The organism is Ramlibacter aquaticus (assembly GCF_015159745.1).
Lineage (GTDB): Bacteria > Pseudomonadota > Gammaproteobacteria > Burkholderiales > Burkholderiaceae_C > Ramlibacter > Ramlibacter aquaticus.
Genome location: NZ_JADDOJ010000025.1, coordinates 1 through 47664, shown reverse-complemented (window position 1 = coordinate 47664; position 47664 = coordinate 1). Strand labels below are relative to the sequence as shown.

At 72.7% G+C, this 47664-nt stretch carries 41 protein-coding genes and 1 pseudogene; 17 read left to right on the top strand and 25 right to left on the bottom strand.

Going from position 1 to position 47664, the window contains the following annotated elements:
- Positions 1-135: 135 nt before the first annotated feature.
- Positions 136-924, top strand: a complete 789-nt coding sequence (locus IM725_RS08335) for an SOS response-associated peptidase (protein WP_193780117.1) — start codon at positions 136-138, stop codon at positions 922-924.
- 120 nt (positions 925-1044) lie between these two features.
- Positions 1045-3696, top strand: coding sequence for an excinuclease ABC subunit UvrA (locus IM725_RS08330; RefSeq protein WP_193780116.1), 2652 nt, complete (start codon positions 1045-1047; stop codon positions 3694-3696).
- A 21-nt stretch (positions 3697-3717) separates the two neighbouring features.
- Here IM725_RS08330 and IM725_RS08325 read toward each other — a convergent pair whose 3' ends face one another.
- The 3 genes from IM725_RS08325 to IM725_RS08315 are packed head-to-tail and all read right to left on the bottom strand — an operon-like array spanning position 3718 to position 5799.
- Positions 3718-4065, bottom strand: a complete 348-nt coding sequence (locus tag IM725_RS08325; RefSeq protein WP_193780115.1) for a four-helix bundle copper-binding protein — start codon at positions 4063-4065, stop codon at positions 3718-3720.
- Positions 4058-4630: a hypothetical protein gene (locus IM725_RS08320; RefSeq protein WP_193780114.1), complete on the bottom strand. Its 573-nt coding sequence runs from the start codon at positions 4628-4630 to the stop codon at positions 4058-4060. The genes IM725_RS08325 and IM725_RS08320 overlap by 8 nt, the downstream gene beginning before the upstream one ends.
- Before the next feature lie 11 nt (positions 4631-4641).
- Complete coding sequence (locus tag IM725_RS08315) at positions 4642-5799, bottom strand: zinc-dependent alcohol dehydrogenase (RefSeq protein ID WP_193780113.1); 1158 nt, start codon at positions 5797-5799, stop codon at positions 4642-4644.
- A gap of 119 nt (positions 5800-5918) precedes the next feature.
- On the opposite strand from IM725_RS08315, the gene rocF reads away from it, so the two are divergent.
- Positions 5919-6830, top strand: coding sequence for an arginase (gene rocF / locus IM725_RS08310; RefSeq protein ID WP_193780112.1), 912 nt, complete (start codon positions 5919-5921; stop codon positions 6828-6830).
- Here the strand turns inward: rocF and IM725_RS08305 are convergent.
- Together IM725_RS08305 and IM725_RS08300 are read right to left on the bottom strand one after the other, a co-directional pair.
- The gene (locus IM725_RS08305) at positions 6814-8598 is read right to left on the bottom strand and encodes a RecQ family ATP-dependent DNA helicase (RefSeq protein ID WP_193780111.1); all 1785 of its coding nucleotides are present in this window, start codon (positions 8596-8598) and stop codon (positions 6814-6816) included. The genes rocF and IM725_RS08305 overlap by 17 nt on opposite strands.
- A gap of 4 nt (positions 8599-8602) precedes the next feature.
- Positions 8603-8956, bottom strand: coding sequence for a hypothetical protein (locus IM725_RS08300; RefSeq protein WP_193780110.1), 354 nt, complete (start codon positions 8954-8956; stop codon positions 8603-8605).
- 152 nt (positions 8957-9108) lie between these two features.
- Between IM725_RS08300 and gorA the strand changes: the two genes are divergently transcribed.
- From gorA to glpK, 3 genes are all read left to right on the top strand, one after another.
- Positions 9109-10476 (top strand): glutathione-disulfide reductase, encoded by a 1368-nt coding sequence (gene gorA / locus IM725_RS08295; protein ID WP_193780109.1) that lies wholly within the window; start codon positions 9109-9111, stop codon positions 10474-10476.
- A gap of 89 nt (positions 10477-10565) precedes the next feature.
- Entirely contained in the window at positions 10566-10796 is a 231-nt protein-coding gene (locus tag IM725_RS08290; RefSeq protein WP_193780108.1) for a hypervirulence associated TUDOR domain-containing protein, read from the top strand.
- A gap of 40 nt (positions 10797-10836) precedes the next feature.
- Positions 10837-12330 carry a glycerol kinase GlpK gene (gene glpK, locus IM725_RS08285; RefSeq protein ID WP_193780107.1) on the top strand — a complete coding sequence of 498 codons (1494 nt, stop codon included), beginning with the start codon at positions 10837-10839 and terminating at the stop codon, positions 12328-12330.
- Positions 12331-12370: 40 nt separating this feature from the next.
- Here glpK and IM725_RS08280 read toward each other — a convergent pair whose 3' ends face one another.
- Entirely contained in the window at positions 12371-13054 is a 684-nt protein-coding gene (locus IM725_RS08280; RefSeq protein ID WP_193780106.1) for a YggS family pyridoxal phosphate-dependent enzyme, read from the bottom strand.
- A gap of 52 nt (positions 13055-13106) precedes the next feature.
- Between IM725_RS08280 and IM725_RS08275 the strand changes: the two genes are divergently transcribed.
- The 3 genes from IM725_RS08275 to IM725_RS08265 all read left to right on the top strand — a co-directional run bounded on the left by IM725_RS08275 (position 13107) and on the right by IM725_RS08265 (position 16374).
- Positions 13107-14150 carry a type IV pilus twitching motility protein PilT gene (locus tag IM725_RS08275; RefSeq protein WP_193780105.1) on the top strand — a complete coding sequence of 348 codons (1044 nt, stop codon included), beginning with the start codon at positions 13107-13109 and terminating at the stop codon, positions 14148-14150.
- A gap of 114 nt (positions 14151-14264) precedes the next feature.
- Positions 14265-15401, top strand: coding sequence for a PilT/PilU family type 4a pilus ATPase (locus tag IM725_RS08270; RefSeq protein ID WP_193780104.1), 1137 nt, complete (start codon positions 14265-14267; stop codon positions 15399-15401).
- Positions 15402-15471: 70 nt separating this feature from the next.
- Positions 15472-16374: an NAD(P)-dependent oxidoreductase gene (locus IM725_RS08265; RefSeq protein WP_193780103.1), complete on the top strand. Its 903-nt coding sequence runs from the start codon at positions 15472-15474 to the stop codon at positions 16372-16374.
- A gap of 36 nt (positions 16375-16410) precedes the next feature.
- Here the strand turns inward: IM725_RS08265 and IM725_RS08260 are convergent, their stop codons facing one another.
- From IM725_RS08260 to IM725_RS08250, 3 genes are all read right to left on the bottom strand, one after another.
- Positions 16411-17193 carry a BON domain-containing protein gene (locus tag IM725_RS08260; protein WP_193780102.1) on the bottom strand — a complete coding sequence of 261 codons (783 nt, stop codon included), beginning with the start codon at positions 17191-17193 and terminating at the stop codon, positions 16411-16413.
- Positions 17190-17789, bottom strand: a complete 600-nt coding sequence (locus tag IM725_RS08255) for a phosphoheptose isomerase (RefSeq protein ID WP_193780101.1) — start codon at positions 17787-17789, stop codon at positions 17190-17192. The genes IM725_RS08260 and IM725_RS08255 overlap by 4 nt, the downstream gene beginning before the upstream one ends.
- A gap of 248 nt (positions 17790-18037) precedes the next feature.
- Positions 18038-18436, bottom strand: a complete 399-nt coding sequence (locus IM725_RS08250) for a YraN family protein (RefSeq protein WP_193780100.1) — start codon at positions 18434-18436, stop codon at positions 18038-18040.
- On the opposite strand from IM725_RS08250, the gene rsmI reads away from it, so the two are divergent.
- Positions 18427-19344: a 16S rRNA (cytidine(1402)-2'-O)-methyltransferase gene (gene rsmI / locus IM725_RS08245; RefSeq protein WP_193780099.1), complete on the top strand. Its 918-nt coding sequence runs from the start codon at positions 18427-18429 to the stop codon at positions 19342-19344. The genes IM725_RS08250 and rsmI overlap by 10 nt on opposite strands.
- A gap of 26 nt (positions 19345-19370) precedes the next feature.
- Here rsmI and IM725_RS08240 read toward each other — a convergent pair whose 3' ends face one another.
- Together IM725_RS08240 and hemE are read right to left on the bottom strand one after the other, a co-directional pair.
- Positions 19371-21401, bottom strand: a complete 2031-nt coding sequence (locus tag IM725_RS08240) for a primosomal protein N' (protein ID WP_193780098.1) — start codon at positions 21399-21401, stop codon at positions 19371-19373.
- A gap of 350 nt (positions 21402-21751) precedes the next feature.
- The gene (gene hemE, locus IM725_RS08235) at positions 21752-22840 is read right to left on the bottom strand and encodes a uroporphyrinogen decarboxylase (protein WP_193780097.1); all 1089 of its coding nucleotides are present in this window, start codon (positions 22838-22840) and stop codon (positions 21752-21754) included.
- Positions 22841-23005: 165 nt separating this feature from the next.
- Here hemE and IM725_RS08230 point away from each other — a divergent pair, with 165 nt between their 5' ends.
- Genes IM725_RS08230 through galK form a run of 3 tightly spaced genes read left to right on the top strand, consistent with a single transcriptional unit; the run spans position 23006 to position 26969 of the window.
- Positions 23006-24796, top strand: coding sequence for a glycoside hydrolase family 2 protein (locus IM725_RS08230; protein WP_193780096.1), 1791 nt, complete (start codon positions 23006-23008; stop codon positions 24794-24796).
- Positions 24796-25887, top strand: a complete 1092-nt coding sequence (galT, locus tag IM725_RS08225; protein ID WP_193780095.1) for a galactose-1-phosphate uridylyltransferase — start codon at positions 24796-24798, stop codon at positions 25885-25887. Before IM725_RS08230 ends, galT begins: the two co-directional genes overlap by 1 nt.
- Positions 25887-26969: a galactokinase gene (gene galK / locus IM725_RS08220; RefSeq protein WP_193780094.1), complete on the top strand. Its 1083-nt coding sequence runs from the start codon at positions 25887-25889 to the stop codon at positions 26967-26969. The genes galT and galK overlap by 1 nt, the downstream gene beginning before the upstream one ends.
- A gap of 15 nt (positions 26970-26984) precedes the next feature.
- Here galK and IM725_RS08215 read toward each other — a convergent pair whose 3' ends face one another.
- The 6 genes from IM725_RS08215 to IM725_RS08190 form a co-directional block, all read right to left on the bottom strand.
- On the bottom strand, positions 26985-29189 hold the full coding sequence (locus IM725_RS08215; RefSeq protein WP_193780093.1) for a family 1 glycosylhydrolase: 2205 nt from the start codon (positions 29187-29189) through the stop codon (positions 26985-26987).
- Positions 29186-30412 (bottom strand): UDP-galactopyranose mutase, encoded by a 1227-nt coding sequence (glf, locus tag IM725_RS08210; protein ID WP_193780092.1) that lies wholly within the window; start codon positions 30410-30412, stop codon positions 29186-29188. The genes IM725_RS08215 and glf overlap by 4 nt, the downstream gene beginning before the upstream one ends.
- Positions 30413-30567: 155 nt before the next feature.
- Positions 30568-31923: an O-acetylhomoserine aminocarboxypropyltransferase/cysteine synthase family protein gene (locus IM725_RS08205; RefSeq protein WP_193780091.1), complete on the bottom strand. Its 1356-nt coding sequence runs from the start codon at positions 31921-31923 to the stop codon at positions 30568-30570.
- A 17-nt stretch (positions 31924-31940) separates the two neighbouring features.
- Entirely contained in the window at positions 31941-32417 is a 477-nt protein-coding gene (locus IM725_RS08200) for a CoA-binding protein (RefSeq protein ID WP_193780090.1), read from the bottom strand.
- Entirely contained in the window at positions 32414-34513 is a 2100-nt protein-coding gene (locus IM725_RS08195) for a protein-disulfide reductase DsbD family protein (protein WP_227753680.1), read from the bottom strand. Before IM725_RS08195 ends, IM725_RS08200 begins: the two co-directional genes overlap by 4 nt.
- Before the next feature lie 35 nt (positions 34514-34548).
- Positions 34549-35295, bottom strand: coding sequence for an alanyl-tRNA editing protein (locus IM725_RS08190; protein WP_193780088.1), 747 nt, complete (start codon positions 35293-35295; stop codon positions 34549-34551).
- A 74-nt stretch (positions 35296-35369) separates the two neighbouring features.
- Between IM725_RS08190 and mdeB the strand changes: the two genes are divergently transcribed.
- The 3 genes from mdeB (at position 35370) to IM725_RS08175 (ending at position 39425) form a co-directional block, all read left to right on the top strand.
- A complete protein-coding gene (mdeB, locus tag IM725_RS08185; RefSeq protein ID WP_193780087.1) occupies positions 35370-37979 on the top strand; it encodes an alpha-ketoglutarate dehydrogenase in 2610 nt (869 codons plus the stop codon).
- A gap of 9 nt (positions 37980-37988) precedes the next feature.
- On the top strand, positions 37989-38789 hold the full coding sequence (locus tag IM725_RS08180) for a creatininase family protein (RefSeq protein WP_193780086.1): 801 nt from the start codon (positions 37989-37991) through the stop codon (positions 38787-38789).
- A gap of 126 nt (positions 38790-38915) precedes the next feature.
- Complete coding sequence (locus IM725_RS08175) at positions 38916-39425, top strand: CBS domain-containing protein (RefSeq protein WP_193780085.1); 510 nt, start codon at positions 38916-38918, stop codon at positions 39423-39425.
- Between the two features lie 56 nt (positions 39426-39481).
- Here IM725_RS08175 and IM725_RS08170 read toward each other — a convergent pair whose 3' ends face one another.
- From IM725_RS08170 to IM725_RS08145, 6 genes are all read right to left on the bottom strand, one after another.
- On the bottom strand, positions 39482-39718 hold the full coding sequence (locus IM725_RS08170; RefSeq protein ID WP_193780084.1) for a KGG domain-containing protein: 237 nt from the start codon (positions 39716-39718) through the stop codon (positions 39482-39484).
- Positions 39719-39870: 152 nt separating this feature from the next.
- Positions 39871-40248, bottom strand: coding sequence for a thioredoxin family protein (locus tag IM725_RS08165; protein ID WP_193780083.1), 378 nt, complete (start codon positions 40246-40248; stop codon positions 39871-39873).
- Between the two features lie 32 nt (positions 40249-40280).
- Positions 40281-40952 carry a histidine phosphatase family protein gene (locus IM725_RS08160; RefSeq protein WP_193780082.1) on the bottom strand — a complete coding sequence of 224 codons (672 nt, stop codon included), beginning with the start codon at positions 40950-40952 and terminating at the stop codon, positions 40281-40283.
- A 91-nt stretch (positions 40953-41043) separates the two neighbouring features.
- The gene (locus IM725_RS08155) at positions 41044-41895 is read right to left on the bottom strand and encodes a PhzF family phenazine biosynthesis protein (protein WP_193780118.1); all 852 of its coding nucleotides are present in this window, start codon (positions 41893-41895) and stop codon (positions 41044-41046) included.
- A gap of 42 nt (positions 41896-41937) precedes the next feature.
- Positions 41938-43134: an aminotransferase-like domain-containing protein gene (locus tag IM725_RS08150; protein WP_193780081.1), complete on the bottom strand. Its 1197-nt coding sequence runs from the start codon at positions 43132-43134 to the stop codon at positions 41938-41940.
- 7 nt (positions 43135-43141) lie between these two features.
- Positions 43142-44077, bottom strand: a complete 936-nt coding sequence (locus IM725_RS08145; RefSeq protein ID WP_193780080.1) for a DMT family transporter — start codon at positions 44075-44077, stop codon at positions 43142-43144.
- Between the two features lie 98 nt (positions 44078-44175).
- Between IM725_RS08145 and IM725_RS08140 the strand changes: the two genes are divergently transcribed.
- Positions 44176-45651 carry an aminotransferase-like domain-containing protein gene (locus IM725_RS08140; protein WP_193780079.1) on the top strand — a complete coding sequence of 492 codons (1476 nt, stop codon included), beginning with the start codon at positions 44176-44178 and terminating at the stop codon, positions 45649-45651.
- Positions 45652-45659: 8 nt separating this feature from the next.
- Here the strand turns inward: IM725_RS08140 and IM725_RS08135 are convergent, their stop codons facing one another.
- Together IM725_RS08135 and IM725_RS08130 are read right to left on the bottom strand one after the other, a co-directional pair.
- Complete coding sequence (locus tag IM725_RS08135) at positions 45660-47357, bottom strand: phospholipase D family protein (protein WP_193780078.1); 1698 nt, start codon at positions 47355-47357, stop codon at positions 45660-45662.
- 96 nt (positions 47358-47453) lie between these two features.
- A pseudogene (locus IM725_RS08130) lies at positions 47454-47664 on the bottom strand (ABC transporter ATP-binding protein); the annotation flags it as partial.

Sequence of the window (47664 nt, the reverse complement as noted above, 5' to 3'; positions counted from 1 at the left end):
GTATAAGAGACAGGGACGGGAGCGGCGAATCATACCCAGCGCCTGCCCGGCCACCCTGCACGCCCGGCGCGCAGCACGGACAATACGCGCGCGGCTTGACATTCCCCCGATGCCGCCCGGCCTCGCCAGAACGCCATGTGCAACCGCTACCGTCCCGCCAGCGTCACCTACCTCCGCGACACCTTCGGCTTCACGCAGATCGAGGAGGCCGAGCCCTGGTCGCCCGCCGGCATCGGCCCCTGGCAGCCCGGGCCCTTCGTGCACCGGGAGGGCGTGTCCGTCGGCCAGTGGGGCCTGATCCCCTGGTTCGCCACCGCGCGCCGGCCCACGGGCAAGGGCGGCCGGCCGATCAGCACCAACAACTGCCGCGTCGAGACCGCCCCCACCGCACCCAGCTTCAAGGGGCCGTGGTCCCGCGGCCAGCGCTGCCTGATCCCGGCCATCGACTGGGACGAGCCCTACTGGGGCACCGGCAGGAACATCTGGTGGCGCTTCGCGCGCAGCGACGGCCAGCCCTGGGCGCTGGCCGGCCTGTGGACCGACTGGACCGACCCGGCCACGGGCGAAGTGCTGCGCAGCTACACCATGCTGACGCAGAACTGCGACGCCCATCCCCTGCTGTCGCTCATGCACAAGCCCGAGCCCTCGCTGCCGGCCGATGCGCAGGACAAGCGGGCGGTGGTGCCCATCGAGCAGGGCGACTGGCGGCAGTGGCTGGAGGGCACGCTGGACGAGGCCCTGCAGCTGGTCCGGCTGCCGCCCCTGGAGCGCATCGCCCACGACGCGGCCGACCCGTCCCGCCGCGTGCCCCTGCCGGGCCTGGGGCCCGTGGGCGCCGCCCCGGTGCCGGCTGCGCCCACGGCTGGGCCGTGCCCCCCGCCGGCAGCGCCCGCCCAGGGCTGGCTGCCCGGCTTCGACGCCTGATCCCAGGCCGGGCGCGTCGCGGCCTTCGCCGCCCGGCTGCCCGCGCGGCGGGCGCGTCACCGACGCCGCCACTGCACCGCGTCCGACCTCGAGCCCGGCCGCGCCCGGCCACCATGGGCCATGGACGACGCCAGGGACTGCGGTGCCTTCGTGCGGGTGCGCGGCGCCCGCGAGCACAACCTGAAGAACGTGGACGTGGACATCCCGCGCGACGCGCTGGTGGTGTTCTCCGGCGTGTCCGGCTCGGGCAAGTCCTCGCTGGCCTTCGGCACCCTGTACGCCGAGGCGCAGCGGCGCTACCTGGAATCGCTGTCGCCTTATGCGCGCCGCCTGATCGAGCAGGCCGGGGTGCCCGAGGTGGACGCCATCGACGGCCTGCCGCCCGCGGTGGCCCTGCAGCAGCAGCGCGGCACGCCCAACGCGCGCTCGTCCGTGGGCAGCCTCACCGCGATGTCCAGCCTGGTGCGCATGCTGTATTCGCGGGCCGGCGATTACCCGGCCGCCCAGCCCATGCTGTACGCCGAGGACTTCTCGCCCAACACGCCGCAGGGCGCCTGCCCCACCTGCCACGGCCTGGGCCGCATCTACGACGTGACGGAAGCCGCCATGGTGCCGGACCCCTCGCTCTCGATCCGCGAGCGCGCCGTGGCCGCGTGGCCGCCCGCCTGGCACGGCCAGAACCTGCGCGACATCCTCGTCAGCCTGGGCTACGACGTGGACCGGCCCTGGCGCGAGCTGCCGCGCAAGGACCGCGACTGGATCCTCTACACCGAGGAGACGCCCACGGTGCCGGTGTACGCCGGCTTCACGCCGCGCGAGACGCGGGCCGCTGTGCGCAGCGGCATGGCGCCCAGCTACATGGGCACCTTCACCGGCGTGCGCCAGTATGTGCTGCAGACCTTTGCCGGCACGCAGAGCGCCACGGTGCGCCGCCGCGTGGGCCGCTTCCTCACGGCCGCCGACTGTCCGGCCTGCCAGGGCCGGCGGCTCAAGCCCGAGGCGCTGTCCGTCCGGTTCGCCGGGCTGGACATCGCGGCGTTCTCGGCGCTGCCCCTGGACGCGCTGGCCGAGCGCCTGGCCCCCGTGGCCGCGGGCGCGCCGCCGGCGGCCACCGGCCCGCGGTCCACGCTGGGCCGCGCCGCCGCGCGCGAGGCGGTGCAGCGCCGGGTGGCGGCCGGGGGCTCCGCGCATGCCGCCGCGCCCGACGTGCGCCGCACCCCGGCCCACTCGCAGGAAAAGCGGATCGCCGCCCAGCGCATGGCCCAGGGCCTGCTGCGGCGCATCGCCACGCTCCAGTCCCTGGGCCTGGGCTACCTCTCGCTGGACCGCGCCACGCCCACGCTGTCGCCGGGGGAACTGCAGCGCCTGCGGCTGGCCACCCAGCTCGCCTCGCAGCTGTTCGGCGTGGTGTACGTGCTGGACGAGCCCTCGGCGGGCCTGCACCCCGATGACAGCGAAGCCCTCTACGCCGCCCTGCAGGCGCTGAAGGCGGCGGGCAACAGCGTCTTCGTGGTGGAGCATGACCTGGCGGTGATGCGCCGTGCCGACTGGCTGGTGGACGTGGGCCCGGACGCCGGCGAGCAGGGCGGGCGCGTGCTCTACAGCGGTCCGCCCGCCGGCCTGGCGGAGGTGGCCGCATCGCGCACCCGGTCGCACCTGTTTGAAACCCTGGTGCCGCGGCGGCGCGAGCCCGTGCAGCCGCAGGAGTGGCTGCGGCTGGCGGGCGTCACGCGCAACAACCTTCGCCAGCTGGACGTGGCGCTGCCGCTGGCCTGCATGACCGTGGTCACCGGGGTCTCCGGCTGCGGCAAGTCCAGCCTGGTGAGCCAGGCCCTGGTGGACCTGGTGCGCGACGCCCTGGGCGGGGCGCCGGCGGACGAGGCGGCCGAAGGCCCCAGCCTGGAGGACGCGCCCGTGGCCGCGACCGAGGGCCGCCTGGCCAGCGGGCTGGGGCGCCTGCGCCGGCTGGTGCAGGTGGACCAGAAGCCGATCGGGCGCACGCCGCGTTCCAACCTCGCCACCTACACCGGCCTCTTCGACGCGGTGCGCAAGCTCTTCGCGGCGACGCCCGCCGCGCGGCGCCGGCACTACGACGCGGGGCGCTTCTCCTTCAACCTGCCCAAGGGCCGCTGTGCGACCTGCGAGGGCGAGGGCTTCGTGGCGGTCGAGCTGCTCTTCATGCCCAGCGTGTATGCGCCCTGTCCGGACTGCCAGGGCGCGCGCTACAACCCGCAGACCCTGGAGGTGGAATGGCAGGGCCGCAACATCGCCCAGGTGCTGCGCATGACGGTGGACGAGGCGGCTAGGTTCTTCGCCGCCGAGGACGCCGTGGCCCGGCCGTTGCAGGTGCTGCAGCAGATCGGCCTGGGCTACCTGCGCCTGGGGCAGCCGGCCACCGAGCTGTCGGGTGGCGAGGCCCAGCGCATCAAGCTGGCGACCGAGCTGCAGCGCGCGCAGCGTGGCGACGCGCTCTACGTGCTGGACGAGCCCAGCACCGGCCTGCACGCCTGCGACGTGGACCGGCTCATGCTGCAGCTCGACGCCCTGGTGCGGGCCGGCAACACCGTGGTCATGGTGGAGCACGAGATGCGCATCGCCGCGCAGGCCGACTGGGTGATCGACATGGGCCCCGGCGCGGGCGCGGCCGGCGGGCGCATCGTCGCCCAGGGGCCGCCGCAGGCGGTGGCGCGTGAGCGCGCCAGCCGCACCGCGCCGCACCTGGCCGCCTGCCTGGAGGGGGCGGCCGGCCCCGGGGTTCCCACGCCGCGCTGAACCGGCGCTGCGCCTGCGCGCTCAGGCCGTGACGCGCTCGCGCACCGCGGTGCAGGCCGCCGCGCAGCGCAGGCAGGCCTCGGCGCACTGCTGGCAGTGGTCCATGCCATGCCGCGAGCACTCGGCCGCGCAGGCGTTGCAGGCCAGGGCGCACAGCCCGGCCACCTGCGGCACCAGCTCGCTGCCACCGGCCATCAGCGAGACGCAGAGCTGGCACAGCTGGGCGCAGTCGGTGTCCAGCTCGATGCAGCGCACCATGGGCCGCGGGTCCGGCTCGTGCAGGCAGGAGGCCGCGCAGTGCAGGCAGGCCACGGCGCAGGCGTTGCAGGCCGCCATGCAGTCCAGGTAGCGGTTGAGGCGATCAGTCATGCCAGCTCCTCGGTGCGCGGCGTCGCCGCATGAGGTAGAGCGCGGCCCCGGCGACGGCGGCCGTCACGGCGGCCTTGCGCAGGAGACCGGCGCGGTTGTAGCGCCACTCGGCGGACAGGCCCATCTCGGCCCACAAGTTCGGAACGTGGCCGTGCGCAAGGTCGGACAGCAGGCCTTCGCCCACGTTCACCCGGTCGGCCGCGAGCAGGATCAGCCAGTGGCGCAGGTCGTTCTCGCTGTAGTGGAAGGCGAGCTCGCGCATCTTGCCCGACAGGCCGGCCGGCGGCACCGTGCTGCCGAAGACCGGCGTCAGGCCGGGCCGCTCGATGGAGTGCAGAACCTGCACGCGCCGCGCCTGCGGCACCGGCGAATTCCAGTGCACGTGCGGCAGGCACGGCGGCGTGCGTTCCATGGGGTAGCCCGGCCGGTCCCTGGGGTCGGCGTCCGCGCCCCAGCCCTGGATGTGCGCGGTGTCGCGCGGGCGCTGCTGGTGCTCCAGCGGATCGGTCTTCTCGACGTAGACCGGCGCGCCGGCGCCGGTGGAGGGGGTGGTGCTCGTGTCCATCGGGGCCTCCCTCAGTGCAGCGCCGCGCCGCGCGGCACCAGCACCGGCTTGATCATGCCGTCCAGCTTGCTGGAGAACATGTGGTACGCGTCGGCGATGTCCTCCAGCGCGAAGCGGTGGCTGATGACCTCGCTGGGCTTGATGCGGCCGGCCTGGATGTGTTCGATGAGGCGCGGCAGGTGGCGCTTCACGCTGGCCTGGTTCATGCGCAGGGTCAGGCCCTTGTTCAGCGCATTGCCGATGGGCACCGCGTTGAAGGTGGGCCCGTAGACGCCGACGATGGACACGGTGCCGCCCTTGCGCACCGCGTTGATGCACCAGTGCAGCACGGTGGCCGCGCCGGCCTGCATCTTCAGCTTGATGCCGGTGAGGCGCTGCAGGGCGCTGCCCGCCGCCTCGCAGCCCACGCAGTCGATGCACACGTCCGCGCCCAGCCAGTCGGTCATGCGCTTGATGTGCAGCGCCATGTCGTCCACGGTGCGGAAATCGATCACCTCGCACTGCGCGAACGTCTTCGCGAACTCGAGCCGGTGCTCGATGTGGTCGACCACGATCACGCGGCCCGCGCCCATCAGCCAGGCCGACTTGGCGGCGAACAGGCCGACCGGCCCGGCGCCGAACACCACCACCGTGTCGCCCTGCGCGATCTCGCCCATCTCGGCGGCCTGGTAGCCGGTGGGGTAGGCGTCGGTCAGCAGCACGGCGTCGTCCAGGTCCAGGTCGGCCGGGATCACCGTGGGCCCCACGTCGGCCATGGGCACCCGCACGAACTCGGCCTGGCCGCCGTCGTAGCCGCCCGCGGTGTGCGAATACCCGTAGATGCCGCCTACGGCCGTGGCCTCGGGGTTCACGTTGTGGCAGTTGCCGTACAGCTCCTTGCGGCAGAAGAAGCAGCTGCCGCAGAAGATGTTGAAGGGCACCAGCACGGCGTCGCCCTTCTTCAGTCCCTGCACCGACGGGCCCACCTCCTCGACGATGCCGGTGAACTCGTGGCCGAAGGTGGAGCCCACGCGGGTGTCCGGCACCAGGCCGTGGTACAGGTGCAGGTCCGAGCCGCAGATGCACGAGCGCGTCACGCGCACGATCGCGTCGTTCGGGTGCTCGATCTCCGGCTCGGCCTTGTGCACCGTGCGCACGCGGTAGGGGCCGCGGTAGTTCATCGCCAGCATGGCAGGTCCTTCTGTGCTTGGGCGGCCCATTCTGGGCACGCGCAGGCGGCTGCGGGGCGGACGGATGCACCTCGTAGCAACAGACACCGGCAGGCTGCCAAGCTGCCACAATCGCGGCCATGGTCCGCACCGTCAGCCTCATCGGCGCCCCCACCGACGTCGGGGCCAGCGTGCGCGGCGCCGGCATGGGGCCGGACGCGCTGCGCGTGGCCGGCCTGTATGAAACCCTCACCCGCATCGGCATGGCGGTGATCGACCACGGCAACCTCGCCGGGCCGCCCACGCCCTGGGCGCCGCCGCAGGGCGGCGTGCGCCACCTGGAAGAGGTGGTGGCCTGGAACCGATCGGTGTTCGACCGCGTGGCCGCCGTGCTGGCCGCCGGCCAGGTGCCGCTGCTCATGGGCGGCGACCATTGCCTGGCGATAGGCTCCATCAGCGCGGTGGCGCGGCACTGCCGCTACGCCAAGAAGAAGCTGCGCGTGCTCTGGCTGGATGCCCACAGCGACGTCAACAACCCCGCCATCAGCCCCTCGGGCAACGTGCACGGCATGCCGGTGTCCTGCCTGCTGGGCCAGGGCCCCTCGCAGCTCGTGGGCTGGAGCGGCCAGCCCGCGGCCCTGGCGCCGGCCGACCTGGACTTCATCGGCATCCGCAGCGTGGACGCCGACGAGAAGGAGGCGATCCGCGAGATCGGCCTCTCGGTCTACGACATGCGACACATCGACGAGCACGGCATGCGCAACACCATGACCGAGGCGCTGCAGGACGTGGACGAGGACACCCACCTGCACGTGAGCTTCGACCTGGACTGCCTGGACCCCATGGACGCCCCGGGCGTGGGCACCGGCGTGCGCGGCGGCCCCACCTACCGCGAGATGCAGCTGTGCATGGAGATGATCGCCGACACCGGCCGCCTGGGCTCGCTGGACGTGGTGGAGATCAACCCCGCCCTGGACGTGCGCAACCGCACCGCCGAGCTGGCGGTGGATTTCGTCGCCAGCCTGTTCGGCGCCTCTACGCTGGCGCGCTGAGCCCGCCCGCCGTCGCGGCGGCACGCGCCTGCAGCGCGGCCGCCTTGCCGCGGCCGCGCCAGGGGGCGACGAAGTCGGGCTGGAAGCTGCGCCGGCTGCCGTCCGGGAAGGCCACCGTCACCTGCAAGGCGTCCGCCGCCTCCACCAGCCCGCGCCCGTAGCGGGGCACGCGAACCACGTCGCCGCGCTGGAAGGCGGCGTGCGCGTGGGCGGCCCCCGCCCCGGGCGCTGCCTCCGCCGACGCCGGGGCCGCGCCCGCCGGCGCTGCCTGGGCGAGCGTGTCCATCACCTTCTCGTGGGCGGCGATGCGCCGGCAGTTGTCGCAGTGGCCGCAGCGCTCGAAGGGCGCCTCGCCCTCCAGGTGGTCCAGGAGCAATTTCCAGCGGCACTGGCCGGCCAGCGCGTACGAGACCATGCGTTCCAGCCCCTCGCGGTCCAGCTCGCGCTTGCCGGCGTAGCCGCGCATCAGGCCGTCCAGCGCGTCCGGTTCCAGGCCGGGCTGCAGCAGGTGCACATCGTGGCCCTGCAGCGCCACCACCCGGTGCCGGCGCAGCACGCCCAGGGCCACCTGGACCTTGGCGCGCGGCCGCGCCAGGCGCGACTGCAGCAGCGGCAGCGTCCAGAGCGAGCCCTCGGGCGAGGGCTGGGCCAGGGCGGCGTAGATCGCCTGCGCGTCCTCGCCCGTCGGGTAGCGGCCGGCCATGAAGAACTGCTGCACCGCCCGGTCGGCGCGCAGGAAGAGCAGGGTGCACAGCGAGGGCTCGCCGTCGCGCCCCGCCCGGCCGGCCTCCTGGTAATAGGCCTCCAGGCCGGCCGGCACCTGGTAGTGCAGCACGAAGCGGATGTCGGGCTTGTCGATGCCCAGGCCGAAGGCGTTGGTGGCGACCATCACCCGGCAGCGGCCTTCCATGAAGGCGTCCTGCACCGCGCTGCGCTCGCCGGCGGGCAGCCGCCCGTGGTAGAGCCCCACCGACTCGTCGGCCGCCGCCAGCGCCGCATGCACCTGCTCGGCCGCCTTGATGGTCGCGCAGTACACCAGGCCCGCGCCCGGCTCGCGCCGCACCAGGGCCAGCGCGCGCTCCAGCTTGTCCGCCTCGCGCGCCACGGTGTCCACGCGCAGGTCCAGGTTGGGCCGGTAGGTGCCGGTGTGCACCACGCCCGAGGCCGGGATCGCCAACTGTTCGCGGATGTCGCGTGCCACGTCCTCGTTGGCGGTCGCGGTGAGCGCGAGCACCGTGGGCTTTCCCAGCGCCCGCACGGCAGGCCCGATCTCCAGGAAGGCGGGCCGGAAGTCGTGGCCCCACTGCGAGATGCAGTGCGCCTCGTCGACCACGAGCAGGCTCACCGGCCGGCCGTCCAGCAGGGCCAGGAACGCCGGCTCGGCCAGCCGCTCGGGCGTCACCATCACGATGCGCGCCTCGCCCTGCGCGATGGCGGCCTCCGCCTCGCGCGTGGCCTCGCCGCCGATGGCGCTGTTCAGCTGCACCGCGCGCACGCCCTTGGCCTGCAGGTCCTGGCACTGGTCCTGCATCAGCGCGATCAGGGGCGAGACCACCAGCGTGAGCCCGGGCAGCAGCAGCGCGGGCAACTGGTAGCACAGCGACTTGCCGGCACCGGTCGGCATGGTGGCCAGCGTCGGCTGGCCGGCGAGCACGCGGTTGATCACGGCCTTCTGCCCGGCGCGCAGCCGGTCCAGGCCGAAGACCTCGTGCAGCAGCACGCGCGCACGGCGCTGCTGCGCCGTGGGCGTCAGGGCGCGGGCGGTCATCCGCTCAGGCCGCGTCGTCGCCGGCTTCGGCGTCGCCCGGGTCCTGGGCGTCCAGGTCGGTGAACTCGCGCGCGTCGGTGTCTTCCTCGGGGAAGCCTTCGCCGCTGGAGAGCGCCTGTTCCTCGGCGCCCGCCACCAGCACGCGGTCCGGCAGCAGGTCCGCGCCCTCGGGCGCCTCGCCCGGCGTCACGGAGCCGCGCTCGCCCGTGCCCACCGAGTCGCTGTCGGCATGGGCCTCGAAGGTGCCGATCGCGTCGCTGCCGCTGTCGGAGTTGTCGCTGGGGCCCAGGGCGTCCGCGTCGCGGCCGCTGGGTTGCTCGGGCGCGGTGTCCGCGCCCAGGATGCTGCTGGTTGCCATGGGGTGTCCGTCCTGAAGCCCAGTGTGGAACCGGGCCGCGCCGGGCGGGGTCGGCTGGGCAGGGGCAGCCGCTGTGGGACGGCGACTACAGCCGCCGGGCCAGCGCGCGCCCGCGGCGCGGGACACAATGCACTGGCAATCGGAGCACAGCCATGACTTCTGGGACCTGCGATTTCTTCGTCATCGGTGGCGGCAGCGGCGGCGTGCGGGCCGCGCGCATGGCGGCCCGCCTGGGCGCGCGCGTGGTGCTGGCCGAGGCGGCCCAGCTCGGCGGCACCTGCGTCAACGTGGGCTGCGTGCCCAAGAAGCTGTACAGCTACGCCGCCCACTACGCCGACGACTTCGCCGATGCGCGCGGCTTCGGCTGGCAGGTCGGTGAGCCGGTGTTCGACTGGGCCACGCTGCGGCGCAACCGCGCCGCCGAGATCCTGCGGCTCAACGGCGTCTACGAGCAGCTGCTCGCCAGTGCCGGCGTGCAGATGGTCACCGGCTGGGCCCGCCTCGCCGCGCCCGGCTGCGTGGAGGTGCAGACCGAAGCCGGGCCGCAGCGCTTCGAGGCCCGCCACATCCTGGTGGCCACGGGCGGCTGTCCCAGCGTGCCCGACTTCCCAGGCCGCGAACATGTGGTCACCTCGGACGCGATGTTCGACATCGATCCCTTCCCGCGCCGCCTGCTGGTGGTGGGCGGCGGCTACATCGCCTGCGAGTTCGCCTCCATCTTCAACGGCCTTGGCAGCCGGGTCACCCAGCTGTACCGCGGCAGCCAGCTGCTGCGCGGCTTCGACGACGACCTGCGCCACCACATCGCGCAGGAGATGCGCCGCCATGGCGTGGACCTGCACACCAGCGCGCAGGTCGCGTCCATCACCCGGGTTGAAAGCGGCCTGGACGTCGCCCTGGCCGACGGGCGCCGCCTGCAGGTCGATGCGGTGCTCTACGCCACCGGCCGCGTGCCCAACGTCAGCGGGCTGGGCCTGGAGGCGCTGGGCGTGGCGCAGGGCCGGGACGGCGCGATCCGCGTCGACGAGCACTACGCCACCAGCGTGCCCGGCATCCACGCGATCGGCGACGTCACCGCGCGCCTGCAGCTCACGCCCGTCGCGCTCGGCGAGGCCATGGCCGTGGTGGACCGGCTGTTCGGCCCGGCCCGCCGTCGCATGGACTACGACTTCGTGCCCACGGCAGTGTTCACGCACCCCAACATCGGCACCGTGGGCTACAGCGAAGCGCAGGCGCGCGAGAAGTTCGGCGCGGTCACCGTCTACCGCAGCGAGTTCCGGGCCCTGCGCCACACCCTGTCCGGCCGCCAGGAGCGCACGCTGATGAAGCTGGTGGTGGACACGGCCAGCGACCGCGTGGTGGGCGTGCACATGGTGGGCCCGGAGGCGGGCGAGATCGTGCAGGGCTTCGCCGTCGCGCTGAAGGCCGGTGCCACCAAGGCCGTGTTCGACGCGACCGTGGGTATCCACCCGACCCTGGCCGAAGAGTTCGTCACGATGCGCGACCCGGTCGCGCCCTGAACGGCCGCGCCAGGCGGTTGCGCACGGTAACGCCTGTGGAGGCTGGGGGCCGCCATCATGGCCGGCTTTCCGCAACCGAGAAGGCAAGCATGTCCGACAAGTTCAAGCCCGGCGACGAGGTGGAGTGGAATTCGCACGGCGGCACCGCGCGCGGCAAGGTGATCCGCAAGCTGGAGTCGCCCATCCGCATCAAGAACCACGAGGTCGCGGCCTCGCCCGAGAACCCGGAATACCTGGTGGAGAGCCGGCGCGGCGGCCGCGCCGCGCACAAGGAGGAGGCGCTGCGGCGCCCCAGCGAGCGGTCCGGCGAACGGGGTTGACCCTCTGCCTTCGCGCGCCGCGCGGCGATAGCATCGCCGCATGACCTACCTGCTCGCGCTCGACCAGGGCACCTCTTCCTCACGCAGCATCGTGTTCGACGGCGAGGGCCGCATCGTGGCCCTCGCGCAGCAGGAACTGCCGCAATCCTACCCCCGGCCGGGCTGGGTCGAGCACGACCCGCAGGCGATCTGGGCCGGCCAGCTCGCGACTGCGCGCGAGGCGCTGTCCCGCGCCGGCATCACCGCGCGCGAGCTGCGGGCCATAGGCATCACCAACCAGCGCGAGACCACGCTGCTGTGGGACCGCGCCACCGGCGAGCCCATCCATCCGGCCATCGTCTGGCAGGACCGGCGCGGCGAACCGCTGTGCGCCAGCCTGCGCGCCCAGGGGCAGGAGGCCATGATCCGTGCCCGCACCGGGCTGCTGATCGACTCCTACTTCTCGGCCACCAAGATCGCCTGGCTGCTGGAGAACGTGCCCGGCGCGCGGGCCCGTGCCGAGCGCGGGGAGCTGGCCTTCGGCACGGTGGACAGCTGGCTGCTGTGGCAGCTCACTGGCGGCGCGGTGCACGCGACGGACGTGAGCAACGCCTCGCGCAGCATGCTGTTCGACGTGCACCGCAACGCCTGGGACGACGAACTGCTGGCGCTGCTGCGCGTGCCGCCCGCGCTGATGCCCCGCGTGCTGCCGTCCAGCGCGCACTTCGGCGAGACGCGGCCCGAGCTGCTGGGCGCGGCCGTGCCCATAGGCGGCATCGCCGGTGACCAGCAGGCCGCCCTGTTCGGCCAGGCCTGCTTCGGCCCGGGCATGGCCAAGAACACCTACGGCACCGGCTGCTTCATGCTGCTGCACACCGGCGCGCAGTTCCAGCCGTCCAGCAACGGCCTGCTCACCACCAGCGCCGCGCAGGTGGACGGGCGGCCGCAGTTCGCGATGGAGGGCAGCGTGTTCGTCGGCGGCGCCGTGGTGCAGTGGCTGCGCGACGGGCTCAAGGCCATCCCGGGCAGTGCCCAGGTGCAGGCCCTGGCCGAAAGCGTGCCGGACACCGGGGGCGTGATGCTGGTGCCGGCCTTCACTGGGCTGGGCGCACCCTACTGGCAGCCCGATGCGCGCGGCACGCTCACCGGCCTCACGCGGGGCACCACCCTGGCCCACATCGCCCGCGCCGCGCTGGAGAGCATCGCCTTCCAGAGCGCCGCGCTGCTGCAGGCCATGGGCCGGGACGCGGTGGCCCAGGGCGGCCAGCCGGTGGCCGAGCTGCGGGTCGATGGCGGCGCCAGCGTGAACGACCTGCTGATGCAGTTCCAGGCCGACCTCCTGGGCATCCCCGTGGTGCGCCCCGCCGTGACCGAGACCACGGCGCTGGGCGCGGCCTACCTGGCCGGCCTGTCCTGCGGGGTCTGGTCGGGCACGGATGAGCTGGCGGTGATGTGGCGGCCCGGGCGCCGCTTCGAGCCGGCGATGGACCGGGCGCAGGCCAATGCGCGCATGGCCGCCTGGGAACGCGCCGTGCGGCAGGCGACGGCGGCCTGATCCGCCGCGCCGCCGGGCCGCGCCTGGCGGCCCGCGGCGCTCAACCCCGGCTGCCGAAGATCGCGGTGCCCACGCGCACCAGGGTGCTGCCGGCCGCGATCGCGGCCTCCAGGTCGGCGGTCATCCCCATGGAGAGCGTGTCCAGCGGCAGGCCGGTGGCGCGCAGGCTGTCGAACAGCGCGCGCGCCTTCAGGTGCAGGGCCTTCTGCGCCTCGAAGCCCTCCACCGGCTCGGGGATGGTCATGAGCCCGCGCAGGGCCAGGCGGGGCAGGGCGGCCACCTTGCGGGCCAGGTCCAGCACCTCGCCGGGGGCGGCGCCCGACTTGTTCGCGCCGCCGTCGATGTTCACCTGCAGGCAGACCGACAGCGGCGGCAGGCCCTCGGGCCGCTGCTCGGACAGGCGCTGCGCGATCTTCAGCCGGTCCACGCTGTGCGCCCACTGGAAGTGGGTGGCCACCAGCCGCGTCTTGTTGCTCTGGATCGGGCCTATGCAGTGCCATTCGATGGGCAGGTCGGCCAGCAGGGCGATCTTCTCGACCGCCTCCTGGATGTAGTTCTCGCCGAAGGCGCGCTGGCCGGCCGCGAAGGCCTCGCGCACGGCCTCGGGGCCGAAGGTCTTGGAGACCGCGAGCAGCGTGACTTCGTCCGCGGGGCGTTGCGCGTCTGCACACGCGCGGGCCATGCGCTGTCGCACCTGCTGGAGCTTGTCGGCAATCGTCGTCATAATCCAACGGCGTTCCCGTCACATTCGGGGAGCGCTTGGGAAAGAGGGATTCGTGGATATTACCCAGCTGCTTGCATTCAGCGTCAAGAACAAGGCCTCCGACCTGCACCTGTCGGCCGGGCTTCCACCGATGATCCGCGTGCATGGCGACGTGCGGCGCATCAACGTCGACCCCCTGGACCACAAGCAGGTCCACGCCATGGTGTACGACATCATGAACGACTCGCAGCGCAAGAACTACGAGGAGTTCCTGGAGGTCGATTTCTCTTTCGAGATCGATGGCCTGGCGCGCTTCCGCGTCAACGCCTTCAACCAGAACCGCGGCGCCGGCGCCGTGTTCCGGACCATCCCGTCCAAGATCCTCACGCTGGAGCAGCTGAACGCGCCCAAGATCTTCGGCGAGCTGGCGCTCAAGCCGCGCGGGCTGGTACTGGTCACCGGGCCCACCGGCTCGGGCAAGTCGACCACGCTGGCGGCGATGGTGAACTACCTCAACGAGACCGAGTACGGCCACATCCTCACCGTGGAGGACCCGATCGAGTTCGTGCACGAATCCAAGAAGTGCCTGATCAACCAGCGCGAGGTCGGGCCCATGACGCTGTCCTTCGCAGCGGCGCTGAAGTCGGCGCTGCGCGAGGACCCGGACGCCATCCTGGTGGGCGAAATGCGCGACCTGGAGACCATCCGCCTGGCGATGACAGCGGCGGAAACCGGCCACCTGGTGTTCGGCACGCTGCACACCTCCAGCGCCGCCAAGACGATCGACCGGATCATCGACGTGTTTCCGGCCGAGGAGAAGGAGATGGTTCGCGCCATGCTGTCCGAATCGCTGCAGGCGGTGATCTCGCAGACCCTGTGCAAGACCAAGGACGGCCAGGGCCGCGTCGCGGCGCACGAGATCATGATCGGCACCTCCGCCATCCGCAACCTGATCCGCGAGGCCAAGGTGGCGCAGATGTACTCCGCCATCCAGACCGGCAACAACTTCGGCATGCAGACCCTGGACCAGAACCTCGGCGACCTGGTCAAGCGCAACATCATCAGCCCGGCAGAAGCGCGCAGCAAGGCGAAGATCCCCGAGAACTTCCCCGGCTAGAGATGGCGCCCCCACGTTCGCCCACTGCGTGTGGCTCCCTGCCCCCCGGGGGGGCGTGCGCGCGTTGGGGCGGCCCGGCGGCGCGCAAGTCCGCAGTTTGAGAAGGAACAATTCATGGAACGCGACCAGGCCAGCAAATTCATCAACGACCTGCTCAAGCTGATGGTCAGCCGCAACGGCTCCGACCTGTTCATCACGGGCGATTTCCCGCCGGCGATCAAGGTCGACGGCAAGGTGACCAAGGTCTCGCCGCAGCCGCTGTCCGGCGCGCACACGCTGGCCCTGGCGCGCTCCATCATGAGCGACAAGCAGGCCGCCGAGTTCGAGCGCACCAAGGAGTGCAACTTCGCAATCTCGCCGCCCGGCGTGGGGCGCTTCCGCGTCAACGCCTTCGTGCAGCAGGGCAAGGTGGGCATGGTGCTGCGGGTGATCCCGCAGGTGCTGCCCACCATCGACGGCCTGGGCGTGCCGCAGGTGCTCAAGGACGTGGTGATGTCCAAGCGCGGCCTGTGCATCCTGGTGGGCGCCACCGGCTCGGGCAAGTCGACCACCCTGGCCGCCATGATCGACTGGCGCAACGAGAACAGCTGGGGCCACATCATCACCATCGAGGACCCGGTGGAGTTCGTGCACCCGCACAAGAACTGCGTGGTGACGCAGCGCGAGGTGGGCCTGGACACCGACAGCTGGGAAGCGGCGCTGAAGAACACGCTGCGCCAGGCCCCCGACGTGATCCTGATGGGCGAGATCCGCGACCGCGAGACCATGGAGCACGCGATCGCCTTCGCCGAGACCGGCCACCTGTGCATGGCCACGCTGCACGCCAACAGCGCCAACCAGGCCCTGGACCGCGTCATCAACTTCTTCCCCGAGGAGCGGCGCGCCCAGCTGCTGATGGACCTGTCGCTCAACCTCAAGGCCATGGTCTCGCAGCGCCTGGTGCCCAAGCAGGACGGCAAGGGCCGCGCCGCCGCCGTGGAGATCATGCTCAACACCCCGCTGGTGTCCGACCTGATCTTCAAGGGCGAGGTGGCCGAGATCAAGGAGATCATGAAGAAGAGCCGCAACCTGGGCATGCAGACCTTCGACCAGGCGCTGTTCGACATGTACGAGGCCAGCGTCATCACCTACGAGGATGCGCTGCGCAACGCCGATTCGCTGAACGACCTGCGCCTGCAGATCAAGCTCAACAGCCAGCGCGCCAAGAGCTCCGACCTGTCGGCCGGCACCGAGAACTTCGCCATCGTCTGAGCGCCCGGCGCGCCCCCTGCACGACGCGGGGGCGGCGCCTAGAATCGCCGGGTCTCATTCAGGACCCATCATGGCGAGCACCAACCCCAAGACTTACGACTCCGTGCCTGCGCGTTCCGTGGCCTTCCTCGGCCTGGGCGTGATGGGCTTTCCCATGGCCGGCCACCTGGCGCTGGCCGGCCACGACGTGTGCGTCTACAACCGCAGCGCGGCCAAGGCCCAGGCCTGGGCCGGCGAGTTCAAGGGCCGCCACGCCGCCACCCCGCGCGAAGCCGCGGCCGGCCGCGACATCGTCTTCTGCTGCGTGGGCAACGACGACGACCTGCGCTCCGTGGTGCTGGGGCCCGACGGCGCCTTCGCCGGCATGAAGAAGGGCGCCATCTTCGTTGACCACACCACGGCCTCGGCCGACGTGGCGCGCGAGCTGGCGGCCAAGGCCACCGAGCTGGGCCTGCACTTCGTCGACGCCCCGGTCTCCGGTGGCCAGGCCGGCGCGCAGAACGGCCTGCTCACGGTGATGTGCGGCGGCGAGGCCGCGGCCTTCGAGGCGGTGCGGCCGGTGGGCATGGCCTTCTCGCGCGCCTTCACGCTGCTGGGCGCCAGCGGCTCGGGCCAGCTCGCCAAGATGTGCAACCAGATCGCGATCGCCGGCCTGGTGCAGGGCCTGTCCGAGGCCATCGCCTTCGGCATGAAGGCCGGGCTGGACATGGCCCAGGTGCTGGACGTGATCGGCAAGGGCGCCGCCCAGAGCTGGCAGATGGACAACCGCGGCAAGACCATGATCGAGGACAAGTTCGATTTCGGCTTCGCCGTCGACTGGATGCGCAAGGACCTGGGCCTGGTGCTGGACGAGGCCAAGCGCAACGGCGCGCGACTGCCCGTCACGGCCCTGGTGGACCAGTTCTATGCGGACGTGCAGCAGATGGGCGGCCGCCGCTGGGACACCTCCAGCCTGATCAAGCGGCTGAAGTGAACGCGGCCGCGGGCCGGGCGTGCCCGGCCTGGCGCGTCAGCGCGCGGGCGGCAGCGGCGTCGGCGTGACCGAACCGCCCACGGCCGGTGCCGTGCTCGCGGCCGGCGCGACGACAGCGGGCGTGGCGGGGGCACCCGGCGCCACGACGGCGGGCGAGGCGCTGGAGACCGGGGCGGGCGACACCGGCGCCGCCGGGCCGGTGTTGGCCGGTGGCGTCGACAGGTTGCGGATCTCCTCGGGCGTCAGCAGCTCGAAGATGCGCACCACGCGCTGCACGCCGCTGATGGTGCGGGCGATCTGCGTTGCGCGATCGGCCTCCGCCTGGGTGACGCGGCCCATCAGGTAGACCACGCTGCGCTCGGTCACCACCTTGAAGGCGCCGGCGTAGAGCTGGCGGTCGTCCAGCAGCGAGGCCTTCACCTTGCCGGTGATGAGCGTGTCGTTGGAGCGTTGCGTCAGGGTGCTGGTGGGCAGCACGGCGAGCTCGTTGACGATGCCGCGCACGTTGTCCACGCGGGACACGACCTGCTCGGCCTGCGCGCGCGACTGTTCGCTGGGCACCTCGCCGGTCAGCAGCACCTGGCGGTTGAAGCTGGTGATGTTGATGTGGGCCCGGTCGCCGAAGGCCTCGCGCAGGCGCGAGCCGCCGCGCAGCTCGATCGCCTCGTCCTCGACCTGGGCGCCCGAGGTGCGGCGGTCGGAGTAGGACATCACGCCCACGGCCGCGCTGCCCAGCACCAGCGGTGCGCAGCCCGACAGCACGGTGGTGAGGCTGGCGGTCGCCAGCGCGGTGAGGATCAGGGGACGGTGCAGGGTCATGACTGGGGTTCCTGGTCTCCGAGCAGTTGCGCGTCTACGCCGTCGCAGATGCAGTGCAGCGCGAGGATGTGGACTTCCTGGATGCGGGCGGTGCGCTCGTGCGGCACGCAGATGTGCACGTCGGTGTCGCGCAGCGCCGCGTTCATCTTGCCACCGCCGCGGCCGCTCAGGGCCACCACGGTCATCTCGCGTTCATGGGCGGCCGCGATCGCCGCCAGCACGTTGGCCGAGTTGCCGCTGGTGGAGATGGCCAGCAGCACGTCGCCCGCCTGGCCGAGCGCGCGCACCTGCTTGGAGAAGATGCGCTCGAAATCGTAGTCGTTGCCGACCGCGGTGAGGATGGAGCTGTCGGTGGTGAGCGCGATGGCGCCCAGCTCCGGGCGCTCGCGCTCGAAGCGGCCCACGAACTCGGCCGCGAAGTGCTGCGCGTCGGCGGCCGAGCCGCCGTTGCCGCAGGCCAGCACCTTGCCACCGCTGGTGACGCAGGCCAGCACCGCCTGCACGGCCGCCGCGATCGGCTTGGAAAGCGACTGCGAGGCCTGGTACTTCAGGTCGGCGCTGTCGATGAAGTGCTGTTGGATGCGTTGTTCCAGCATGGTTCTCGATGATAACCGGGTGACCCCGAGGGGCCCTGATGCGGCCCAGGCCCGATCGGATGCCTGCCGGGGGGCCGCGCCTGGGAGGGGCCACCGTGGGCCTCGCACGCCGCTTGCGGCCAGCAGGGCGCCCCATCAGCAGAGAACGATGCCCATGAAGAAGTTCCCCCCCGCTCGGCCCGCCTGCTGCGCCAGGATGAACCGCTGGCCGTCCCCCCCGCCTGTGGCGCTGCGGGCGCGCCCGGCCCTCAGCCGGCGTCGAAGGCGGCGCGCAGCCAGCGCAGCGTCGCGCCCTCGACCACCACCACGTCGAAGCGGCAGGGCGGCGTGCGGCGCCAGCGCAGCAGGAAGTGGCGCGCGGCGAAGACGATGCGCGACTGCTTCACCCAGCCCACGCTGGCGGCGGCGCCGCCGTAGGCCGTGCCGGCGCGCCGCCGGACCTCGACGAAGACCAGGGTGCCGTCGGCCTCGCGCATGACGAGGTCGATTTCACCGCCGCCGCGGCCGGGCGTCCGATAATTGCGGGCGACGAGCACCAGGCCCTGGTCTTCCAGGTGGGCGAGCGCGCGGCCCTCGGCCGCATCGCCCGCCGACTTGGTGCTGGTGCGACTGGCACCCTTCACGCTGGAACCCTGCATTGAGCCCATCCTTCGCCTCCGCCCTGGCCGCCGCACGCGAAGCCGCCGGTGGGCAAAATTATCCCGGCGGTGCCCTGTACGTGGTCGCCACGCCCATCGGTAATCTGGCCGATGTCTCGCTGCGCGCCCTGCACCTGCTGCAGCTGGCCGACGCGATCGCCTGCGAAGACACGCGCCATACCCAGGCGTTGCTGCGCGCCTACGGCATCGACAAGCCCGCGTCGGCCTGGCTGGCGGTGCACCAGCACAACGAGGCCGGTGCCTCGCATGCGGTGGTCGAGCGCCTGCGCCTGGGCCAGCGTGTGGCCTACGCGAGCGACGCCGGCACCCCGGCCGTGAGCGACCCAGGCGCCCGCCTGGTGGCCCACGCACGCGAGGCGGGCTACCCCGTGATGCCGCTGCCCGGGCCCAGCAGCGTGACGGCGGTGCTCAGCGTGGCCGGCATCTCGGCGGGCCATGGCGAATTCGTGTTCGCCGGCTTCATGCCGGCCAAGGCCGCCGAGCGCGATGCCTTCGTCGCCACGCTGGCGCAGGAGCCCCGCGCGGTGGTGCTGCTGGAAGCGCCGCACCGCATCGAGATGCTGGCGGCCAGCCTGGCCGTGCTGGGCCCCCGGCCGCTCACCGTGGGCCGCGAGCTGACCAAGCAGTTCGAGCAGGTGCACACGCTGGCCTGCGACGCCTTCCCGGCCTGGCTGGCGGCCGACGCCAAGCACGCGCGGGGCGAGTTCGCGCTGGTGCTGCACCCCGCCCCCGTGGCCGCCGCCCTGGGCGAGGGCGAGCGGGTGCTGCGCCTGCTGCTGCCCGAACTGCCCGTCAAGACGGCGGTGAAGCTGGCGGCCGAGATCAGCGGCGAGCCGCGCAACGCGCTGTACGAGGCCGCGCTGCGGCTGAAGGCCGGCGGCGACGCCGAAGGCTGAGGGGGCCGGGCCGGCCCCGCGCGGCCTCAGATCGCCAGCGGGTCCACGTCCACCGCCCAGCGGATCAGTCCGCGCGGCCGGTGCTCGCGCAGCACCGGCTGCCAGGCCGCCAGGAAGCGCTGCAGGGCGGCGCGTGAATCGCTTTCCACCAGCAGTTGGGCCCGCTCCACGTTGGCCACGCGCTGCATGCCCATGGGCACCGCCGAATACAGCGTCACGCCCTGCGCCTGGGCCAGGGCCTGCCCGGCCTCGGCGGCCGCGCGCAAGAAGTCCTGCGCCACCTCCTGGGTGCGGGCCTCGGCCCGCACCAGGGCCTGGAAGCCGAAGGGCGGCATGCCGGCCTGCTCCCGCTCCTTGAGCTGCTGGGCCGCGAAGGCCGGGTAATCGTGGCGGCGCAGTGCGGCGAAGAGGGGGTGCGTGGGATTGAAGGTTTGCACCCACATCTCGGCCGCGTGCGCCTGGGCGGCGTCACGCCCGGCGCGTCCGGCGGCCTGCATCAGCAGCGCGAACAGCCGCTCCGGCGCGCGGAAATCGGCCGAGAACAGCGCGGAATCCGGCTGCACCGCCGCCACCAGCGTGATGCGGCGGAAGTCGTGGCCCTTGGCCACCATCTGCGTGCCCACCAGCACGTCGACCTCGCCCGCGTGCATGCGTTCCAGCTGCGCCTCCAGGGCGCCCTTGCCGCGCGTGCTGTCGGCGTCCACGCGCACGATGCGCACCGGCCCGCCGTCGGGGCGCGTGGTGCCGGCCAGCAGCTCGGCCAGGTGCTCCTCCAGGCGTTCGGTGCCCCGGCCCAGCGGCGCGATGTCCAGGTTGCCGCAGGCCGGGCAGGCCCGCGGCACCCGCTCGGTGAAGCCGCAGTGGTGGCAGCGCAGCGTGCGGTCGATCTTGTGGAAGACGCGGAAGGCGCTGCAGTTCGGGCAATCGCTCTTCCATTCGCAGGCACTGCAGGCCAGCACCGGCGCATACCCGCGCCGGTTGAGGAAGACCAGCGACTGCTCGCCGCGCGCGATGCGCTGGGTGATCGCGTCCAGCAGAGGCGGCGAGAACAGCGTCTTGGGGGGCTGGTGGTTCATGTCCACCAGCCGCACCTGGGGCAGCGCGCCCTCGCCGACCCGCTCGGGCATGGCGATGCGGCGGTAGCGGCCGCGTTCGCTGGCCAGCCAGGATTCCAGCGAGGGCGTGGCCGAGCCCAGCACCACCTGCGCCCCCTCGGCCTTGCCGCGCCAGACCGCGAGGTCGCGCGCCGAGTAGCGCGCGCCCTCCTGCTGCTTGTAGCTGGGGTCGTGCTCCTCGTCGACCACGATGAGCCGCAGGCCCGGCAGGGAGGCGAACACGGCCATGCGCGTGCCCAGCACGATGCGAGCCTGGCCGGCGTGCGCGGCCAGCCAGCTGCGCAGGCGCTGCGGCCCCGTCATGCCGCTGTGCATGGCCACCACCGCGTCCTCCCCGAAGCGCTCGGCGAAGCGCGCCTGCAGCTGGGGCGTGAGGTTGATCTCGGGCACCATGACCAGCGCCTGGGCCGTGGCGTCGTCCGCCAGCACCCGGGCCACGGCCTGCAGGTAGACCTCGGTCTTGCCGCTGCCGGTGACGCCGAAGAGCAGCGCCGGCGCCTGGGCCCCCGCCAGGGCCTCCAGCGCCGCGGCCTGGCCCGGCGTGGGTGCCTGGTGGTCGGCCGGCCGGGGCGCCCGGTCCGGCGTGGCCCGCTTCAGCCGGCGCGCCAGCTGCGTGGCGTCCAGGTCGCGCAGCTGGGGCGGCAGCGCGGCCAGCGCCACCTCGCCCAGGCCGCGCTGGTAGTAGGCCGCCGCGAAGCCCACCAGGCGCCGCCAGCCCGTGCCCAGCGGCGGCAGCCCGTCCAGGACCCCGGCGACGGGCCGCGGCTCGAAGTCGCCGTCGGCCTGCGCTTCCCCCCAGCAGACCCCCAGCACGTCGCGCCGGCCCAACGGCACGCGAACCAAAGTACCTGCGGGCAGGGGCTGCGCGGCGACATAGCTCAGTGGGCCCTGCACCGTGGCATGCGCGGGCGTGGGCACGAGCACAGCAACGGGGAAAGACATTTCCAAGTGTTTCAAACCTCAGGAAGTTTTCTCAAATCGTGCCTAAGTGCTTGATTCAACGTGCGTTTGCACCTGTCGCCCAAACCCTGTGGATAACTTTATTGATACGGGCGCACACCCGGCCCGGCTTTGTCAAGCAAATCAAGGATTTACGTTCCCGGCCCCATCCCGGTGCCAAAAAATAAGTCCTTGAAAATCAATCACTTGCGTGCGCTATCCAATTTGTAGCGAGCGGGCTCCGCGCACCAGCCCCGCAAGCGACTTTTTGTGCATAAGTCAAGTTTTGGTGCCGGGGCGCGGTCCCCGTCATCTAGGGAAGTTCCGGATGGAAACCCGCCGCCGGGCGCCGCTCAGGCCCGCTGCTGGCGGCTGTGCGCGTGCACCGTGTCCACCAGCACCTTCACGTGCTCGGGCGGGGTGAACTGGCTGATGCCGTGGCCCAGGTTGAAGATGAGGCTGGGGCCGGTGCCCTCGCCGCGGTGCGGCGCGCCGAAGCTGTCCAGCACGCGGCGGGCCTGGTCGGCCACGGACTCGGGCGGGGCGAACAGCACGGCCGGGTCCAGGTTGCCCTGGAAGGCCTTGCGGCCGCCGGCGATCTCGCGCGCCCGGCCCAGGTTCACCGTCCAGTCCAGGCCCAGCACCTCGCAGTCCAGGCCTGCCATCTGCTCCAGCCAGAGCCCGCCGCCCTTGGTGAAGACGATGCGCGGGATGGCCTGGCCCTCGTGCTCGCGCAGCAGCTGCGCCAGCACCCGGGCGGTGTAGGCCAGGCTGAATTCCTGGAAGGCGCCGTCCGCCAGCACGCCGCCCCAGCTGTCGAACACCATCACGGCCTGGGCGCCGGCCCGGATCTGCTGGTTCAGGTAGGCCGCCACCGCGTCGGCGTTCACGGCCAGGATGCGGTGCATCAGGTCGGGCCGCGAATACATCAGGGTCTTGACCGCGCGGTAGTCGTCCGAGCCGCCGCCTTCGACCATGTAGCAGGCCAGCGTCCAGGGGCTGCCCGAGAAGCCGATCAGCGGCACCCGGCCGTCCAGGGCCCGGCGGATGGAGGTGACGGCATCGAACACGTAACGCAGCTTGTCCATGTCCGGCACGCCCAGGGCCGCGACTTCGGCCTCGGTGCGCACCGTGCGCTCGAAGCGCGGGCCTTCGCCCATCGCGAAGCTCAGCCCCAGGCCCATCGCGTCCGGCACCGTGAGGATGTCGGAAAACAGGATGGCCGCGTCCAGGTCGTAGCGTTCCAGGGGCTGCAGCGTGACCTCGGTGGCGTAGTCCACGTTCGTCGCCAGGCCCATGAAGCTGCCAGCGCGGGCGCGCGTGTCGCGGTACTCGGGCAGGTAGCGCCCCGCTTGCCGCATCAGCCACACGGGCGTGTGGGGCGTGGCCAGGCGCCAGCAGGCGCGCAGGAAGCTGTCGTTCTTCAGGGGCGCGAAAGTCATCCGTCCATTGTCGCAGGTGGTCGGCAGGCGGCCCACCCGGGAGAGCCCGGGTTACATCCGCTCTCGGCCTCGCGGACTCGGTTTCGATTTCCAGCCCACGGCCGGCCGGTGCATGCGCCACATTCGGAGACGACGCTGTCCCATGAACAACACGAAGGAGTCCCTTTGGATTTCGGCTACCCACGCCCCCAGCTGGAGCGGGCGAACTGGACCGCGCTCAACGGTCCCTGGCGCTTCTGTTTCGACCCCGAGCGCCGCTTCGGGGAGCCGTCCGACCTGCAGGACTGGCCGCTGACCATCCAGGTGCCGTACCCGCCCGAGTCGCAGGCCAGCGGCGTGGGCGACCGCGGCTTCCATCCGGTCTGCTGGTACGAGCGCGATTTCGAGGTCCGGCCCGCCGACGACCGGGTCATCCTGCGCTTCGGCGCGGTGGACTATGCCGCCCGGGTCTGGGTCAACGGCCACCTGGCCGTCGAGCACCAGGGGGGCCACACGCCCTTCTCGGCCGACATCACCCACCTGCTGGACGCGTCCGGCCGCCAGGTGGTGACGGTGCGTGTCGAGGACGACCCGGCCGACCTGTCCAAGCCGCGCGGCAAGCAGGACTGGCAGCTGGAGCCGCACTCCATCTGGTACCCCCGCACCTCCGGCATCTGGCAGACCGTGTGGCTGGAGCGCGTGCCGCGCACCTATGTTGACAAGATCCGCTGGACGCCGCGCGTGGAAGGCTATGCGATCGGCTTCGAGGCGCAGCTCGGCGGTGACGCCTGCGACGAGACCGACGACTTCGCCATGGAGGTCACGCTGCGGCACGGCGAGCGCCTGCTCGCGCGCGACCGCTACCAGGTGGTGGAGGGCGAGGTCGACCGCTTCATCGTCCTGTCCGACCCGGGCATCGACGACTATCGCAACGAACTGCTGTGGAGCCCGGAGCGGCCCACGCTGCTGGACGCCACGGTGAAGCTCTTCCGCGGCGGCCAGCTCATCGACGAGTTCCGCTCGTACACCGCGCTGCGCTCGGTGCACATCCTGCGCGACCGCTTCATGCTCAACGGCCGGCCCTACCTGCTGCGCATGGTGCTGGACCAGGGCTACTGGCCGGACACCCTGCTGGCCGCGCCCGGCGACGAGGCCTTGCGGCGCGACGTGGAGCTGGCCAAGGCCATGGGCTTCAACGGCGTGCGCAAGCACCAGAAGATCGAGGACCCGCGCTACCTCTACTGGGCCGACAGGCTGGGCCTGCTGGTGTGGGAGGAGATGCCCTCGGCCTACCGCTTCACGCGCACGGCCATCCAGCGCATGGTGGCGGAGTGGTCGGAAGCCATGGACCGCGACTACAGCCACCCCTGCGTGATCGTGTGGGTGCCCTTCAACGAGAGCTGGGGCGTGCCGGAGCTGACGGCCATCCGCGAGCAGCGGCATGCGGTGGAGGCGCTCTACCACCTGACCAAGACCCTGGACGCGACGCGCCCGGTGATCGGCAACGACGGCTGGGAGTCCAGCGCCACCGACATCATCGGCATCCACGACTACGACGCCAACACCGAGCACCTGCGCCAGCGCTACGGCTCGGAGATCCAGCCCGAGCAGCTGTTCGACAGGCGCCGCCCGGGCGGGCGCATCCTCACGCTGGACGGCTATCCGCACCGCGGCCAGCCCATCATGCTCACCGAGTTCGGGGGCATCGCCTACCAGCCCAAGCCGGAGCCGGGCGTGAAGAAGATCTGGGGCTACACCGCCGCGCGCACCGAGCGCGAGTTCGGCCAGATGTTCGAGGAGCTGATCCAGACCGTGGTGCACACGGCGCTGTTCTCGGGCTTCTGCTACACGCAGTTCGCGGACACCTTCCAGGAAGCGAACGGCCTGCTCAACGCCGACCGCACGCCCAAGCTGCCGCTGGAGCGGGTGGCGCGCGCGGTGAAGGAGTCGCGCACCTACATCCCCGGGGTGGTGTGATGCACAAGCTGCTGCTGACCAAGCCGGACGGCCGCTCGCTCACGCTCTACGGCCGCGCGCCCATCGAGGCGCCGGACCAGGCCCCCAGCCCCTTCAGCGAGCCGCTGGGCACCAGCGCGCACCTGCGCTGGCACCCGCTGCGCGGCGAGTGGGTGACCTACGCCGCCTACCGGCAGGACCGCACCTTCCTGCCCCCGCCGGAATACAACCCGCTCGCGCCCACCACCGACCCCGCGCATCCCACGGAAGTGCCGGCCGGCCGCTGGGACATCGCGGTGTTCGAGAACCGCTTCCCCTCGCTGGGGCCCAGCGAGCAGGCGGTCGCGCCGCCGCAGCTCATCGTGCCCACGGCGCGGGCCGAAGGCCAGTGCGAGGTGGTGGTGTTCACGCAGGACCCCAAGTCCTCCCTGTCCGCGCTGCCGCCCGACCACGTGGACCTGCTGCTGCAGGCCTGGGGTGACCGCACGCGCCTGCTGGGCGCGCGCGAGGAGATCCGCTACGTGCTGCCCTTCGAGAACCGGGGCGCCGAGGTCGGGGTGACCCTGCACCACCCGCACGGCCAGATCTATGCCTACCCCGTCATTCCCCCGGTGCCGCAGCGCATGCTGGACGTGGCGCGCGAGCACGTGGCGCGCCACGGCCGCGGCCCGCTGCAGGCGCTGGTAGAGGCCGAGCTCGCGGCCGGCGAACGCCTGCTCTACGAGGGCCCGCATGCGCTGGCCTTCGTGCCGGTGTGCGCGCGCTATCCCTACGAGGTGTGGATCACCACCCGCGAGCCGGTCGCCGGCTTCGCCGAGCTGGCGCCCCCCGTGCGGCGCGACCTGGCGCGCGCCCTGCTCACCGTGCTGCGCAAGTACGACGGCCTGTGGCAGCGGCCCTTCCCCTACCTCATGGCCTGGTACCAGGCGCCCACCGATGGCCAGGCGCACCCCGGCTTCCAGCTGCATGCCCAGGTGTGGCCGCCCTACCGCACGCGCGACCGGTTGAAGTACCTGGCCGGCACCGAGATCGCGGCCGGCTTCTTCGCCATGGACGCGCTGCCCGAGGCCAAGGCCGCCGAGCTGCGCGCGGTGGCGGTGGAGCTGGACTGATGGAGCGCTTCGAGGAGGTGTTCGGCCGCGCGCCCGAAACCCTGGCGCAGGCGCCGGGCCGGGTCAACCTGCTGGGCGAGCACACCGACTACAACGACGGGTTCGTGCTGCCGGTGGCCATCCCGCAGCACACCCGCGTGGCCCTGCGGCGCAACGAGGGCCGCGAGGACTTCGAGCTGCAGGCCCAGGGCCAGGGGCCGGTGGTGCGGTTCCGCCTGGGCCAGGCGCCGCGCGAGCATTTCGCGAGCTACGTGTATGGCTGCCTGATGGAGGCGGCAGCGCGCGGCATCGAGGTGCCGCCGCTGCAGATCCACGTGGCTTCGGAGGTGCCCATGGGCGTCGGCCTGTCCTCCAGTGCCGCGCTGGAGGTGGCCACCCTGCGCGCGCTGCGCAGCCTGCTCGCGGCGCCGCTGGACGACGTGCTCATCGCCCAGCTAGCCCAGCGCGCCGAAATCGAATACGCCGGCGTGAACTGCGGGATCATGGACCAGATGGCCTCCAGCCTGGCGGCCACGGACCGTGCCCTGCTGCTGGACACGCGCTCGCTGGAGCGCCGCAGCGTGCCCTTGCCGGCCGGCAGCGCGGTGCTGGTGATGGACTCGGGCGTCGCACGTTCGCTGGCCGCCAGCGGCTACAACCAGCGCCGCGCCGAGTGCGAGCAGGCCGCCCGCCTGCTGGGCGTGGCCTCGCTGCGCGAAGTGAGCGATGTCGCCGCGCTGCAGGGCCTGCCCGAGCTGCTGCGCCGGCGCGCGCGCCACGTGGTGACCGAGAACGCCCGCGTGCTGCGCGCGGTGGACTGCGCCGATGCGGCCCGCTTCGGCGCCCTGATGAACGAATCCCATGCCAGCCTGCGCGACGACTACGAGGTGTCGACGCCCGCGCTGGACCAGCTGGTGGACCTGCTGCAGCGCCAGCCGGGCGTGTTCGGTGCGCGGCTCACGGGCGCGGGCTTCGGCGGCGCCTGCGTGGCGCTGTGCGAGGCCGGCCGTGTGATGGCGGTGGGCGCGGCCGTGCTGCCCGCCTATGCGGCGCAGGGCCATCACGGCGCGGTGCTGGTGCCGCCGCCCGCCGCGGCCGATTGAGGCCCGTCGCCCGCCTCAGGCGGCCCGGCGCTCCGGTTCGGGCAGCGGCCAGCTGCCCGCTTTGCGCTCGCGGTCGGCCACGTAGCGCGCGAGCGCGTCTTCCAGCGGTGGCATGAGGGCGGTCTTCTCGCTGGCCAGCGCCGAATAGCGGGGCCGTGGCGCCGCCTGGCCCAGCTCGGCGCCGGGCCGGCCGCGCACGCCCTCGGCAGGCAGCCCGGCCGCGGCGGCCGCGAGCTCGGCGAAGTGCGCCCAGCTCACCGCGCCGCGGTTGGCCAGGTGCCACACGCCGCGCTCGCCGTCTTCCAGCAGGTCCAGCGTGGCCTGCACCAGGTCGGGCACGTAGGTGGGCGAGACGAACTGGTCCTGCGCCGCCTCGAAGGTCTCGCCCAGACCGAGTGCGCGCAGCGCATGCCAGACGAAGTTGTGCTCGTCCCAGGGGCCGAAGAAGGCCGCCGTGCGCACCACCAGCGCGTCCGCCGAGGCGGCCATGACCTGCTGCTCGGCCGCCAGCTTGGCGCGGCCGTAGGCGTTGAGCGGCGAGGGCACGTCGCCCTCCACGTAGGGCGAGCCCTTGAGGCCGTCGAACACCAGGTCGCTGGAGAAGCTCACCAGGCGCACGCCATGGCGCGCGCAGGCCGCGGCCAGCACGGCCGGGCCCTCCACGTTCTCGCGCCACTGGCGCACGCCCTCCTGCTCGGCGTCGTCCACGCGCACGAAGCCGGCCGTGTTCACCAGGGCCCAGGGCCGGTGCCGCGCCAGCGCGGCCTCCACCGCCTGCGGGTCGGTGATGTCCATCTCGGCGCGCGAGAGCAGCCGGTAGGGCAGGCCGCGCAGCTCGCAGTAGCGGGCGAAGGCGCGGCCCAGCGTGCCGCTGGCGCCGGTGATCAGCAGCGCCCGCCCGGCCACCGGCAGCGCCTGCAGCTCGCCGTGGCAGGGGTATTCCAGGCGCAGCTCGCGCTGCCACCAGCCGGGCCCTTCGAGCACGGGGCTGCCCGGCGCCTCGCCGTGCGCGAGCTGGCGCGCCAGCGTGGCCAGGGCGGTGCGCCGGGGCGAGCCGGTGCTCACGTCCCACAGTCCCGGCTCGTAGTGGCCCTGTTCCTGCGTCAGCAGGCTGTCCCAGTCGTAGGTGCCGAAGGCGGCCCACACCGTCACCGCACGCACGTCGTGGCCGGCCTTGCGCACCGCGTGCGCCGCCTGCCACGCCTGGTGCAGCCAGCGCATCTGCTCGTCGCGCGTGCAGCCCAGGTGGGCCTCGGTGATGGCCACCGGCAGGCCGTAGCGTCCGGCCGCCTCGCGCAGCCGCGCCTCGAAGCCACCGATGGAGCGGCCGTGCACGCGCGCCAGCTCGATGTCCACGTAGCGGTCGCGGCCGTTGCCGCCGTGCAGGTTCTCGGGGTAATGCTCGATGCGCTCGTCCAGGAAGCGCTCGCTGGTGACGTAGCTGTTGATGCCCAGCACGTCGGGCGGGCAGGGCTGGTCCACCAGGGCCTGCAGCTCCTGCTCGCTGGCGCCCCAGCGCCGCAGGTAGGCGCGCATCGGGTGCTGCGCGTCCACGCGGCCGCACAGCAGGTCCAGGCTGAGCCAGCGGCGGTGGTTCTCGAACTCGGCCTGGTAGCGCAGCCGCGGGGTGCACTCCACGAAGCCCAGGTCCTCGGTCTGCACCAGCTGCGCGGCCGGATTGTGTTCACGGATCGCGCGCATCGCCAGCACCGTGCCCTGCACCTGGTTCAGCAGCGCGCGCACGAAGCTGCGGTCGTCGGTGGCGTGGGGGTACCAGACCCCGTAGAGCGCGGAAAAGCGCGCCGTCGTCAGGGGCTCGTTGACCGGCGTCCAGGCCGCGATGTGCGGGTGCCGCTGGGCGACGGCGCGGGCGTAGGCGGCAAGCTTGCGCGGGAAGCCCGGGTCCAGCAGGTCGGTGTGCGCCGGCCCGCTGCCGTGGTGCAGCAGGCCGGCGATGGGCGCCACCCCCAGGGCCTGCAGGTGGGCCAGGCGCTCGTCGGCCCAGGCCCACTGGAACTGGCCGGGCGTGGGCTCGGTGCGCTCCCACAGCAGCGGGAAGCGCATCTGCCGGATGCCCAGCGCGGCCAGCCGGTCCAGGTCCTCGATGCGGTGGTGGAAGCCGTTGGCCAGCAGCTGGTCGCGCCAGTGGTCGCCGACGCGGTTCACGGTGCACTCCGGGCCGGCCCAGAGCTCGAGCGGGGCGAGGGCGGCGGCCGTCATGCGGAGGCGCCGGCGGCCCCGGCGGCAGCGGTCAGCGCCGCGGCCTCCTGGCCCGCGCGCGCGGCGTCCTCGTGTTTCTGCTTCAGGCGGCGGAAGGTCGCCAGGGCCTGGCCTACCACCTGGTCCATGTTGTAGTACTTGTAGGTGGCCAGCCGGCCCACGAAGGTCACGTTCTCGGTGGCCTCGGCCAGCGCCTCGTACTGGCGGTACAGCGCCGCGTTCTCCGGCCGGGGCACGGGGTAGTAGGGGTCGCCCTCGGCGCGCGGGTACTCGTAGACCAGTGCCGTCTTCGGATGCGTCTGGCCGGTGATGTGCTTGAACTCGGTGATGCGCGTGTAGGCGTAGTCGTTCGGGTAGTTCACCGTGCCCACCGGCTGGAAGTGCTCCTGCGGCAGCGTCACGTGCTGGAACTCCAGGCTGCGGTAGGGCAGCTTGCCGTAGCGGTGGTTGAAGAAGGCGTCCACCGGGCCGGTGTAGATCATGTGCTGCCAGGGCAGGGCGTCCGCCACCTCGCGGTAGTCGGTGTTCAGCATCACCTTGATGTTGGGGTGGTCCAGCATGCGCTCGAACATGCGGGTGTAGCCGTGCAGCGGCATGGCCTGGAAGGTGTCGGTGAAGTAGCGGTCGTCGCGGTTGGTGCGGGTGGGCACGCGCGCCGTCACGCTGGCATCCAGCTCCGAGGGGTCCAGGCCCCATTGCTTGCGCGTATAGCCGCGGAAGAACTTGTTGTACAGCTCGCGCCCGACCTTGGAGACCACCACGTCCTCGGAGGTCTTCACCTCCTTCACATCCTCGGCCACCGAGGCGAGGAACTTCTCCACCTCGAAGGCGGTGAGGTTCAGGCCGTACAGGCGGTTGATGGTGTCCAGGTTGATCGGGATGGGGACTTCCTGCCCGTCCACGCTGGCCAGCACCCGGTGCTGGTAGGGCCGCCACTCGGTGAAGCGAGACAGGTACTCGAAGATGTCGGCCGAGTTGGTGTGGAAGATGTGCGGCCCGTAGGGGTGGATGAGCACGCCCTCGTCGTTGTAGCGGTCGTAGGCGTTGCCGCCGATGTGCTTGCGCTTCTCCACCACCAGCACGCGCTGGTTCAACTCCCGCGCCAGCCGTTCGGCCAGCACGCTGCCCGCGAAACCGGCGCCGACCACGAGGTAGTCGAAGCCGCGCTGGCCCGGGACGGCGGCGGATACCGCCGACTCGAAGCTTTCGCTGCCCTTGTCCATTCACGCTCCCTGTGTGCAGCGGCCGCTTGTTGTGACTGCATCGGCCGCGATGGTTGATGAGGCAGGCAGGGCCGGGCCCAGCCGCCTCGGGCAGTGTCACATGCGTGTGCAGCGCCGTGGGCTCGGCGCAAGGGGATGTATCTGGCCCGAACGGGTCAGGCGGCGGCGCGCAGGGCCTGGTCGATGTCCCAGAGGATGTCGTCCGCGTCCTCGATGCCGACCGACAGCCGGATCATGTCCGGCCGCACGCCGGCGCGCGCGAGCTCGGCCTCATCCAGCTGGCGGTGGGTGGTCGAGGCCGGGTGGATGACCAGCGTCTTGGCGTCGCCGATGTTCGCCAGGTGGCTCAGGAATTCGCAGTGGTCGATGAAGCGCTCGCCCGCGCCCACCGGGTCGTCGGCCTTGATGCCGAAGGTGAGGATGCCCGAGCAGCCGGGCCCGCCGTCGATGGCGCGGAACTGCTTCTTCGCCAGCGCGTGGTGCGGCGAGCTCTCCAGCCCGGGGTAGTTGACCCAGCTCACCTGCGGGTGGCTGGACAGGAAGCGCGCCACCGCCATCGCATTGCGGCAGTGCGCCTGCATGCGCAGGTGCAGCGTCTCGATGCCCTGCAGGATGAGCCAGGCGTTGAGCGGGGAGAGCGAGCCGCCGAAGGTGCGGTTGACCTCCATGCGCGCCTTCATCGTGTAGCCGAAGTCGCCGAAGGTTTCATAGAACTTCACGCCGTGGTAGGCCCGGCTGGGCTCCAGCATCTCCGGGAACTTGTCGCGCGAGAGCGGCGAGCCCCAGTCGAAGCGGCCCGACTCCACCACCACGCCGGCCATGGTGGTGCCGTGGCCGCCCAGGTACTTGGTGGCGCTGTGCACCACGATGTCGGCGCCGAAGTCGAAGGGGTTGCACAGGTAGGGGCTGGCGACCGTGTTGTCGATGACCAGCGGCAGGCCGTGTTCGTGCGCGATGGCGGCGACGGCTTCGATGTCCAGCACGTTGACTAGCGGGTTGCCCAGGGTCTCGCCGTACACCGCGCGCGTGTTGGGGCGGATCGCGCGGCGGAAGTTCTCCGGGTCCTCGGGGTCCACGAAGGTGGTCTCTATGCCCAGGCGCGAGAAGCCCACGCCCAGCTGGCCCACCGTGCCGCCGTACAGCGTCGAGGCGGCGACGATGTGGTCGCCGTTCTTGAGGATGGCCAGCAGCGCCGTCATCTGCGCCGCCATGCCGCTGGCGCAGGCCAGGGCGGCACGGCCGCCTTCCAGCGAGGCGACGCGCTCCTCCAGCACCGCCACCGTGGGGTTGGAGATGCGGCTGTAGACGTTGCCGAAGGTCTGCAGGTTGAACAGGCTGGCCGCGTGCTCGGCCGAATCGAAGACGAAGCTGGTGGTCTGGTGGATGGGCACCGCGCGCGCGCCCGTCACCGGGTCGGGCACGGCGCCCGCATGCACGGCGCGGGTGCCGAAGCCGTAGTCGTGGTCCTGCGTGCCGGCGTCTTCACCGCCGTTCGGGGTCTCGCTGCTCATGGCTGGGTCCAGTGGGCTCAGTAGGGAAGCTGCCGGGGGCGGCGGGCGGAGATGACGCGGGTGTTCACGCCCGCCCAGCCCAGGCCGCCGTACAGGCGCGCATGTTCGATCTTCACGCAGCGGTCCATCACCGCCATCAGCCCGGCCGCCTTCGCGCGGTCGTAGGCGTCCTGGTTCTTCACGCCGATCTGCTGCCAGAGGCACTTGGCGCCGACGGCGATCGCCTCCTCGCACAGTGGCCCGATGTCCTCGGTGCGGCGGAAGCAGTCGACGATGTCGATGCGGTGCTCCTTGGCCGCCTCGCTCACGCTGGGGTAGCTCTTCTGGCCGAGGATCTGCGTTGCGCCCGGGTTGACCGGGATGATGTGGTAGCCATGCGCCTGCATGTACTTGGCGGCGAAGTAGCTCGGCCGGTGCCACTGCGGCGAGAGGCCGACCACCGCGATGTTGCGGCAGGTCTCGAGGATGCGTCGGATTTCGCGGATGGAGTTCATAGCCGGCCGATGGCCTCCTGCATGTCGCGCACGCCCAGCACCTCGGACAGCACCTGCGGGGCCTTGCCCGGGCTGAGGAACACGTACACCGGCACGCCGTTGCGGCCCAGCTTCGCCAGCGCCTGCGTGATCTCGGGGTCGCGCCGCGTCCAGTCGGCGCGCAGCAGGGCGACGTTCTTGGCCGCCAGCGCGGCCAGCACCTCGGGGCGCCCCAGCGTGGTCTTCTTGTTGATCTGGCAGGTCACGCACCAGGCGGCGGTGAAGTCCACGAAGACCGGCCGGCCCTCGGCCAGCAACTGGTCCACGCGGGCCGTCGACCAGGGCTGCCACGGGCCCTCGGCGACGGCGGCGCCCGCGGTGGCGGGCGGCCGCGCGAGGCTGCCCACCAGCCAGGCGCCGGTGAGCGCCAGCGAGGCGAGCGCGATGGCGCCCACCACAGCCCGGCTGCGGCCGGGCAGGGTCAGCGCCCAGGCCATCATCGCGAGCGCGATGAGCAGCGCGAGCAGGGCGGTTGCGCCGTCGATGCCGCTCTGCTGGCCCAGCACCCAGGTGAGCCAGGCCACCGTGGCGAACATGGGGAAGGCCATCAGCCGGCGGAAGACCGCCATCCAGGGGCCGGGGCGCGGCAGCAGCCGGGCCACGGCCGGCACCCAGCTCGCGGCCAGGTAGGGCAGGGCCATGCCCACGCCCAGGGCGCCGAACACCGCCAGCGCCTGCGCCGCCGGCAGGGCGGCGGCCAGGCCCAGCGAGGCGCCCATGAAGGGCGCCGTGCAGGGCGAGGCGATGGCCACCGCCAGCACGCCTGAGAGGAAGGCGTTGCCCACCGGGTGGCGCGCTTCCAGGGCCGCCACGCGCGAGGGCAGCAGGCCGCCGAACTCGAACAGCCCGGCCAGGTTCAGGCCCATCAGGGTGAAGAGCGCGGCCAGCGCGGCGACGAAGGCGGGCGACTGCAGCTGGAAGCCCCAGCCCAGCTGCTCGCCGGCCGAGCGCAGGCCGGCCAGCACCAGGCCCAGCACCAAGAAGGACAGCACCACGCCCACAGAATAGGCCAAGCCGGCGAGGCGGTGGCCCCGCCGGTCGCCGGCATGGCGCGCGAAGCCCATGACCTTGATGGCCAGCACCGGGAACACGCAGGGCATGAGGTTGAGGATCATGCCGCCCAGCAGCGCGCCCAGCAGGGCCGCCCAGAGGCTGGGCGGCGGCCCGGCGGGCGGTGGCGGCGCTTCGGCCGCGTTGCTGCGAAGGGCGGCTTCCAGCGCCGGCGACACGGCGGCCGCCTGCGCGCCGGGCGCGGGCGGCCAGCTGCCTTGCACCGACGCCTCGGCGCGGAAGCCCTGCGTGCCCAGCGCCACCACCAGCGGCATGGGCGAGGGCGACTGGGTGCGCTGCGGCGAGAGCGGCACCTCGGCGGTCCAGGTGGCGCCCTGCCACTGCTGCTTCCAGGCGGCGGCGGTCTCGATCACCTCGGCGGTCTCGGGGAAGAAGTCCAGCGTCTTGCCCTGCAGCGAGGCGGGCAGGCCGTCGACCTTGACCTGCAGGGCCTGGCCCTGCACCTGGACCTGCGCCTTGCCCTGCAGCGGCCGGGGGTGGGCGGCCAGCGCCTGCTCGAACTCGGCAGCATGCAGCGCGGTGGTGCTGGCCAGCGGCAGGCGCAGCGTGAAGCTGCCTTCCTCGGGCACGCACTCCTTGCGGCACACCAGCCAGCTGGCCTGCAGCTTGACCTCCAGGTCGCTGCCCAGGGGACCGGCGGGCTTGAAGTCCGGCGCGACGGTCAGCGGGACCGGCAGCAGCACCGTGCCCTCGTAGCCGTAGTTGGCCAGGTTGCCGACGGGAATCTTGCGCGGCACGGGCCAGGCGATCTCGCCGGCCGTGACGCCCGGCGGCAGCGTCCAGCTCAGCTGGGTCGGCAGGCCCGAATCGCCGGCGTTCTTCCAGTAGGTGTGCCACTCCGGCTGGTGCGTGAGGGACAGGCCCAGCCAGACCGGCTTGCCCGGGGCGACGCCCTCGGGCGCCTGCGCCACCAGCTCGGCGCGCACGTGGGGCGTGGTGACCACGGCCGGGTCGACCTGCGCCCGGGCCGCCGGCAGGCAGGCCATCAGCACCCCGGCCAGCATCGTCGCGAGGCCGGCCCTCATGGCGCGAACCCCAGCACCACGCGGCGCGTGCTGGCGCTCTTCTTCTCGATCTTGGTCACGACGACGGCGCCGATCTCGGCCGTGTTGGCCACGTGGGTGCCGCCGCAGGGCTGGTAGTCGATCGTTGCGCCCTCGGCGCCCACGCGCACGGTGCGCACCCGGCCGCTGCCGCGCGGCGGCTGCACCGACATGCTCTTGACCAGCGCCGGGTTGGCGTCGAGCTCGGCGTCGCTGATGGAGGCGATGGTGACCGGGTGGCCGGCGGCCACCAGGCGGGCGATGCCCTCGGTCAGCGCGTCCTTGTCCAACGGATCGGTCATCGCGAAATCCAGCCGGGCGTAGTCGGGCGTGATGGAGCAGCCGTTGACCAGCTGCGGCACCAGGTGGCACAGCAGGTGCGTGGTGGTGTGGAAGCGCATCAGGCGGTGGCGGCGTTCCCAGTCGATGCGGGCCGTGACGGCGAGGCCCGGGCTGAGGCTGGCGAGCAGTTCCTCCTGGCCCGGCGCCGGCACGTGGGCGATGGCGCCGGTGGGCTGGCCGGCGTCGTCCTTGGCCTTGCGCGTGTCGGCGATGGCGAGCGCGCGGCCGTCCGCCAGCAGCAGGTGGCCGCTGTCGCCGGCCTGGCCGCCGCCCAGCGGGTAGAACACGGTGCGGTCGAGTTCGATGCCCTGGGGGGAGACGGCGGTGATGCGCGCCTCGCATTCGCGCAGGTAGCCGTCGCTGCGGAAGAGCTCTTCGGTCATCCCTGCATTGTCGCCCTTTCGCCCAGGGGGCCCGTCCTGCTGCGGGCAAGACCACGAAGGCCTAGAGTAGCGGCATGAGCGTTCCCAGCACTGGCCTGCCGGCCCTGTCCCCTGCACGGCCCGCCGACTCCGACCCCCACGAAACCGCCGAATGGCGCGACGCCTTCCTGGCCCTGGTGGAGCGCGAGGGGCCGGAGCGCGCCCGCTTCATCCTGGACCGCCTGGCCGAGCTCGCGCGCGACCCGCACGTGGCCTGGGCGCCGGGCCTGGTCACGCCCTACCTGAACACGGTGCCGGTCGATGCGCAGCCGCGCTTTCCCGGCGACCTGGCGATCGAGGAGAAGCTCGCGTCGCTGATGCGCTGGAACGCGCTGGCCATGGTGGCGCGCGCCAACGCCGCGCACCCGGAGCTGGGCGGCCACATCGCGAGCTACGCCAGCGCCGCCGACCTGTTCGAGGTCGGCTTCAACCACTTCTTCCACGCCCGCGACCTGGTCTTCTACCAGCCGCACAGTGCGCCCGGGCTCTATGCCCGCGCCTTCCTGGAGGGCCGCCTCGCCGAACAGGACCTGGCCCACTACCGCCGGGAGATCACCGGCGCGCGGGCCGGCGCGCGTGGCCTGCCCAGCTACCCCCACCCCTGGCTGATGCCCGACTTCTGGCAGTTCCCTACCGGCTCCATGGGCCTGGGGCCGATCAGCTCGATCTACCACGCGCGCTTCATGCGCTACCTCACGCACCGCGGGCTGCTGGACTGCAGCGGGCGCAAGGTCTGGGGCGTGTTCGGCGATGGCGAGATGGACGAGCCCGAGAGCATGAGCGCGCTCACGCTGGCCTCGCGCGAGCGGCTGGACAACCTGGTCTGGGTGGTGAACTGCAACCTGCAGCGCCTGGACGGCCCGGTGCGCGGCAACGGCCGCATCGTGGACGAGCTGGAGAAGCTGTTCCGCGGGGCCGGCTGGCGCGTGATCAAGCTGCTGTGGGGCAGTGACTGGGACGGCCTCTTCGCCCGCGACACCACGGGTGCGCTGGCGCGGGCCTTCGCCCACACGGTGGACGGCCAGATGCAGACCTTCGCCGCCAAGGACGGCCGCTTCAACCGCGAGAACTTCTTCGGCCAGGACCCCGAGCTCGCCCGCCTGGCGCAGGGCATGACGGACGAGCAGATCGACCGCCTGCGCCGCGGCGGCCACGACATCGTGAAGATCCACGCCGCCTACGCCGCGGCGGCGGCCCACAGTGGCGAGCCGGTGGTGGTGCTGGCCCACACCAAGAAGGGCTACGGCATGGGCACGGCCGGCCAGGGGCGAATGACCACGCACAGCCAGAAGAAGCTGGACGACGAGGCCCTGCTGGCCTTCCGCAACCGCTTCGACCTGCCGCTGTCGGACGAGGATGCGCGTTCGCTCGCCTTCTTCCGCCCGCCGGCGGACGCGCCCGAGATGCGCTACCTGCGCGAGCGCCGCGAGGCCCTGGGCGGGCCCATCCCGCGCCGCACCGTGGCCGATGCGCCGCTGGCGGTGCCGCCGCTGGCCGCCTTCGCCGGCTTCGCGGTGGCGGCGGGGGGCAAGGGGATGTCCACCACCATGGCCTTCGTGCGCCTGCTGGGCCAGCTGCTCAAGGACCCGGCCCTGGGCCCGCGCATCGTGCCCATCGTGGCCGACGAGGCGCGCACCTTCGGCATGGCCAACCTGTTCAAGCAGGTGGGCATCTATTCCAGCGTGGGGCAGCACTACGAGCCGGAGGACATCGGCTCGGTGCTGAGCTACCGCGAGGCGCTGGATGGCCAGATCCTGGAGGAGGGCATCAGCGAGGCCGGCGCCATCGCCAGCTGGACGGCCGCGGCCACCAGCTACAGCGTGCACGGCTTCCCGATGATGCCGTTCTACATCTACTACTCCATGTTCGGCTTCCAGCGCGTGGGCGACGCGATCTGGGCGGCGGCGGACCAGCGCGCGCGCGGCTTCCTGCTGGGCGCGACCGCGGGCCGCACCACGCTGGCCGGCGAGGGCCTGCAGCACCAGGACGGCAGCAGCCACCTCGTGGCGGCCAGCATCCCGAACTGCCGGGCCTGGGACCCGGCCTTCGCCGGCGAGCTGGCGGTCATCCTGCACCGCGGCATGCAGGAGATGCTGGTCGAGCAGCGCGACGTCTTCCACTACATCACGCTGGGCAACGAGAACTACGCCCAGCCCGACCTGCCCGCCGGCGTGGAGGATGCGGTGATGCAGGGCGGCTACCGCTTCGCCGAGGTCGCGGCCGAAGGCACTCTGCGCGGGCGCGTCACCCTGCTGGGTTCGGGCGCCATCGTGGGCGAGGTTATGAAGGCGGCGACCTTGCTGGCGCGCGAAGGCGTGGCCTGCGAGGTGCTGAGCATCACCAGCTGGAGCGAACTCGCGCGCGAAGGCCGGGCCTGGGAGGCCCGGCGCCTGGCCGACGAGGAGGCCCCCGCCCCGCACGTGGCGCAGCTGCTGCACGGCGAGGGCCCCATCGTCGCCGCCAGCGACTACGTGTGCGCGGTGCCGGAGGCGATTCGCGCCTACGTGCCTGCGGGACGGCGCTACCTCACCCTGGGCACCGACGGCTTCGGGCGCAGCGACACCCGGGCCGCGCTGCGGGCCTGGTTCGGCGTCGATGCGATGTCCATCGCGGCGGCCGCGCAGGCGGCGCTGGCCGGGCGCTAACATGCACGCATGAGCAGCTCCCGCTTCTGGGCCGACCTGAGCACGCGCGATTTCGCCGTGCTCGACCCCGCATGCACCGTGGCCGTGCTGCCGCTGGGTGCCACCGAACAGCACGGGCCGCACCTGCCGCTGCGCGTGGACCAGTGCCTGGCCGACGGCATCGTGGCCGCGGCCCTGCCGCGTCTGCCGGCCTCGGCCAGCGTGCTGGTGCTGCCCACGCAGGCCGTGGGCTACAGCCCCGAGCACGCGGCCTTCGCGGGCACGCTCACGCTGCCCTACGAGACCGTGCTGGCCAGCTGGATCGCGCTGGGCGAATGCGTGGCCCGGGCCGGCGTGCGCAAGCTGCTGCTGTTCAACACCCACGGCGGCCAGCACAGCCTGATGGACATCGCCGCGCGCGAACTGCGGGGCCGCGCCCGGCTCATCACCTACGGCTGCAGCTGGTGGAACCTGCCCCTGGGCGACGCGGCCGCGGCCTTCAGCGCCGACGAGCACCGCTTCGGCGTGCACGCAGGCGGCATCGAGACCTCCATGATGCTGTCGCTGGCGCCGGGCCTGGTGCGCAGCGCGATGGCGCGCGACTTCCCCTCGGCCTCGCGCGAACGCGCGGCGCGCCACCCCATCCTGGGCGACGGCCGCTCGGCCAAGCTGGGCTGGCACATGCAGGACTACAACCCCGAGGGGGCGGCCGGCAACGCGGCCGCCGCCACGTCGGCGCAGGGCCAGGCGCTGGTCGACGCCGCCGGCCAGGCCCTGGCCCAGCTGCTGCAGGAGATCGCGAGCCTGCCGCTGTCCACCCTGGCCGACTGAGAAACCACTGAGAAACCTGCGCGCCGGCGTCCCGCGCCGGCCTCCTACCCGCGCTTGCGAACCCGCCGACACCGGCGGCCCGGACCCGGGCTAGATTGGGATGCTTCCCAACCCAGGAGCAGCAGGATGACCACAGTGGCAGAAGTGATGACCCGCGGCGTGCGCAGCATGGCGCCGCAGGACCGGCTGGTGCAGGCGGCACAGGCCATGGACGAGCTCAACGTGGGCGCCATCCCCGTGTGCGAGGGCGAGCGCGTGGTGGGCATGGTGACCGACCGTGACATCGTGGTGCGCGGCGTCGCCCAGGACCAGGACCTGCGCGCCATGAAGCTCGAGGACGTGATGAGCACGCACGTGCGCTGCGTGCACGAGGACGACGATGTCGACCAGGTGCTCGGCCAGATGGCGGACTCGCAGGTGCGACGCATGCCGGTCCTTGACCGCCAGGACAAGCTGGTCGGCATCCTGTCCCTGGGCGACATCGCCGCCAAGGACGCGGACGACGAAGGCGACGTGGCGATGTCCCTGGGCGATATCTCCAGCCCGGCCGAACCCGATCGATCCAACCAGTCCCAGGCCAGCGGCGCCGCCGGCGGCGGCAGTGCCAGCGGCACGCCGCGCAGCCGCCCGCATTGACGCGCGCGAAAAAAGGGCCGCCCGAAGGCGGCCCTGCGTGCCTGCCGGTGCGGGCCTCAGCGGCTGTTGCCGCTGTTGCCCGAGCGCGCGCGGTTGGCCTGGCTGCGGGCCTGGCCCCCCTTGCGGCCGGCTTCCCGGGCTTCTTCCGAGGTGAACTCGTGCGCCGTGCCCTTTTCGTGCGCGGCCCGGCCGCCTTCGCTCGCGATCTCGCGCTGGCGCTGCGGATCCATCGATGCGAAGCCCCGGTTGGAGGTGCCTTTGCGGCCTTCGTTGCCCTGGTTGCTGGATGCCATGGTGGGATTCTCCTGAATCAAAAAGCGTTGGTACTTCATGGCCGTCGTTTTCAGTGGCCACGGCATCATTCAGCGTGTTTACCCGTGGGCCAGCCGTCAGGAAGGTCTGCTGCTGACTGTAGGACCCGGCCTTGCCGGGTTACGGTTCGTAGCTATGGTTTCGCTAGCACACGACCGGTGAGGCGCGCCAGCAACGGGCCGGCTTCGGCGGGCACGGTGGCCGAGGGCTGCTCATCCCCGCCGTGCAGCAGGCTGGCGAGCAGGCGCTCGAAGCCGGGGGCGGAGGGCAGCACCGGCCCCAGGAAGAGCGGCCGGGTGCCACGGGCGACCAGCAGGGTGGGGAAGGTCTCCACGTCCACCTCGCCCATGGCGTCCGATTCGTCCTCGATGTCGACCCAGGCGAAGCGCAGTTCGGGGTGCGCGGCCTGCGCGGCCTCGAAGGCGGCACGCCACTCGCGGCAGGTGCCGCACCATTCCGCGCACAGGCAGATCACCCAGCCGGGCTGCGGCGTCGAGGTCCCCGAATCCATGGGCGGAGTGTAGCCGCGCGTGGCGCGGCGGCTCAGGCGTGGGTCATCCAGCCGGCGTGCTCCGGCGTCTCCAGGTGCGGCACCGCATTGAAGCTGAGCAGCGACAGGCGCCTGGGCGTGATCGCGAACTCGGTGATGGAGCTGTTGCGCATGCGCAGGTTGAGCTCGATGGTGGTTTCGGGCGTGGTCCCCAGCACATGGCCGACGGCGGTGGAGATGGGGCCGCCGCTGGACACCATGAGCACGTTCTGGCCGGTGTGGTGGGCGCGGACGTGCGCCAGGGCGCCGGTGACGCCGGCCACGAAGTCGGGATAGCTGGGCATGCCGCGCGGGCTCACCGTGCCCGCCATCCACTGCGCGAGCCCGTCGCGCAGCATGCGGAAGTGCGCGCGGTAGGCCTCGGGGTTGTCGGGCCTGGCCAGGGGCAGCGGGTGCACCGTGGCGATCACCGCTTCGCTGTCGTATTCGTTCAGGCCGGCCCAGGGCAGGTGCTCGCCGGCCTGGCCCATGCCTTCCAGGATGCCCGCCAGGGTCTGCTGGTGGCGCCGCAGCGTGCCGGCGACCAGCGCGTCGAAGCGCAGCCCCTTGGCGGCGAAGAACTGCCCCAGCCGCACGCTCTGCCGGAAGCCGAGCTCACTGAGCTGGTCGTAGTCGTCGGCGCCCAGCGAAGCCTGGCCGTGGCGCACCATGTAAAGCGTTCCCATGGCCGGGATTGTCGTGGGCGGGGTGCGAGGCCGCCAGTCGCCCGGGCGACCGCCACGGGCGATGCGAGCCGATGCGCGGCCCCCCGGCCGCCTACAGGCGCACCTGGCCCGTGATGCAGGTGACGCTGTGGCCGCCCACCCAGGTGTGGCCGGCCGCGTCGCGGGTGAGCTGCACCCGGCCGTCGCGGCCCAGGCAGCGGCCCTGGCCCGCGCGGTAGGCGGCGGGCAGGTGCCCGTCGTCCACCAGCCACTGCGCCAGCGACGCGTTCAGGCTGCCGGTGACCGGGTCTTCCGGGATGCCGATGGGCGCGGCGAAGGCGCGCACTTCCAGGTCCAGGCCGTCGGGGCCGGGCGCAGCGTGGCGCGCGGCCACGCCGACCTTGGTGCCCAGGGCCTTCAGGCGGGCGTGGTCGGGGGCCAGGCGCAGCACGGTGGCGGGCGTGTCCAGCAGCAGCCCCAGCCACACCGGCCCGTTGTCCAGCGACTGGGCCGCCAGCAGTTCCTGCGGCTGCAGGCCCAGCGCCTCGCGCACCTGGGCCAGCAGCGCGGCGTCGGGGGTGCTGCGCTTCACGGGGGGCGCCTCGAAGGCCAGCGCCCCGTCGTCCCGGCGCACCAGGGCGACGAGGCCCACCGCGCACTCCTGCACGATGCGGCCGGGCTCGCGCGGCCGCCCGCCCGCCTCCAGCCAGGCGTGGCAGCTGCCCAGCGTGGGATGGCCGGCGAAGGGCAGCTCTCCGCCGGGGGTGAAGATGCGCACGCGGTAGTCGGCCCCGGGTGCCGTGGGCGGCAGCAGGAAGGTGGTCTCCGACAGGTTCGTCCACTGGGCGAAGCGCTGCAGGGTGGCGTCGTCCAGGCCCGTGCCGTCCATCACCACGGCCAGCGGGTTGCCGCGCAGGGGCACGGCGGTGAACACGTCCACCTGGCGGAAGTCGCGCAGGCGCAGGGGGGCGGGGGCGGATGTCGTCATGGGCGGAGTGTGCCCGGCTCAGGCGCTGGGCGCGTGTTCGCGGATCGCGGCGGCCAGGGCGGCGATGCCACGGTCGATCTCGTCCGCGCTCGCGGTGACGAAGGACAGGCGCAGCGTGCGCGCGTCGGCCTCGCCGGCGTAGAACGCGGCGCCGGGCACGAAGGCCACGCCGCGGGCCACGGCCCGGGGCAGCAGCTGCGCCGCGTCCATGCCGGCGGGCAGCCGGGCCCACAGGAACATGCCGCCCTCGGGCCGGTTCCAGTGCACGCCCAGGCCCTGCATCTCGCGCTCCAGCGCCGCCAGCATGGCGTCGCGCTGGCGGCGGTAGAGCGCGCGGATGCCGGGCACGTGGCGGTCCAGGAAGCCGTTCTTCATCACCTCGCTCACCAGCCGCTGGTTGAAGCCGGGGGTGTGCAGGTCGGCCGCCTGCTTGGCCTGCAGCAGCTTGGGAAAGAGGGCCGGCGGCGCGACCACCCAGCCCAGCCGCAGCCCGGGCGCCAGCACCTTGGAGAAGGAACCCAGGTAGAGGCAGCCGCCGGGCAGGCGCGCCGCCAGGGGCGCCGGCGGCGGCTGGTCGAACCAGAGTTCGCCGTAGGGGTTGTCCTCGAGCAGGGGCAGGCCGGTCGCGGCGGCCGTCTCGACCAGGGCCTCGCGCTGCGCCTCGCCCAGGGTGCGGCCGCTCGGGTTCTGGAAGTTGGGCAGCACGTAGAAGAAGCGGGCGCCCGGGGCCCGGGCGCGCAGGTCGTCCATGTCGGGGCCGCTGGCGTCGCCGGCCACGCCCTCGACCACGGGCTCCATGGGGGCGAAGGCCTGCAGCGCGCCCAGGTAGGTGGGCGTTTCCACCAGCACGCGGGACCCCGCGTCGATCATCACCTTGCCGACCAGGTCCAGGGCCTGCTGCGAGCCGGTGGTGATCAGCACCTGCGAGGGCTGGACGGGCCAGGGCAGCATGGCCGCCACCTGCTCGCGCAGCGGTCCCCAGCCTTCGCTGGCCGCGTACTGCAGCGCCGCCGGGCCGTCGTCGGCCAGCACCCGGGCGCAGGCCTCGGCGAAGGCGTCCACCGGGAAGGTGCGGGCCGAGGGCAGGCCGCCGGCGAAACTGATGATGCCGGGCTGCTCGGTGACCTTCAGGATCTCGCGGATCACCGAGGGGTTCATGCGCGCGGCGCGTTGCGCCAGGGTCCAGCGGGTGCCGGGCAGGTCGTTCGGTTTCATGGCTTTCTCAGGCGTGCGTGCGCACCGGCATCCGCTTGCCGATGGCGACGGTGGCGATCACGGCCGCGCCGAAGGCGACCGTGGCGGCGTCCAGGTGTTCGCCCAGCAGGGGGACGGCGAACAGCATGGACAGGAAGGGCTGCAGCAGCTGCACCTGGCTCACGCGCACGGTGCCGCCCAGGGCCAGCGCGCGGTACCAGGCGAAGAAGCCCAGCCACATGGAAAACACGGCGACGTAGCCGAAGCCCCACCAGGCCGAGGCGGGCAGGGCGGCCTGCGGCCGGGTCAGCAGCGCCAGCGGCAGGGTCAGGGGGAAGGAGAGCACCAGCGCCCAGCAGATCACGTGCTCGGCGCGCATCTGCTGCGACAGGCGCGCGCCCCAGCCGTAGCCGATGGCGGCGCAGGCCATGGCGCCCAGCAGGAGCACGTCGGCCGGCGCGAGCGCGAAGTCGCCGTCGCCGTGCCACAGCGCATAGACCACCACCAGCGCACTGCCGGCGGCGGCGCACAGCCAGAAGCCGGCCGAGGGCCGCTGGCCATGCAGGAAGGCCCCCACGGCCGCGGTCGCCAGGGGCAGCACGCCCACGATCACGCTGGCGTGCACCGCCTCCACGTGCCGCAGGGCGATCGACGTGAGCAGCGGAAAGCCGAACACCACGCCGGCCGCGGTGACGGCCAGCCCCCACCATTCGCCGCCCTGGGGACGACGTGCGCGCGTGGCCAGCAGGAACACGGCCGAGAGCACGGCCGCGACCGCGGCGCGGCCCAGGGCGATGAAGGCGCCAGACATCTGCGGCGCCTGCGGCGTGCCCACCGCGAGCCGGGTCATGGGCAGCGTCAGCGCGAACACCACGATGGCCAGCAGGCCCAGCCCCAGGCCGGCCGTGCCCCGTGCCTGGCGCTGCGGTGCGGGGGCGATGGTGGGTCGGGCTTGCGCGTCCATGGCGTCCAATGTAGTCTTGCCGCCAGTACACAACCAATACAGTTGATCAGCGCAGTGCAGCATCTGTATGGGTGGGACCGCCAGTACACGAGACCGCCATGCTGATGAAATCCGCCGCCCAGTCGCTCACCGAGCAGCTGTCCGCCCGCTTCGCCCAACGCATCCGTGACCGCCTGCTGGCGCCCGGGGCCCGGCTGCCCTCGGTGCGCCAGTGCGCGGCCCAGCACGCGGTCAGCCCGTCCACGGTGGTGGCCGCCTACGACCAGCTGCTGGCGCAGGGTCTGGTGGAGGCGCGTCCGCAACGCGGCTTCTACGTGCGCGAGACCCGGCAGGAGCCCCCGGCCCCGCCCGCCCCGGCCGGCGGGGCGGGTCCGGCCGCGCCGCCGGCGGGTGGCGCGGCCGCGCTGCCGGCCTGGGGCACGGCCACCGGTGCGGCCGCGCCGCGGCCGGCCCCCATCGACGCGACCGCCCTGATCCGCGGCATGTTCCACCAGGCCAACGACAAGCCGCAGCCCGGCATGGGCGTGCTGCCGCCGGAGTGGCTGGCATCCAGCTTCATGCCGGCCGCGGTGCGCAAGGTGGTGCAGGGGCGTGGGCTGGAGCAGTTCTCGCTTGCGTACGGCGAGCCCAAGGGCGACAGCGGCCTGCGGCGGGCCCTGTCGGCCAAGCTGGCGGCGCTCAACGTGCACGCCGCGCCCGAGCACATCATCACCACCGTGGGCGCCACGCACGCCCTGGACATCGTGAGCCGGGCCCTGCTGCGCCCGGGCGACCCGGTGATGGTGGAGGAACCGGGCTGGGCGGTGGAGTTCGCGCGCCTGAACGCGCTGGGCATGCGCCTGCTGCCGGTGCCGCGCCGCGCCGACGGCCCCGACCTGGAGGTGATGGAGCGCTACTGCGAGGCGCACCAGCCGCGCCTGTACGTGAGCGTGAGCGTGTTCCACAACCCGACCGGCTACAGCCTCTCGCCGGGCAGCGCCCACCGGGTGCTGCAGCTGGCGACGCGCCACGGCTTCCACATCGTCGAGGACGACACCTACAGCCACATCGCGCCCACGCACGCGCCGCGGCTGTGCGCGCTGGACGGGCTGCAGCGCACCATCCACGTGGGCGGCTTCGCCAAGATCCTGGCGCCCAACTGGCGGGTGGGTTTCCTCGCGGCCCACCCCTCGCTGATCGAGAAGCTGCTGGACACCAAGCTGCTGGCCACCCTGACCACGCCGGCGCTGCTGGAGAAGGCGCTGGCGCTGTGCATGGAGCAGGGCCAGCTGCGCCGGCATTCGGAGCGCATACGCACCCGCCTGGACGCCGCGCGCAGCCGCAGCGTCAAGCTGGCGCTGCAGGCCGGCTGCCGCTTCGCCGCCGAGCCGGCCGGCATGTTCGGCTGGGTGGACACCGGGGTGGACACCGACGCGCTGGCCCAGCGCCTGCTGGACGAGGGCTACCTGCTGGCGCCGGGCTCGCTCTTCCACGCCGAGCGCAAGCCGTCGACGCTGATGCGCATCAACTTCGCCACCACCCAGGACGCGGCGTTCTGGAAGGTCTACGCCCGCACCGTGCGCAGCATGGCCTGAGGCGGCGCCTACAGCAGCTCGTCCGGGGCGAATGGGGCGACCAGGGCCGCCAGCGCCCGCAGCCGCGCACCGGCCAGCGGTTCCTCGCGGCTGTCGCCGAAGGCCGCGCCCGGCGGGGCCTTCCACAGCAGGCCGCCGGGCGTGGCCAGCACGCGGTAGGCGTTGCTGGCGAGCACGCCCTCGACCCGCGACTGCACGCCGCGGGCCAGCACCGCGCTGCGCACCAGCAGGGCGACCTCGCTGTTCTTGCGCTGCGAACGCAGGTCCAGGTTCATGGAGCCGATCACCACGCTGCGGCCGTCCACCACCAGGGCCTTGGAGTGCAGGCTGGCATGCGGCGCGCCGCTCTTGGAACCGCCCCCGGCGGAGCCCAGCCCGCCGCGCGCCGAGCCGCCCAGGCTCACCCCGGCCTCGCCGGGCGCGGCCCGCATCTCGTAGAGCTCGACGCCCAGCGCCAGCAGGGCCGCGCGGTGGCGCGCATAGCCCGCGTGGGCGGCGATCGCGTCGTTGGAGGCCAGCGAGTTCGTCAGCACCCGCACGCGCACGCCGCGCGCCCGCAGGTCGGCGAAGGTCTGCATGACGGAGCGGCCGGGGATGAAGTAGGGCGTGACCACCAGCACGTCCTGGCGGGCCTGGCCCATCAGCTGCAGCAGGCCGTCGACCACGGTGTCGCCGGCGTTCGCCTCGTCATCGTCGGGCCCGATCTTGCCGGGCGCGTCGGCCAGCACGGCGGCCGGGGCCCAGGTGAGCGGCACGCTGTCCAGGTCCAGCGGCGGCATGCGCGCCGAGACCACGGCGGTGCGCGTCATGCCGGGCAGCACGCTGGCCGCCACCTGCAGGACGGCGGCGGAGGCGGCCGGGCGGGCCGCCTGCGGCGCTGCGGCCTGGGGCAGCGACTCGCCCGCCGGCCGGGGCCTGTCCGCGGGCGCGGCGGCTGAGGCGGCCTCGCGCCGCAAGGTTTCCAGGTCGGCGCGGCTGATCAGGGACTGCACCGGGTAGGCCAGCTCGTCGTTCCAGTAGCGGTCGAAGCTGGCCGACAGGTCGCGCACCACCCCGCCCGCGGCGAGCACGTCCAGGTCGACGAAGTTGCTCTTGCCGTCGGCGCCGAAGTAGGCGTCGCCCAGGTTGCGCCCGCCGGCCACCGCGGCCGCGTTGTCGGCGATGAAGAGCTTGTTGTGCATGCGCTTGCCGGCCAGCGGCAGGTCGCGCAGCGACATCAGCAGCCGGCCGACCAGCGAGTCGCGCGAGCCCGGCAGCGGATTGAACAGGCGCAGCTGCACGTTCGGCTCGAAGGCCAGGCGCAGCACCTGGGCGTCGCGGCCCACGGTGTTGAAGTCGTCCAGCAGGATGCGCACGCGCACGCCGCGCCGGGCCGCGCCGCGCAGCGCCTCCAGCAGCACCTCGGTGGTGGCGTCGGCATGGATGGCGTAGTACTGCAGGTCCAGGGTGCGCTGGGCCTGCTGCACCAGTGCCAGCCGCGCTGCGAAGGCCGCATGCTCGGCGCCCAGCAGCAGGAAGCCGCTGTCACGCGGGCTGGGGTCGGCCGCACGGCGCCGCGCCACCCATTGGCCCAGCGCGGTCGCCTGGGGGCTGGCCCAGGCCGTTTCGGCCGCGTGCGGCGCCGGGGGCGGCAGGCTGGCACAAGCGCCGCAGAGCAGCGCGAGGCAGGCGGCGAGGAACCAGTTCGAAAGGCCGAGCCGGGGCATGCCACGACTCTACGGGCGCTGGCCCGGCCGTGGGGCCGACCCAGGTCGGCCGCGGGCTCGCCTGGCTGAAGGACGGCGGCGACGGACGCCGCCGGCTCAGCTGCCGCCCAGCGCTTCCCAGCGCTCCAGGGCGGCCATCAGTTCGTCCTCGATGGCGGCGTTGCGGGCGGCGAACTGGGCCGCGAGCGCGCCGTCGCTGGCGTAGAGCGTGCCGTCCGCCAGGCGCGCCTGCAGCGTCTTCTGCTCGGTCTCCAGGGCTTCGATGCGTGCGGGCAGGGCCTCCAGCTCGCGCTGCTCCTTGTAGCTC

Coding starts and splice junctions, on each gene's coding strand:
- IM725_RS08175 (WP_193780085.1), top strand. CDS start 38,916: ATGACCACAGTGGCAGAAGTGATGACCCGCGGCGTGCGCAGCATGGCG.
- IM725_RS08180 (WP_193780086.1), top strand. CDS start 37,989: ATGAGCAGCTCCCGCTTCTGGGCCGACCTGAGCACGCGCGATTTCGCC.
- IM725_RS08160 (WP_193780082.1), bottom strand. CDS start 40,952: ATGGGAACGCTTTACATGGTGCGCCACGGCCAGGCTTCGCTGGGCGCC.
- IM725_RS08170 (WP_193780084.1), bottom strand. CDS start 39,718: ATGGCATCCAGCAACCAGGGCAACGAAGGCCGCAAAGGCACCTCCAAC.
- mdeB (WP_193780087.1), top strand. CDS start 35,370: ATGAGCGTTCCCAGCACTGGCCTGCCGGCCCTGTCCCCTGCACGGCCC.
- rocF (WP_193780112.1), top strand. CDS start 5,919: ATGGTCCGCACCGTCAGCCTCATCGGCGCCCCCACCGACGTCGGGGCC.
- gorA (WP_193780109.1), top strand. CDS start 9,109: ATGACTTCTGGGACCTGCGATTTCTTCGTCATCGGTGGCGGCAGCGGC.
- IM725_RS08300 (WP_193780110.1), bottom strand. CDS start 8,956: ATGGCAACCAGCAGCATCCTGGGCGCGGACACCGCGCCCGAGCAACCC.
- IM725_RS08195 (WP_227753680.1), bottom strand. CDS start 34,513: ATGGCCTGCCTGCCGGCGGCCCGGGCGCAGGTCGACCCGGCCGTGGTC.
- IM725_RS08325 (WP_193780115.1), bottom strand. CDS start 4,065: ATGACTGATCGCCTCAACCGCTACCTGGACTGCATGGCGGCCTGCAAC.
- IM725_RS08265 (WP_193780103.1), top strand. CDS start 15,472: ATGGCGAGCACCAACCCCAAGACTTACGACTCCGTGCCTGCGCGTTCC.
- IM725_RS08215 (WP_193780093.1), bottom strand. CDS start 29,189: ATGACGGCCGCCGCCCTCGCCCCGCTCGAGCTCTGGGCCGGCCCGGAG.
- IM725_RS08150 (WP_193780081.1), bottom strand. CDS start 43,134: ATGAAACCGAACGACCTGCCCGGCACCCGCTGGACCCTGGCGCAACGC.
- glpK (WP_193780107.1), top strand. CDS start 10,837: ATGACCTACCTGCTCGCGCTCGACCAGGGCACCTCTTCCTCACGCAGC.
- IM725_RS08255 (WP_193780101.1), bottom strand. CDS start 17,789: ATGCTGGAACAACGCATCCAACAGCACTTCATCGACAGCGCCGACCTG.
- hemE (WP_193780097.1), bottom strand. CDS start 22,840: ATGACTTTCGCGCCCCTGAAGAACGACAGCTTCCTGCGCGCCTGCTGG.
- IM725_RS08335 (WP_193780117.1), top strand. CDS start 136: ATGTGCAACCGCTACCGTCCCGCCAGCGTCACCTACCTCCGCGACACC.
- IM725_RS08290 (WP_193780108.1), top strand. CDS start 10,566: ATGTCCGACAAGTTCAAGCCCGGCGACGAGGTGGAGTGGAATTCGCAC.
- IM725_RS08240 (WP_193780098.1), bottom strand. CDS start 21,401: ATGTCTTTCCCCGTTGCTGTGCTCGTGCCCACGCCCGCGCATGCCACG.
- IM725_RS08140 (WP_193780079.1), top strand. CDS start 44,176: ATGCTGATGAAATCCGCCGCCCAGTCGCTCACCGAGCAGCTGTCCGCC.
- IM725_RS08260 (WP_193780102.1), bottom strand. CDS start 17,193: ATGACCCTGCACCGTCCCCTGATCCTCACCGCGCTGGCGACCGCCAGC.
- galT (WP_193780095.1), top strand. CDS start 24,796: ATGCACAAGCTGCTGCTGACCAAGCCGGACGGCCGCTCGCTCACGCTC.
- IM725_RS08280 (WP_193780106.1), bottom strand. CDS start 13,054: ATGACGACGATTGCCGACAAGCTCCAGCAGGTGCGACAGCGCATGGCC.
- IM725_RS08145 (WP_193780080.1), bottom strand. CDS start 44,077: ATGGACGCGCAAGCCCGACCCACCATCGCCCCCGCACCGCAGCGCCAG.
- IM725_RS08270 (WP_193780104.1), top strand. CDS start 14,265: ATGGAACGCGACCAGGCCAGCAAATTCATCAACGACCTGCTCAAGCTG.
- IM725_RS08315 (WP_193780113.1), bottom strand. CDS start 5,799: ATGCTGGCGATGAACTACCGCGGCCCCTACCGCGTGCGCACGGTGCAC.
- IM725_RS08330 (WP_193780116.1), top strand. CDS start 1,045: ATGGACGACGCCAGGGACTGCGGTGCCTTCGTGCGGGTGCGCGGCGCC.
- IM725_RS08305 (WP_193780111.1), bottom strand. CDS start 8,598: ATGACCGCCCGCGCCCTGACGCCCACGGCGCAGCAGCGCCGTGCGCGC.
- IM725_RS08250 (WP_193780100.1), bottom strand. CDS start 18,436: ATGGGCTCAATGCAGGGTTCCAGCGTGAAGGGTGCCAGTCGCACCAGC.
- IM725_RS08200 (WP_193780090.1), bottom strand. CDS start 32,417: ATGAACTCCATCCGCGAAATCCGACGCATCCTCGAGACCTGCCGCAAC.
- IM725_RS08165 (WP_193780083.1), bottom strand. CDS start 40,248: ATGGATTCGGGGACCTCGACGCCGCAGCCCGGCTGGGTGATCTGCCTG.
- glf (WP_193780092.1), bottom strand. CDS start 30,412: ATGGACAAGGGCAGCGAAAGCTTCGAGTCGGCGGTATCCGCCGCCGTC.
- IM725_RS08135 (WP_193780078.1), bottom strand. CDS start 47,357: ATGCCCCGGCTCGGCCTTTCGAACTGGTTCCTCGCCGCCTGCCTCGCG.
- galK (WP_193780094.1), top strand. CDS start 25,887: ATGGAGCGCTTCGAGGAGGTGTTCGGCCGCGCGCCCGAAACCCTGGCG.
- IM725_RS08320 (WP_193780114.1), bottom strand. CDS start 4,630: ATGGACACGAGCACCACCCCCTCCACCGGCGCCGGCGCGCCGGTCTAC.
- IM725_RS08190 (WP_193780088.1), bottom strand. CDS start 35,295: ATGACCGAAGAGCTCTTCCGCAGCGACGGCTACCTGCGCGAATGCGAG.
- IM725_RS08205 (WP_193780091.1), bottom strand. CDS start 31,923: ATGAGCAGCGAGACCCCGAACGGCGGTGAAGACGCCGGCACGCAGGAC.